This is a genomic window from Paraburkholderia sp. RL17-380-BIE-A, assembly GCF_046028085.1.
Taxonomy (GTDB): domain Bacteria; phylum Pseudomonadota; class Gammaproteobacteria; order Burkholderiales; family Burkholderiaceae; genus Paraburkholderia.
The window spans coordinates 1-57,671 of record NZ_JARESQ010000007.1; the positions used below are offsets into that span (position 1 = coordinate 1).

The 57,671-nt window shown below is 65.0% G+C and carries 42 protein-coding genes and 1 riboswitch (1 of these 43 running past the window's edge); of the genes, 13 read left to right on the forward strand and 29 right to left on the reverse strand.

Going from position 1 to position 57,671, the window contains the following annotated elements; genetic code table 11:
- Positions 1 to 108: 108 nt before the first annotated feature.
- The 3 genes from P0D68_RS13600 to recC are packed head-to-tail and all read right to left on the reverse strand — an operon-like array spanning position 109 to position 9,301.
- Entirely contained in the window at positions 109 to 2,232 is a 2,124-nt protein-coding gene (locus P0D68_RS13600) for an AAA family ATPase (protein ID WP_408297000.1), read from the reverse strand.
- Complete coding sequence (gene recB / locus P0D68_RS13605; RefSeq protein ID WP_408296998.1) at positions 2,229 to 5,921, reverse strand: exodeoxyribonuclease V subunit beta; 3,693 nt, start codon at positions 5,919 to 5,921, stop codon at positions 2,229 to 2,231. Before recB ends, P0D68_RS13600 begins: the two co-directional genes overlap by 4 nt.
- Positions 5,918 to 9,301 (reverse strand): exodeoxyribonuclease V subunit gamma, encoded by a 3,384-nt coding sequence (recC, locus tag P0D68_RS13610; RefSeq protein WP_408296996.1) that lies wholly within the window; start codon positions 9,299 to 9,301, stop codon positions 5,918 to 5,920. Before recC ends, recB begins: the two co-directional genes overlap by 4 nt.
- A gap of 203 nt (positions 9,302 to 9,504) precedes the next feature.
- Between recC and P0D68_RS13615 the strand changes: the two genes are divergently transcribed.
- Positions 9,505 to 12,063, forward strand: a complete 2,559-nt coding sequence (locus tag P0D68_RS13615) for an FUSC family protein (RefSeq protein WP_408296994.1) — start codon at positions 9,505 to 9,507, stop codon at positions 12,061 to 12,063.
- Between the two features lie 123 nt (positions 12,064 to 12,186).
- On the opposite strand, the gene P0D68_RS13620 is transcribed toward P0D68_RS13615, so the two are convergent.
- Together P0D68_RS13620 and P0D68_RS13625 are read right to left on the reverse strand one after the other, a co-directional pair.
- Complete coding sequence (locus P0D68_RS13620) at positions 12,187 to 12,396, reverse strand: hypothetical protein (RefSeq protein WP_408296992.1); 210 nt, start codon at positions 12,394 to 12,396, stop codon at positions 12,187 to 12,189.
- Between the two features lie 238 nt (positions 12,397 to 12,634).
- On the reverse strand, positions 12,635 to 13,108 hold the full coding sequence (locus tag P0D68_RS13625) for an Lrp/AsnC family transcriptional regulator (protein ID WP_408297018.1): 474 nt from the start codon (positions 13,106 to 13,108) through the stop codon (positions 12,635 to 12,637).
- A gap of 138 nt (positions 13,109 to 13,246) precedes the next feature.
- Here P0D68_RS13625 and P0D68_RS13630 point away from each other — a divergent pair, with 138 nt between their 5' ends.
- Positions 13,247 to 13,915: a cysteine dioxygenase family protein gene (locus P0D68_RS13630; protein ID WP_408296990.1), complete on the forward strand. Its 669-nt coding sequence runs from the start codon at positions 13,247 to 13,249 to the stop codon at positions 13,913 to 13,915.
- A 179-nt stretch (positions 13,916 to 14,094) separates the two neighbouring features.
- Here P0D68_RS13630 and P0D68_RS13635 read toward each other — a convergent pair whose 3' ends face one another.
- The 5 genes from P0D68_RS13635 to P0D68_RS13655 all read right to left on the reverse strand — a co-directional run bounded on the left by P0D68_RS13635 (position 14,095) and on the right by P0D68_RS13655 (position 18,923).
- The gene (locus P0D68_RS13635; protein ID WP_408296988.1) at positions 14,095 to 16,719 is read right to left on the reverse strand and encodes a mechanosensitive ion channel domain-containing protein; all 2,625 of its coding nucleotides are present in this window, start codon (positions 16,717 to 16,719) and stop codon (positions 14,095 to 14,097) included.
- Between the two features lie 165 nt (positions 16,720 to 16,884).
- The gene (locus tag P0D68_RS13640) at positions 16,885 to 17,532 is read right to left on the reverse strand and encodes an NAD(P)-dependent oxidoreductase (protein ID WP_408296986.1); all 648 of its coding nucleotides are present in this window, start codon (positions 17,530 to 17,532) and stop codon (positions 16,885 to 16,887) included.
- Positions 17,533 to 17,676: 144 nt separating this feature from the next.
- Positions 17,677 to 18,132 (reverse strand): Rrf2 family transcriptional regulator, encoded by a 456-nt coding sequence (locus P0D68_RS13645; RefSeq protein ID WP_408186824.1) that lies wholly within the window; start codon positions 18,130 to 18,132, stop codon positions 17,677 to 17,679.
- Positions 18,133 to 18,219: 87 nt separating this feature from the next.
- Entirely contained in the window at positions 18,220 to 18,693 is a 474-nt protein-coding gene (locus P0D68_RS13650; protein ID WP_408186825.1) for a BCAL1086 family glycoprotein, read from the reverse strand.
- Positions 18,690 to 18,923, reverse strand: a complete 234-nt coding sequence (locus P0D68_RS13655) for a hypothetical protein (RefSeq protein WP_286161950.1) — start codon at positions 18,921 to 18,923, stop codon at positions 18,690 to 18,692. Before P0D68_RS13655 ends, P0D68_RS13650 begins: the two co-directional genes overlap by 4 nt.
- A 108-nt stretch (positions 18,924 to 19,031) precedes the next feature.
- Between P0D68_RS13655 and P0D68_RS13660 the strand changes: the two genes are divergently transcribed.
- Together P0D68_RS13660 and P0D68_RS13665 are read left to right on the forward strand one after the other, a co-directional pair.
- Positions 19,032 to 19,613, forward strand: coding sequence for a DJ-1/PfpI family protein (locus P0D68_RS13660; protein WP_091794967.1), 582 nt, complete (start codon positions 19,032 to 19,034; stop codon positions 19,611 to 19,613).
- Between the two features lie 141 nt (positions 19,614 to 19,754).
- Positions 19,755 to 20,078 (forward strand): hypothetical protein, encoded by a 324-nt coding sequence (locus tag P0D68_RS13665; protein ID WP_091794970.1) that lies wholly within the window; start codon positions 19,755 to 19,757, stop codon positions 20,076 to 20,078.
- A gap of 3 nt (positions 20,079 to 20,081) precedes the next feature.
- Here P0D68_RS13665 and P0D68_RS13670 read toward each other — a convergent pair whose 3' ends face one another.
- Positions 20,082 to 21,851, reverse strand: coding sequence for a sensor histidine kinase (locus tag P0D68_RS13670; RefSeq protein WP_408296983.1), 1,770 nt, complete (start codon positions 21,849 to 21,851; stop codon positions 20,082 to 20,084).
- 411 nt (positions 21,852 to 22,262) lie between these two features.
- Here P0D68_RS13670 and P0D68_RS13675 point away from each other — a divergent pair, with 411 nt between their 5' ends.
- Entirely contained in the window at positions 22,263 to 23,450 is a 1,188-nt protein-coding gene (locus P0D68_RS13675; protein ID WP_091794976.1) for an ammonium transporter, read from the forward strand.
- A gap of 164 nt (positions 23,451 to 23,614) precedes the next feature.
- A riboswitch (Fluoride riboswitch) is annotated at positions 23,615 to 23,676 on the forward strand.
- A 76-nt stretch (positions 23,677 to 23,752) separates the two neighbouring features.
- Positions 23,753 to 24,133 (forward strand): fluoride efflux transporter CrcB, encoded by a 381-nt coding sequence (gene crcB / locus P0D68_RS13680; RefSeq protein ID WP_038456463.1) that lies wholly within the window; start codon positions 23,753 to 23,755, stop codon positions 24,131 to 24,133.
- Between the two features lie 51 nt (positions 24,134 to 24,184).
- Here crcB and P0D68_RS13685 read toward each other — a convergent pair whose 3' ends face one another.
- Positions 24,185 to 25,135 (reverse strand): GGDEF domain-containing protein, encoded by a 951-nt coding sequence (locus P0D68_RS13685; protein WP_091794979.1) that lies wholly within the window; start codon positions 25,133 to 25,135, stop codon positions 24,185 to 24,187.
- A gap of 616 nt (positions 25,136 to 25,751) precedes the next feature.
- Here P0D68_RS13685 and P0D68_RS13690 point away from each other — a divergent pair.
- From P0D68_RS13690 to P0D68_RS13705, 4 genes are all read left to right on the forward strand, one after another.
- Positions 25,752 to 26,588 (forward strand): IclR family transcriptional regulator, encoded by an 837-nt coding sequence (locus tag P0D68_RS13690; protein WP_408186830.1) that lies wholly within the window; start codon positions 25,752 to 25,754, stop codon positions 26,586 to 26,588.
- Between the two features lie 364 nt (positions 26,589 to 26,952).
- Positions 26,953 to 28,368: an MdtA/MuxA family multidrug efflux RND transporter periplasmic adaptor subunit gene (locus P0D68_RS13695; RefSeq protein WP_408296980.1), complete on the forward strand. Its 1,416-nt coding sequence runs from the start codon at positions 26,953 to 26,955 to the stop codon at positions 28,366 to 28,368.
- An 18-nt stretch (positions 28,369 to 28,386) separates the two neighbouring features.
- Positions 28,387 to 31,521, forward strand: coding sequence for an MdtB/MuxB family multidrug efflux RND transporter permease subunit (locus tag P0D68_RS13700; protein WP_408296978.1), 3,135 nt, complete (start codon positions 28,387 to 28,389; stop codon positions 31,519 to 31,521).
- Between the two features lie 3 nt (positions 31,522 to 31,524).
- Positions 31,525 to 34,848, forward strand: a complete 3,324-nt coding sequence (locus P0D68_RS13705; RefSeq protein WP_408296976.1) for an efflux RND transporter permease subunit — start codon at positions 31,525 to 31,527, stop codon at positions 34,846 to 34,848.
- Between the two features lie 79 nt (positions 34,849 to 34,927).
- Here the strand turns inward: P0D68_RS13705 and P0D68_RS13710 are convergent, their stop codons facing one another.
- The 3 genes from P0D68_RS13710 to P0D68_RS13720 all read right to left on the reverse strand — a co-directional run bounded on the left by P0D68_RS13710 (position 34,928) and on the right by P0D68_RS13720 (position 37,624).
- Complete coding sequence (locus tag P0D68_RS13710; protein ID WP_408296974.1) at positions 34,928 to 35,392, reverse strand: hypothetical protein; 465 nt, start codon at positions 35,390 to 35,392, stop codon at positions 34,928 to 34,930.
- Positions 35,393 to 35,492: 100 nt separating this feature from the next.
- Entirely contained in the window at positions 35,493 to 36,053 is a 561-nt protein-coding gene (locus P0D68_RS13715) for a peroxiredoxin (RefSeq protein ID WP_091794996.1), read from the reverse strand.
- Between the two features lie 233 nt (positions 36,054 to 36,286).
- The gene (locus tag P0D68_RS13720; RefSeq protein WP_408296972.1) at positions 36,287 to 37,624 is read right to left on the reverse strand and encodes an EAL and HDOD domain-containing protein; all 1,338 of its coding nucleotides are present in this window, start codon (positions 37,622 to 37,624) and stop codon (positions 36,287 to 36,289) included.
- A gap of 297 nt (positions 37,625 to 37,921) precedes the next feature.
- On the opposite strand from P0D68_RS13720, the gene P0D68_RS13725 reads away from it, so the two are divergent.
- Both P0D68_RS13725 and P0D68_RS13730 read left to right on the forward strand, forming a co-directional pair.
- Entirely contained in the window at positions 37,922 to 39,736 is a 1,815-nt protein-coding gene (locus P0D68_RS13725; RefSeq protein ID WP_408296970.1) for a putative bifunctional diguanylate cyclase/phosphodiesterase, read from the forward strand.
- Positions 39,737 to 39,899: 163 nt separating this feature from the next.
- Positions 39,900 to 41,357, forward strand: a complete 1,458-nt coding sequence (locus P0D68_RS13730; RefSeq protein ID WP_091795002.1) for an HDOD domain-containing protein — start codon at positions 39,900 to 39,902, stop codon at positions 41,355 to 41,357.
- A 136-nt stretch (positions 41,358 to 41,493) separates the two neighbouring features.
- On the opposite strand, the gene P0D68_RS13735 is transcribed toward P0D68_RS13730, so the two are convergent.
- Positions 41,494 to 42,864: an EAL and HDOD domain-containing protein gene (locus P0D68_RS13735; protein ID WP_408296967.1), complete on the reverse strand. Its 1,371-nt coding sequence runs from the start codon at positions 42,862 to 42,864 to the stop codon at positions 41,494 to 41,496.
- A 265-nt stretch (positions 42,865 to 43,129) separates the two neighbouring features.
- On the opposite strand from P0D68_RS13735, the gene P0D68_RS13740 reads away from it, so the two are divergent.
- The gene (locus tag P0D68_RS13740) at positions 43,130 to 43,888 is read left to right on the forward strand and encodes an acetoacetate decarboxylase (protein WP_408186188.1); all 759 of its coding nucleotides are present in this window, start codon (positions 43,130 to 43,132) and stop codon (positions 43,886 to 43,888) included.
- Between the two features lie 116 nt (positions 43,889 to 44,004).
- Here the strand turns inward: P0D68_RS13740 and P0D68_RS13745 are convergent, their stop codons facing one another.
- The 13 genes from P0D68_RS13745 to P0D68_RS13805 form a co-directional block, all read right to left on the reverse strand.
- A complete protein-coding gene (locus P0D68_RS13745) occupies positions 44,005 to 44,799 on the reverse strand; it encodes an ABC transporter substrate-binding protein (protein ID WP_408296965.1) in 795 nt (264 codons plus the stop codon).
- Between the two features lie 260 nt (positions 44,800 to 45,059).
- Positions 45,060 to 46,112, reverse strand: a complete 1,053-nt coding sequence (gene astE, locus P0D68_RS13750; RefSeq protein WP_408296963.1) for a succinylglutamate desuccinylase — start codon at positions 46,110 to 46,112, stop codon at positions 45,060 to 45,062.
- Positions 46,096 to 47,436 carry an N-succinylarginine dihydrolase gene (gene astB, locus P0D68_RS13755; RefSeq protein ID WP_408296961.1) on the reverse strand — a complete coding sequence of 447 codons (1,341 nt, stop codon included), beginning with the start codon at positions 47,434 to 47,436 and terminating at the stop codon, positions 46,096 to 46,098. The genes astE and astB overlap by 17 nt, the downstream gene beginning before the upstream one ends.
- 9 nt (positions 47,437 to 47,445) lie before the next feature.
- On the reverse strand, positions 47,446 to 48,909 hold the full coding sequence (astD, locus tag P0D68_RS13760) for a succinylglutamate-semialdehyde dehydrogenase (protein WP_408296959.1): 1,464 nt from the start codon (positions 48,907 to 48,909) through the stop codon (positions 47,446 to 47,448).
- 2 nt (positions 48,910 to 48,911) lie between these two features.
- Positions 48,912 to 49,952 carry an arginine N-succinyltransferase gene (astA, locus tag P0D68_RS13765; RefSeq protein WP_408186192.1) on the reverse strand — a complete coding sequence of 347 codons (1,041 nt, stop codon included), beginning with the start codon at positions 49,950 to 49,952 and terminating at the stop codon, positions 48,912 to 48,914.
- Complete coding sequence (aruF, locus tag P0D68_RS13770) at positions 49,949 to 51,007, reverse strand: arginine/ornithine succinyltransferase subunit alpha (RefSeq protein ID WP_408297016.1); 1,059 nt, start codon at positions 51,005 to 51,007, stop codon at positions 49,949 to 49,951. Before aruF ends, astA begins: the two co-directional genes overlap by 4 nt.
- A gap of 41 nt (positions 51,008 to 51,048) precedes the next feature.
- Positions 51,049 to 52,284 carry an aspartate aminotransferase family protein gene (locus P0D68_RS13775; RefSeq protein WP_408296957.1) on the reverse strand — a complete coding sequence of 412 codons (1,236 nt, stop codon included), beginning with the start codon at positions 52,282 to 52,284 and terminating at the stop codon, positions 51,049 to 51,051.
- A gap of 218 nt (positions 52,285 to 52,502) precedes the next feature.
- The gene (locus tag P0D68_RS13780) at positions 52,503 to 53,552 is read right to left on the reverse strand and encodes a GlxA family transcriptional regulator (protein ID WP_091795036.1); all 1,050 of its coding nucleotides are present in this window, start codon (positions 53,550 to 53,552) and stop codon (positions 52,503 to 52,505) included.
- A gap of 38 nt (positions 53,553 to 53,590) precedes the next feature.
- The gene (locus P0D68_RS13785; RefSeq protein WP_091800603.1) at positions 53,591 to 54,418 is read right to left on the reverse strand and encodes an ABC transporter ATP-binding protein; all 828 of its coding nucleotides are present in this window, start codon (positions 54,416 to 54,418) and stop codon (positions 53,591 to 53,593) included.
- Positions 54,419 to 54,463: 45 nt separating this feature from the next.
- Complete coding sequence (locus P0D68_RS13790) at positions 54,464 to 55,177, reverse strand: ABC transporter permease (RefSeq protein WP_091795039.1); 714 nt, start codon at positions 55,175 to 55,177, stop codon at positions 54,464 to 54,466.
- 4 nt (positions 55,178 to 55,181) lie between these two features.
- Positions 55,182 to 55,871 (reverse strand): ABC transporter permease, encoded by a 690-nt coding sequence (locus tag P0D68_RS13795; RefSeq protein ID WP_012432581.1) that lies wholly within the window; start codon positions 55,869 to 55,871, stop codon positions 55,182 to 55,184.
- 287 nt (positions 55,872 to 56,158) lie between these two features.
- Positions 56,159 to 57,112, reverse strand: coding sequence for a patatin-like phospholipase family protein (locus tag P0D68_RS13800; RefSeq protein ID WP_091795041.1), 954 nt, complete (start codon positions 57,110 to 57,112; stop codon positions 56,159 to 56,161).
- A 35-nt stretch (positions 57,113 to 57,147) separates the two neighbouring features.
- A protein-coding gene (locus tag P0D68_RS13805) for a hypothetical protein (RefSeq protein WP_408296954.1) crosses the window boundary here: on the reverse strand, positions 57,148 to 57,671 show its 3' portion. The gene runs 28 nt beyond the window's last position; only the last 524 of its 552 coding nucleotides appear in the window; the start codon falls outside the window, past its right edge; its stop codon occupies positions 57,148 to 57,150.

Below are 57,671 nucleotides of genomic sequence, written 5' to 3' on the forward strand. Positions count from 1 at the left end.
CGTTCTGCCGTTCTGCCGTTCTGCCGTTCTGCCGTTCGGCCGTTCGGCCGTTCGGCCGTTCAATGTTGGCAGCGGACCTCGAAGCAGTGCCGCTGCCCGCGCATGCTTCTATTCAGCGCCGCGCCACGCCTCCGCTATCCGCGCGGCCAACCCCGAATCGCGCTGCGTTGGCGTCGCAATTGCCTGCGCCAGCACGGCGCGAGCGCCGACCACTTCCACCCGTTCGCGCGCGCGGGTGATCGCCGTGTACACCAGTTCGCGCGACAACACCCGGCTGAACACCGACGGCAGCATCAACACCGCATGCTCGAACTCCGAGCCCTGCGACTTGTGAACCGTGAGCGCGAATGCGGTGTCGTGCGGTGGAAGCGCCGCCGGCGATACCGCTCGCAGACCGCCATCGCCGGTACGGAAATACACCCGCAACGTGCCGTTCGCGCCCGGCAGCGCAATGCCGATGTCGCCGTTGAAAAGACCGAGTGCGTAGTCGTTGCGCGTCACCATCACGGGGCGCCCGGCGAACCACTGCGCGCCCACTGCCAGCGTCACACCGGCTGCGCGCCGCACTTGCGCCGCCATTGCCGCATTCACCTGGTCGACACCGCGCGGACCGGACCGGGTCGCGCACAGAATGCGGAAACGGTTCAACGCGTCGAAAAGCGGCAGCGGGTCGGGCGTGTCGGCCGCGAGCGCCGCGGCAAGCGCGTCGGCGTAGGGTGCGAAACCCGCGGCAAGGCGCGCGACGGTGCGCTCGGCAAGCGTCGCATGTGTGTCTTCGTGAAGCGCCGCCGCGCAAGATTCCACGGGATCGATGCGCAGCACGTCGAGCGCCGCGCTTGCCGAGCCGTTACGGATCGCGAGAGACAGGCGGCCGATCGGCGATTCGAGACCGAACCGGTAGTTGCGCTCGAGCCAGACGACGCAATCGGCGAGCGGGCTTTGCGTGTGCGCTGCCGACCCAGGCCGTGACGCGGCGCTGTCGAACAGCTCACCGGCGCGCGATTCATCGAAGGTGTCCGACGAATCCGCGTATGCAAACAGATCGTCGGGCCGCGCTTCGAAGTCGTCCGGCACATCGGCTTGCGCGGGCAAACCGGCGGCCTCTCCACTGAAACTGCGCGATGCGCCCGGCAGCGCCTGCCTGAGCCGCGTTTCGTCGATGCCAAGCGCCGCGGCGATCCGCTGCAAACCCTCTTGCGTGAAGGTCGGACGAGCGCTGAGCTCGGCGAACACCGCGCCGGCCTCGACGGCGGCGAGTTGGTCCTTGTCGCCGAGCATCACGAGGCGCGTCTGCGGTGCAATGGCATCGAGCAGGTGCGCTGCCATGGCGACGTCGATCATGGAAGCCTCGTCGATCACCACGACGTCGTAAGGCAACGGATTGTCCCGATGATGCCGGAAGCGCCCTCCCGGCCCGGACCCGAGCAAACGGTGCAACGTGTACGACGTCTGCGGCAAACGCGCGGCGAGTTCGGGCGGCAGATCGCCAGCGCGCGCGAGCAAGGCTTCCTGCATGCGCTGTGCCGCTTTGCCGGTGGGCGCCGCTAGCGCGATTCGCAAATCCGCGCGCGCATCGAGCAGGCACGCAAGCACGCCGACCACGGTAGTGGTCTTACCGGTGCCGGGTCCGCCGCTGACGATGGTGAGTTGCCCCGACAACGCCATGACCGCCGCGACACGCTGCCAGTCGACCTCGTTATCCTTCGGCGCCCCGAAGTAGCGCAGCAGACGCTCGCGCAGCGTTTGGGCGCCGACGCCCGCTTCAGCTCCAGCAGTGGCATCAGCGCCCGCAGCCACCGCAGCCACTTCAGCATGCGCGACCAACGCGCGCGCAAGTCGCCGCTCGTAGTCGTAATAGCGAGCCAGATACAGCCGCCCTTGCCCATCGACCACCAGCGGCCGCAACGCCGCCGCGCTTTGCGAACCGTCGCTCGCCATGCCGCTGGCGAACAGCGCCGCACGCGCCTCGGCGCTCGATGCCGCGAAGCGCCTGGCCAGCAATGCAAGCGGCACACACACGTGGCCTTCAGCCGTCGCGCGGCTCGCCGCGAACGCGGCTCGCGCCGCCCACTTGACCGCTTCCGCCGATGCGCCGCCGCGCCGCGCCAGCGTGCCGATGCGACGCGCGAAACCTTCCGCGAGCGCGATGCTGAAATCGGCCGGCGCGGGCAAACTCACGCCGATATCGTCGAACTCCGGCGGCGCCGATGCGCTCTGTTCGAACGTGCTCATGCGACACCTCCGATCATGGCCGCATCGAGCAGCGCGACCAGTTCGAATGCGGGCCGCCGCATATGCACGCCCGCCGGTCCATCGGCGTCGTGCCAGTGCGGACGCACGCCTCGCACGAACAGATACAGATAGCCGCCAATATGCGTGTGGTACGAATAATCACGCACCCGCGTTTTCAGATAGCGATGCAGCGCGACCGTATAGAGCAGCGCCTGCAGGTGATAGGCATGACTCGCCATGGCCGCTTCGAGCGGCGCGGCGGCGTAGTCGGCGGCCGTGGCGCCCAGATGGTTCGACTTCCAGTCGACGATCCAGAAACGTCCGTCGTGCTCGACGATCATGTCGATGAATCCTTTGACGAACCCGCGCAACACGCCGGGTTCCAGTGCAACGTCGGGATAGCCGTATTCGATCAGCAACTCGCGCAACGCGGGAAAATCGAGCGACGGTGCCGCGAACAGAAACTCGAGTTCGTTCAGACGCCGGCGCGGATTCAGATTGGCCAGCCTCATGCCAGGCTGCAGTTCGGTGGTGACCACGTCCTTGAGCAGGTTGTGCATCATCGCGGGCAGGCGTGCGGCGAGTTCGGGCACAGCCGGCGCCGGACGCTCGCGCAGCGCACCGCGAATGGCGTCGCCCCACGTATGCGGGTCGGTGAAATCGGCGAGTTCGAACATACGATGCAGACAGTCGCCGGCCGCCGCGCCGCGCGGGAACGCGAGAATGTCGTCTTCCGCATGGGCCTCGGCGTGCGGCGCGGGCACCGGCGTGACGACGAATGCATCGGCAATCTCGTCATGATCCGGGCGCACCTCTTCGACCGGCGTGTGCGCTGCCTCGGCTTTACTGCCCGCGGCAATCAGCCCACTGAAACTCGCCATGCGCCATTGATCGCGCAGCGGCCTGCGATTGGCCCGCGCCTGCATGTGCGCCTCGCGGTCCTGAAGGCTTTCCAGCGGCACGCGGCGTTCGGGCCGCGGCAGTGCCTGCAGCGTGATCGGGCCGCCCGCCAGCGCTTGCCAGCGCGCCGACAACGCCGCCTCGTCGGGCGGCTCGGCGAGCCAGTCGTCGAAGCTGTGGCCGTCGCCGCCCACGAGCCAGTTCAACACGCTGCGGCGCGACTCCTTGGTGGAGCGCGACGACAGGTACGTGCCGGCGACGAGATAGCAGCGGTACACCGCGCGCGTCAACGCCACGTAGACGAGCCGCGCCCTCTCCGCGGCCTGCTCGCGCACCGCGTAACGCGACGCATGCTCGGCCTCTTCGTCGTCGCAACCGTAGTGCAGCACCGCGGCGCCTGCTTCGTCGTGGTACTCGCGCGCATCCGGCAAACCGGACGACGGTGGCTCGCGCAACGCGCCATCGTTCAGGAACGGACAGAACACCACCGCATATTCGAGCCCTTTCGATTTGTGGACCGTGACGATCTGCACGAGATTGCGATCCGATTCGAGCCGCAATTGCGCGTCTTCGCCGCCGCCCTGCGCGCGTTGCGCGGCGAGCCAGCGCAAGGTGGGCGCGATGCCCGGCTGCGTCGCGGCACGCGCCTGCACGAGTTCGGCCAGGTGGTTCACGTTCGTCAAACGACGCTCGCCGTCCTGCCCGGCAACCAGCCGTTGCGCGACGCGCAGCTCGCGCATCAGCGTGCGCCACATCACCGCGAAGCCGCGCTCATGCCACAGCGTGCGGTAGCGTGAAAAACGCTCGACCCAACCCATCGCATCGGCGGCGTGCGCGGGATCGTCGGCGGCCGACGGCGCGTCGGCGACCTGCTCGAGGCGCCACAGCGCCGCGGCGTCGAGACCCAACCAGTCGGTTGCCAGCGCGGCGCGCAAACGGCGCAGATCGCCCGGCGTATCGACTGCGGCCAGTACGCGTTCGATCTGCTCGGCGTCGAGCGTCGCGAATACCGACGCCTGCGCCAGTTCCACGCTGCCGACACCCCATGCGGCCAGCACGCGTTTGATCAAACTCCCCTGCTTATGCGTTTGCACCAGCACCGCGATGTTGCCCGGCGCGAGCGGCGCGTCGCCGATCGTCACCGCGCCTTCGCGCGCGCCGCGCAGCAGGCGCACGATCTCGGCGGCGCACGCCTCGCTCGCTTCGCGCTGAGCCTCGCGCTTGGTCAAGGCGGCGTCGCCTTGCGGCAAGGTCCAGATACGGAAGTCGCCCGCGCTCGTGCCCGGATCGGCGAACGGTGGCCGGCGCCGTTCGCCCGCACGCACCGGCTGATAGTCGAGCCCCTCCAGTACGAATGCCTGGCTGTTGGCTTCGAAGAGCCGGTTGCACGCCTGAACGATGGGCGCGGTCGAGCGCTGATTGACGGCCAGCGTGTAGCGCGCGGATGCCGCCTCGCGCGCCTTCAGATAGGTATGCAGATCCGCCGCGCGGAAACTGTAGATCGCCTGCTTGGGATCGCCGACCAGAAACAGCGGACCGGCCGGCGCGAAGATGCGGCTGAAGATCGCGAACTGCAGCGGATCGGTGTCCTGAAACTCGTCGATCAGCGCTGCGGGATAACGTGTGCGCAAAGCATCGGCAAGCCAGGGGTGCGCGGCGAGCGCGCGGTACAGGTTGGACAGCAGATCGTCGAACGACACGACCCGGCGCGTGCGCTTGCGCGCCACCAGCTCCGCGGGTGCGTAGTCGAGCCAGCTTTGCACGAGCGAAAGCCAGCGCGCGCGTTGCGCGGCTTCGGCCGCGACCACGGCCGCGGCCAGCGCTTCAGCGTGCTCGAAGAACGGATGCTCAGGCGGTTCGAACTTGACCTTGGTGGCTTTCTTCAAAGCCGAAACCGTGAGCTTCAACGCGGCTTTCGGCGGCGGCGCATGGCAGTCGCCCTGCGCGAAGTACTCGGTCCATGCGGCGATGGCGGCGCTCACATGGTCGGGCTTGTGCGACGTCTTGCTCAGACGGTCTTGCGCCTCGGCGAGCAAAGTGACGATCCTGTCGCGTTCCGCATGCCAGAGGTCGCAGGCTGCGTCGAAACCGGCTTGCGGATCGGCGCCATTGCCGGTTGCGTCGAGCTTGCCCCAGCGCAACTGCGCCAGCGGTTTTTTCAGACGCCGCGCGAGTTGCTCGTCGAGTGAAGCGGGACCGGCGCGTTTGCCCACCAGCCACGCGGCGAACGCTGGATGCGCATGCGCCACCGGCTCCACCTGCTCACGCCAGAAATCAGCAGCCATTTCGAAGCGCAAGGCCGCGTCGTCGGCTTCCATTTCGAACGCGAACGGCATGGCGGCGGCGAACGGCGCCTCCTGCAACGCGCGCTGACAGAATGCGTGAATGGTGTGGATCGCCGCCTGGTCGAAGGTGCGCAGCGCGCGCCGCACCACCTTCAAGGCGGCCTCGCGCTCGATGCCCCGCTCCTGCGCGAGCGTCGTTTCAAAGAGACGGCGGATGAACGGATCGCCGCCGTCGTCATCCATTTCGATTGCACGGTCCAATTCGGCGAGACGGCCGCGAATGCGCTCATGCAGCTCCGCGGTCGCCGCCTTCGTGAACGTGACGACGAGAATCTGATCCGCATTCAGATTTTTTTCGAGTAGCAGCCGCACGTACAAGGCGCAAATATTCCAGGTCTTACCGGTCCCTGCGGAGGCCTCGATCTGATTCACGCCGTCGAGCGAACAGGCGAAGACGTCGAGCTCTTCGGCCACCAGCGCGTAACTGTGCTTGCCCCCGCTCATGACGCGCTCCGAAGATGCTGGATGAGCGGCTTGAACACGATCGCGGCAAGACTGCCGAACGGTTCGTCGAGCGTGAGCGGCGTGCCGCGCAAGGCAATACGCAAGGCGGGGTCGTCGGACTCGCCGCGCACGCGGTCGTTGATCCAGACACCGAGCGCCGCGGAATCGCTTTCGCTGACTTTGGTCCACGCGCTCTTCGGGAAAAAGCGCAGCGGCAGCCTGCGCCCGGCCTTGAACAACGCGGCAAGCGGCGCGAGCTGGTCGAGCGGCGCGGCGACCGGCGTGAGCTCGAAGCTTTCGCCGCTGCCATGCCATACGGTGCGGCGCGGACCTTGCGGTCGCGCGGCGCAATACACCAGGTGCGCAAGCCACGCCGACAGATAGTCGCGTGCGGTGGGTTTGGCGTAACGGAAAATCACTTGTCCTGTTTCGGTGAGCAGATTCAGACTGCCGTGCAGTTGCAGCGGCGTTTCGGCCGCTTGCCGCAGCAGCGCGTCGTAGGGGCCAAAGAGCGCCCCGGCCATGTCCGCGCTATCCGGCCAGCGCGGCGCGATGTCGAGCACGAACGGCAAACGCTCGACACCCGAAGCCACTTCGCGGCGCACGCTGTCGGCGAGCTGGCGCAACGCGCCGAGCTCACGTGCGCGCCACACTGCGCCGGTCGCGCCGCCCGGCAGTTCCGGGCTCGCTGCCGCCACGCGGCGCACGCGTTCGAAAATGACGTCGTCGTCCGTATCGGCGTCGAGCAACATTGGCAAAAGACGATCCGCCAATGCATCGCGCCCTGAGTAATCCAGGTCGAACGGTTCGGTGTCAAGCAACTCGCCCTGTGCGTCCGACAACACAATGCCCAGACGGTCGCGCAACAATGCCCGCGCGGGATGGCGCCAGAAACGCACAAATTCGTCGAAGGCGATCGGTGCCGGGTCTTCCGGCGGCAACGGCTGATCGAAGAAAGGCGCGGCAGCGGAATGCGTGGGCGCGGCGAGTAATGTCGCCAGCTCCGCGCGATCCGCGTCGTAGCTGAACAGCCCGGATTGCGGCGAGAAATAGTCCGATGCGAATGCCTGCAACGGATGATCGACGACGAACGCATGCCGCGCGCGCTCCACTTCTGCCGGGCTCGCGCCCTCGCCCGCGGACACTCGCGCGAGATGGTCGAGCAATTCGTCGACCAGCGCGGCCGGCGGCAACGGCGCGTTGTCGCGAATGCTGCGGCCCGTATAAGCGATGAAGAGACGATCGCGCGCGGCGAGCAGCAGATCGAGGAACAGATTGCGTTCGTCGTCGCGGCGCTGGCGGTCGCCGGCTTTGCCGAACGCGGCCATCAGATCGAATTCGTCCGCGCGCGCGAGACTCGGCAAGACGCCGTCGTCCATGCCGAGCAGGCAGACGACGCGATACGGCAATCCGCGCAAGCTGGTCAACGAAGAAAACGTCACGCTGCCCCACGGCACGCCGCCGCGCGCGGGGTCGTCGAGCGCTTCGGTAAGCGCGCTGCGCACCACTGCGGCGGGCATCACGATCTCTTGTGCGCCGGCTTGCATCGCGTCGCCCATCTTGTCGATCGCGTCGCGCACGGCGGCGAGCGAATCGGCAAACTCGACGCCGCCGTCGAAACATTGCGCGAGCGTATCGAGCAGCAGTTGCGTCCACTCGACGGGCGTGCGCTCGATCACGCAATTCGCCGCGAAGCTGTCGATGTCGTCGACGAAGCGCGACAGGCGGCCGAGCAATTCCGCGTCCGAGCCGTCAGCGCCTTCGACCGGCAGCCAGGCGTCGACCGGCTCGCCGCCGTCCGGCATCGCATAGCCGAGGTAGAGACGCGTGAGCGCATCCGCGAAGGTATGACGGGCGATCGGCACATGTTCGCCCGTGGGCTCGACCGGTGCGAGCCCGCGACGCGCGCCGGCCGCGGCCAGCCACTCCTGCGCGGCTTCCAGCGAGCTCGCGTCGATCCCGTAGCGCACGGCGATCGCGTCGACGCGCAACCATTCGATCAGATCCGGCGCACCCACGCTGCGCTCGGGCAAGGCCAGCCAGTCGAGCAGCAAGCGCGCGACCGGATTGGCCTGCGAGGGCGGCAAGCCGGTGATCCGATACGGAATGCGGCGCGTGTCGCCTGGCGGCGTGGTGCCGAACACGGCGTCGATCAGGGGACCGGCCGCCGCGAGATCGGACACGGCGACCAGCACGTCGGACGGCTGCAGGTCGTCGAACTCGTCGAACCAGCCGAGCAGGCGATCGTGCAGCACTTCGAGCTGGCGCGACAGGCTGTGGCAGACGTGGATTTCAATGCCATGCTCGATGGGCAGTTCGTCGGTGTCGGTTTCTGTTCGCAGATCGAGGATGCCGTTCTGCACGGCGGCGAGCCAGCTCGGTTCCGGGTTCTCGGTGAAATCGCCGGTCTCGCCGGAGGCCGCGCTCTCGGTCAGCTCGTGCAGCATGTGCAACTGCGCCTGGGTCTGACGGCCCCACTCGGCGAGCAGCGGATGGCCGACTTGCTGATAGTCGAGCTGGCCGGCGGCGTCGAGCGCCTCGACACGTCCTTCGCTGACGACGTCGAACCAGAACTCGCGGCACGGGTTCATCACGTACAGACGCACGTCCACCCAGCGCGAGAGTGCCCGCAGCAATGCCACGTGCAACGGCGGCATGGTGGGCAGCGCGAATACGCTGACCGCTTCGGGCCACTGCGCGTTCGAGATGGCCTCGAGGTCGAGCGTGCCGATCTCGTCCAGAAAACGGTAGGCAGGCGGCAACGCGGCCGCGGGCGTTTGCGCGTTGCCCGACAGCTCCGTGAGCACCGCGCGCCACAATGCCGCTTGCCAGCGCTCGTCCTCGCGCGCCGCTTCGCTCGCGCCGACCAGACGCGGCCCGCTGTCGTCAGCCGCCCCGCTCGCGAAAATCGAGCCGCCCTTCTGCCATTGCAGCAGCCATTCCGGGCGATAAGTCAGATAGTGGTCGAGCACGGTCGCCACGCGGCGCGCAAGTTCGTAGCGCATCGACGCGTCCGCCGCGTCGAGATACGTGCGCAGACGCGGCGACGCATTCCACGGCGGCGCTTCGTCCCCTTCGTTCACCTGGCCCAGCAGCCGGTAGCAGCGCCACACGAGCCGGTCCGGCGCGAACGGCGAGTGCCTCGGCACCTCGATCACACCGCCAATCTGCGCCCACAGCCATTGCGCGAGATAACCAAAGTTGACATTTGCGCAGATACCCTGGCGCGTAGCGATATCGAGCTCGAGACGACGCCGCACCGCCGCGCTCGGGACGATCACGGGCTGCGCGGTCCAAGGGTCGGACGGCGCCTGCGCGAGGTCGTCGAGCAACGCGCCGACAAGGGTTTCATAGCGGTTCGAGTAGAAGAGCTGGAGCATGGATCCTGGGGTTTGCGCGCGGTGGGAGCGGAACGCCAAAGCCGCGACAGACAGTGAAGCGACAGCATAACAAACGCATCCCTCGCGCAGAACCTGGCCAAACGGACGAGGTCAGATCACCCATAAAATCAGTTAGACTCGTCGGCAGTTTGGGTCTGTCTCTTCAACCGCGTTTATCTCAGTGAACGGAATCCAGGCAGTCGATGCGCTATTCGGTAGAAATAAAAAAATTCCTCTATAGCCAGTACTTTTATGGCGGCCTGCGCATCGCGGTCGGCGTGTCGTTACCGGCCGTACTGTGCCTGATCGTGTTTCACGATCGCGAGCTCGGCTTCACGATCGCGACCGGCGCGCTCGGCGCATGTGTGGTCGACATGCCGGGCCCGCTCAAGTACAAGCACAACGAAATGCTGGCGTGCACGGTGATCGGGTTCCTCTCCGCGCTCGCCACCGGACTCGCCACGGTCAACGCGGTGGCGCTGTGGTGCACCGTCGTGCCGCTTACGTTCCTGCTGTCCTTGATTGTCGTGTATGGCAACCGCTGGCCGCAGATCAGCTTTGCCACGCTGTTCATGATGATCATGACGCTGGAGGAGCGCTTCACGCCCATGCAGGCGCTCATCAACGCGTCGTGGATTCTGGTGGGCGGTCTCTGGTACACCTACTGGTCGACCTTGGTAAGCCGCTGGATGATGCACCGCATCGAACAGCAGGCGCTGGCCGAAAGCGTGTTCGCGTGCGCCGACTATCTGCTCGCGCGCGCCGAGTTCTACGATCTGGATAACGACCTCGACGAGTGTTATCGCAACCTGGTCGACAAGCAGATCGCCGCGGTGGATCGCCAGGACGCCGCGCGCGACATCGTGCTGCGCAATCTGCCCAAGCTCAAGAGCGGCAAGCTCGAGCCGCGCCGCGCCATGCTGTTCAATCTGTTCATCAACACGGTCGATCTGCACGAACTGTTCGTGGGCGCGCACACCGATTACCCGCTGGTACGCACCACTTTCGGCGGTTCCGATCTGCTCGTGTTCTACCGCGACCTGATTCGCAAGGCGGCCGCCGACCTCGAGGAGATCGGGCTCGCGGTGCTGCAGAACCAGGCGCCGCGCACGCGCGTGAACGTCAAGGCGGAACTGCGCGCTATCGAGTTCGAAATCGAGTTGATGCGCAAGCAGAACCTGCCGGCCAAAAACCACGAGGCCTATTCGGCGATCTCGTCGACTTTCCGCCGCGTCTGGAGCGCCACGCGCCTGATCGACAAGATGCGCAAGAGTCTCTCGAGCGAACCCAGCACGACCGAGACCGAATTGCGCCTCGACCAGGCGCTCACGCGTTTCGTGTCGAGCCGCCGCGTGCCGTTCGGGCAGATTTTCTCGAACCTGACGATGGCCTCGCCGAGCTTCCGTCATGCGTTGCGCGTCACGATCGCGGTCGCTGTGGGCTTCTGGCTCGGCCGTTTGCTGCCGCTTACCAACGCCTACTGGATCGTGATGACCACCGTCATCATTCTGAAGCCCGGCTATTCGCTCACCAAACAGCGCAATGGGCAGCGGATCGTCGGTACGCTGATCGGCTGCGCGGCGAGCATCGCGCTGATCATGTTCGTCAAGGAGCCGCACTTCCTGCTGGTCGTGATGTTCGCGTCGATGGTCATGAGCTACAGTCTGCTGCTGTTCAATTACACGGCGAGCGTGGTGTTCACCTCGTCGTATGTGCTGCTGATGTTCCATCTGCTCGCACCGGGCAGCATGCGCATCATCGGCGAGCGTGCGATCGATACCGTGGTGGGCTGCGCGATCGCGATTGCGGCAAGCCACCTGTTCCCGTATTGGGAATATCGTTTGATGGGCAAGCTCGTCAACAACATGATCAACGCGACGCGTCAGTATCTCGAAGCAAGCTGGTGGTGGAGCGGCAAACCGGCCGCCGCAGTGGTCGCCACCGTGACCGAGGCCGGTGCGCGCGCCCCGGCCGCGGCCATGGCCGATCCGGCGCTCGACTTCGGCAAACCGGTGCTCGCGGCGGCTGATGGTGGCGCAAGCGCTGCAGACAGCGGCACAGGTGCTAGTCAACGCGGTGGCGTAAGTAGTGGCGTAAGTAGTGGCGTAAGTGCCGGCGCAAGCGCTCAAGCCGCCGCAGGTCCCGGCGCGTCAACAACACCACCGGTTGCCGACGCCGGCGCCGGCGCCGGCACCACAACGGTCAGCAATCCGACCGCGAGGCCGGCTTCGGGCGCCTCCGCTGCCGCCGCAGCCGCGGCGACAGCGCTCGATCGCGATTACCGCTACCGGCTCGCCCGCAAGAATGTTCACGTGGCGTTCGCGAATCTGGGCCAGGCGTTTCAGCGCATGATGCTGGAGCCGAAGTCCGCGCAAAAGTTCGTGCCGGAACTGAACGGCCTGCTGGTGCGCAGCCACGTGCTCGCCTCGCAGATCACGGCGGCCGCGCCGCTGCTGCGCACCTCGGCGCAACAGCAGGCCGACGGCGTTTCGCTACAGCCGCTGCAACGCGCGTTGAGCGTGGTGCGTGACAATCTCACCGAGGCCGAAACCGGCACCCCGCCGCCCGCCGATCAGGGCGAGCAGATCAAGCAGTTGGGCCGTGAGCTCGATGCGATGGTAGTCGAGACGGAAAAGTCGCCCGACTATTCGGCGGACGCCGTGCACGACATGAAACTGCTTGCTCATCAATGCAAGCAGATGCTGTCGGCGGCAGCGTTGATTCGCAAGGACGCGAGCGTGATTCGCCTGCCGGACGAGTGAGGCGGCGTGGGCCGACATTGCGCACGCACGTTGTTTTTAGCTGTTGGTGCGCCAGCGTTTTGCGTGGCGGCGAGCGTCGCCGGAAGATCGGGCGTGACGCTCGAACCGGGGCTGCGCCCAGTATTACTGAGCCGCGCCGCTTGCCGGCTTCACGGCGTTGGCCGCTGCCGCCGCGTCCGACGAAATCGACGGCGCCGGTGCGTTCTGGCTGTCGAAATCGTGCTTTTCCTTGATGGCGTTATAGAACAGCGTGGCGATCACCAGCAGTACCGCGACCACGATGAAGACAGCAATGCCAAAGGTCGGGTTCTTCTTGCGCGGCGGTTTGTTCATGAGGCGGGCTCGGTTCGCGAAGCAGTCGCGGATGATGGCTGGGAAGGCGGCATTCTACGCCCACTGAGCTTGCACGCGGCTTGCAATGGACGCAACGAACGAGCGAGCAGCGGGCTGGCAGTCAGCGCGGGCGCGCAAGGTTGCCGCGTAGCATCACCGGCCCCTGCGCGTTGCACGATTCGCTAAATGAACAAATGCAAACAACGGAAAAGCAACAACGCACCTGCGGCTTTTCGCCCTACCTCGCCATGGCGGGCCGCACCGGCAGCGCCGTCGAATATTTGATCTGCTCCATCGCGAAGCTCGAACTCACGTCATACAGCGGTACGGCCGCGATCAGCAGCTTGTAGACGCGGTCATAGTCGTCGATATCGGACACCACCACGCGCAACAGGTAATCGGTTTCGCCGCTCATCCGGTACACCTCCACGACCTCAGGAATATCCTGCACCGCACGCGTGAAGGTCTGCGCCCATTCCTCCGTGTGCTGATTGGTGCGTACCGCGACGAACACAGTCGTGCCCACCCCGAGCTTGCGCGCATCGCAAAGGGCAACCTGCGCGCGGATCACGCCCGCCTCCTTCAGACGCTGCAGCCGCTTCCAGCAAGGCGTTTGCGACAGATTCACGCGTTGCGCCAGTTCGGCGATCGGCATGGTCGCGTCCTCCTGCAGCAGTTCTAGCAGCTTCCGGTCGATGATATCCATTCCCACCATGACACCCCCATAGGAAATTATTCTACTTTTCAGATTCCAAGGGGAATTATATGGAAACTCTTTCTCCGGGCAAACCGGTATAAATATCGCTATCCGAAATTAACGATAAGCAGCCCGCGCCGCTGCCCAACGATCATGAGCCAAGAGTTTCAATCATCATCCCTGGAACGTGCCACCGTCCAACGTGTGCAACCTGCCGGTGCGATTCCGGCAGCGCCGCGCGAGCCTGCGGACCCGCCCTCGTGCGCCGGGCGCAACGCGCCGCTCGCGCGACTATGCGATAGCCTGGACGCGATGTTCGAAGCCTGCGCCCATTTCCCCGAACCGTCCGATTCAACCTTCTTTGCGCGCAGCATGCGGATTGCGCTCGCCCAGGCGGCGGCGAACCCCGACTTGCTCACGGCAGCGCAACGCGAAGGCTCGGTCGAGAAATACCGGCGTCATCTGTTGGCTGCGGATCCGCACGGCCGCTATGCGATCGCCGCGCTGGTGTGGCTGCCGCAGCAGGCGAGCCCCGTGCACGCGCATCACACGTGGTGCGGCTACGCGGTGGTGGATGGAGCGCTGAGCGAAACGATCTTCGAATGGAACGGCGCGCAGCACTGCGCGAGCGCCACACGGACCCAAGCGCGCAATCAGGGCGCCGTGTCGTTCGTGCGAGGTGGCCGCGGCGGGATTCATCAACTGGGCAATCGCAGCGCCGAGCCAGCGGTGTCGCTGCATATTTACGGCGTTGCGGGCGCGCAGATCGCGACGCACGTCAACGAGGTCTTGCGCGCGGCGCAGACATCGGCGCTGGCCTGAAACGACGTGTTACGGGTGCCTCGCACCCTCCGCTCGCTGAGTTGACGACCCGCCGCCCCATCTCACGCGCGAGTTCCAAACCCCGGGTCTCGCCGGCAATCCGCCCGCTCCGGAAATCGACTCGCGCCAAAGCCGATCCTGCCCGCTTCCGGTCGCGATCATGAGCGCCATCAACGCCATCAACTCTTCCCGCCCGCCTCGCCTGCCGTAGGAATCTGCGGCGGAATCGGCGCTGTCTGCCCGGTGGGCGGCGGCGCCGGCCGCGGTTCGTGCGAAACATCGCGCGCCACGGCGAGAGGCGCATGCGCGGTCCGCGCCGCCGCGGCCCCCGACAATGACGCCGCTGGCGCCTCCGCATGCCCATGCGGCGCCATCCCCGACACTTCGTCGTCCTGCAAAGGCTGACCTTCGCTATCCTTCGACGACGTATACACACGCATCTGCGGCACCGGAATCTCGATGCCCGCTTCGTCCATCTTGCGTTTGAGACGCAGATTGAAGGCTCGCGCCACGCTCCACTGCTGTAGCGGCCGCGTCTTGATCTGCCCTTTCACGACCATCCAGTTCGGATCGAAACGGTCCAGCCCCCACACTTCGATCGGCCCGAGCATCTCGCGACGGTAGCGGAAGTCGGCCATCAGATCGGCGCCGACTTCACGGATCAGTTGCGTGATTTCATCGACGTCGGTGGAGAACGACATGCGCACCTCGAACACCGCATACGCGAAATCGCGCGACAGGTTCTTGACGATCTTGATCTGCGAAAACGGAATCGCGTGAATCGCGCCTTGCCCGTCGCGCAGGCGCACCGTGCGGATCGACAGATGCTCGACCGTGCCCGCGTGGCCGCCGTCCACGTCGATCCAGTCGCCCACCGAAATCGTATCTTCGATGATGATGAACAGCCCCGTGATCAGGTCGGTCACGAGCGACTGCGCGCCGAAACCGATCGCAAGACCAATCACGCCGGCGCCCGCCAGCAGCGGCGTGACATTAATGCCGAGATTGGCCGCCGTCACGATGCCGGCGATCGTCATGATCGTGACGAGCAGCACGTTGCGCAGGAGCGGCAGCATCGTGCGGGCGCGCATGCTCGGCGCGCGCGCCTTGTTGCGCGGGCCACCCGGATTGAGCGCTTCAGTGATCGCGGTATCGACCAGAATCCACAGCAGCCAGGCGATGAACACGGTGGCGATGATCGCCGTCACCGCGTGCGCGATGCCACGCGCCGCGACGTTTTCCTCGACCACGGCGGCAAGCGAGACGCCCCATAAACGCGCCGCGAGTTCAAAGAAGAACAGCCAGACGAAGAGCGTCAGCAAGGTGCCGGAAAAACGCAGCAGGCGCGTGAGATAAGGCGAGCGGCGACGCGTGCGCGCGCTGCGCGGACGCGTCAGGCGCAACACGATGGCCGAGACGAAAAAGGCCAGCACCAGCAGCAGCGCGGTCACCACGGAAATCTGCAGCACGTTTTCGTTCGACCCCGAGCCGCCCAGCGTGGCGACCACCGACGCGGTGGCGAGCACCAGCACGGGCACGTGCCACAGCGCGGCGAGCACGTCGAAGGCGTCGGTCGCGGCTTTGTGATGGGTGCGCTGCTCGTAAGGCCGGTTGCGGATCAGGTGCGCGACCGGCCGGCGAAACGCGAGCGCGAAATAGCCGGTGAGGACCGCGGCCGTCATGTTGGCAGCGGTCGAAATCAGCGCGGCGAGGTTCGGTCCGAGCTGATGCGCGACGTCGTAATTGACGGCGGCGTCGCCGAGCGCGCCGCACACGCCGACCACGAACAGCACGCGCCGCGCGTGATCGATCAGCAGGCGCACCGCGATCCGCCGATGCCCCGAGCCGAACAGTGAAAACATGATCAGACAGATCGCGGAGAACACCGCGCCCGCCACGATCGCATACGCGACCACCATGCCGAGCGTGCGGCCGAGCGCATCGGGCATGGCGCGCACGAACAGCAGCGCGGCGAGAAAGGCGATGATCCACGGCCCGACACGGCGCAACGCGAAGATCAGCAGCTCGCGCGTGGTGGGATTCGGATTGAGCCCCATGACGATGCCGAAACGCCGGTACAGCCGGTGCTGCACATAGATCAGCGCGGCGGCGCACGCGCCCCAGCCCACCAGCATCGCGATCATCGAAAACAGAACGCGGCCGAAGCTCTCGTGCCCCTGCCCTGAAATGATCGTGTAGAGCTCGTTGCCGGCGGCGTTGAAGCGTCCGCCCCAATAGCGGACCGGCGTGCGGCCCTGATGCACGTCGGATTCGAACGATGCAATGCCCGACGCGATCGCGCCGAGCAAACCGGGGCTCGGTTGCGCCGGTGCGGCCGGCGCGACGTTTTGCGACACGTCGCGCAGCTTTTTGAGCTGGGCGACGAGCGCGCTGCGCTGCCGGTCGTTGTCGAGCGTGGAGATCACACTGTCGAGCGAGCGCGTCAGTTCCGCCTGGCTCGCCGGCGAGGGTGCGGACGCCGCCTCAGCCGCCGAGGCGCCGGAAGCGGGGGACGCGCTCACCGTCGCGCTGTTGATCAGGCTCTGCAAAGCCGGGATGACCGGCGCGCCGGTGGCGGCGCCAGCCGCGACAGCCGCCGTGGGCATCCAGCCGACGCACAGAATCAGCGCGACGCAGGCCGCGGCCAGCCAGGCGCCGAGCCAAGCCGCGAGCCGCGGGCGCACGCCGCGGCGGACATCGCGCCCGCTACGGCCAGAAGAAAAGTGAACGGCGGCGTGGGTCGCCGGCTGCCCGCCGTTGAACGGCGCAGCCTCGGACTCACGCCGCAACGGGCATGACTGCATGGCAATCCGTAGGAAAACGGGAGACGCCAGTGTAGCCGCAGTTTCGCGAGGAGCAACCTGACATGCGTAACCGAATGTTAGGACGCTTGCGCGGACTTCATGCGGCGAGCACCGCGCGCGCCCTGTTCAACCTCGCTCAGGCCTCATTTCCGGCTCATTTCACCCTCAATAGGCAACCGTCGCGATCTGACGGACGAATTGGCCCTGCTCGAGTTCATCGACGAAGGCAATCGCGTAATCTTCCGCGGAAATGCGGCTATTGCCCTCGGCGTCGGCGATCAGCGTGTTCGCACCCGTGCGGAATTTGCCTGTGCGCTCGCCCGGCGCGATCAGCGCGGCCGGCGCGAAGAAAGTCCAGTCGAGGTCGGTGACGCCACGGTAGTACTCGAACGCCTCGCGGTGCGCGAGCGCGATCGCCTTGTAGGCGTCCGGGAAGCCTTCCGTATCGACCAGTTGCTTGCCCGGCGCGACCTCCAGCGAACCCGCGCCGCCCACCACGACGAGTCGCTTCAGGCCCGCCGCGCGCACCCCTTCGACGAGCGCACGCGTCGCCTTGCCAAGCGCCGCAAGATCGTCCTGCGGCGGCGCATAGGCGCTCGCCACCACGTCGTGACCGCGCACCACGGCGCTCACGCTCGCGGCGTCGAGCAGATCGGCTTGCGCCGCTTTCAGATTCGCCACGTCGGCCGGCACGCGCGCCGGATTGCGCGCCAGCGCTGTTACCTGATGCCCGCGGCGAGCGGCTTCCGCAGCGACCCGCGAACCGATCATGCCGGTGGCGCCGAACAACGCGATCTTCAACTGTTTGCTCATTTTCACTGCTCCTGTCATTAACATATATGTAACCGCATTGATTACATATAACGAGGAAAAAAGAGGGGCATGAGCCCCCGTTTGTCTACAGACGCGCGCTTCGAATAACCGATACGCGCCCTTCCGTTCTGCTTTACTGCCAAATCACCCGTGCGAGCGCCGCTTGCGTTCGCGTAGCTTCTCGGCCCGCACTACGTCGGCGGTGGCGTCGGCCAGCGTGCGCGCGCCGAGCGAGGCCTCCATGGCCTGTTGCGCTTCGTCGATGATGCCGCGCAGCACACCCTGAATGTTGCGCCCGACCATGCACGCCGGATTCGGCTCCTCGCGATGCAGCGCGAACAACTGCGCGTCGTCCACCGCACGATACACCTCGAGCAAGGTGATCTGTTCGGGCGCCCGCGCAAGCAGCGCGCCGCCGCCCGCGCCAAGCTGTGACGTGGTCAGGCCCGCCTCCGCCAGCATGGTGAGAAGCCGCCGGATCAGCGCGGGATTCGTGTTGACGCTGCCCGCGATCATTTCCGAAGAAAGCGGCACGCCCTCCTGCAACGACAGCAGCGCGAGCACATGCACCGCAAATGCAAACCGGCTACTCGTGTTCACAGCAAATCCGCCCGGCGACGACAATGTGTAACCATGGTAATTACATTTAATCCGGCTGTCAAATGCCCTTGTCGTGCGGCCGGCATGTCACTTGTCCATCTGTTTTTGGGCATCGCCCGATTCGCCCGATGAGGTCGAAGCCGCCGCATTCGCCGACGACGCCGAGCTTTGCGCCGACCACTCCTGCAGCTTGCGCCCCGCCGATTCGAGGCTCTGGCCGGTCAGCGAAGCAGCCTTGCCGAGTTGCGCATTGGTCGCGCTCGCGGCGCTTTGCAGGTTGGCTTGCGCGGTCGACGCAAGCGCGTTGGGATCGATGTTGATGGACGGCGCGGAGGCCGATTCGAGGTTCTGCTGCGCGGCGGACCTGGTCGCGTCGACCTGCTGGCCGACATAGCTGGCCGCCTGATCGAGCTTCTGACCGGCAACCTGGGCGGCGTCGTTGAGCTTGCCGGCGACCTGGCCCGCGGACGCGTCGTTCTTCTGACAGGCGGCGAGGCCGCCGAATACGACGGCCACGAACGCCGCACGGCGCAGCAAGGATGATCGGATAGATAAAGTCATGTTTGAGTATGAGCCGCGTCGAGCGGCTTCCGCATGCGAAAACGCGCCAATGATACGCCGTTGCGCTGCACCCGCTCCTCAACGAGCATCTGGAAGCCCGCTCGTTCGAAGCTGCGGCGCGCGCCCTCGTCATAGTGAGGTGCGGCAAGCCCGGTGACCGCGGCGCGAAATAACATGGCGAGCGGCGCCGCATCCCCGGCGCGAAAGGTGTGCCATTCGAACATGTGCATTGCGTGATCCGTCGCGGTTCTGTCAAACGTAGTGGAGTAGACTGCTTGAGCTTATACGAGCGTCAAATGAGCATTCGCTGTGTTCCGTTGATCAATTGGAGGCATACGATGGCGGCAAAGAAGATTCTGTTTCTGACCGGCGACTTCGCCGAGGATTACGAAACGATGGTGCCGTTTCAGGCGCTGCAGGCAGTCGGCCACGTGGTCGACGCGGTCTGCCCGAACAAGAAGGCGGGTGACCGGATCAAGACCGCGATTCACGATTTCGAAGGCGATCAAACCTATACCGAAAAACCCGGCCATCAATTCACGCTCAACGCCACCTTCGACGACGCCGATCCGCGCCAATACGACGCGCTCGCGATCGCGGGCGGCCGCGCGCCGGAATATCTCAGGTTGAATCACAAGGTGATCGAAGTCGTGCGGCAATTTGCCGAAGCGGGCAAGCCGATCGCCGCGATCTGCCATGCCGCGCAACTGCTGGCCGCCGCCGACGTGATCCGCGGCAAGCGCATTTCGGCCTATCCGGCCTGTGCACCCGAAGTGAAAATGGCGGGCGGCGAATACGCCGACATTCCGGTCGACGCTGCGATTACGGACGCCAATTTCGTCACTGCGCCGGCATGGCCCGCGCATCCCGAGTGGCTGCGCCAATTCCTCGTGCTGCTCGGCACCCGCATCGAACTTTGATCTTTTTGCCTGATCCACCGGCGAGCGCGCCGCCGCTTCGGCAACCCGCGCTCGCTAAAACTCCCCGCATTTGAGACTCGTCCGATAGTTTGCAACGAAAGGCTTTCCTATAGTCGCCGGCTGACTTGGGAGTGTTTTTCGATGGAACTGATCGACTGGATCGTCATTCTCGCCGTCGTGTTGATGGCAATTGCCTTTTTCTGCGGACGCACGCCCGCCAACTGGTCGCGGGAAAATCGCGCGCGGCGCCTCGCAGGTATGCGCATGCTGGTTCAGGCCGCGTGTTCGGTATGGGCTGCGCTGCTGATCGTCGCGCGCGGCCTCTTTGCGCTGGACGGCCTGCCGGGCTTGCGGGCCACGCCCATGCAGGTCATGGCCAGTTCCGCCGTGCTCATCGCCTGCGGCTGCTACTGGTCGATTCGCGGCAGCCAGTTGCTCAAACCGCGCCGTCTCTTTACCGCCTGACGGCTATGGCGCACTGACGCCGGGTTCGGCATCCGCGGTATGCGCGGCAGGGCCGCCGCCGCTTGCGTTGCCCCTTCCACTTCCGCTCTTTCGTTCAAGAGCTTCCAGGCCCGTGCGGCCATGGCGAACGGCGTGAACACTGCCCGCCGCCGGCGACCCGTGCGTACCGGCAGCCAATTGGGCGATCCGCACCTCAGCCTCAGGCAACGACAGATAGAACGTCGTGCCCGCCCCTTCTTTCGATTCCGCCCACACGCGTCCGCCATGCCGCTCCACCACGCGGCGCACGAGCGCGAGGCCGATGCCCTCGCCCGCCGCCACATTGCCGTGCAGCCGCTGAAACGCATTGAATAGCCGCGGCAACGCAACCGCCGGAATGCCCAGACCGTTGTCCCTCACATAGAAGATCCGTAGCGAGTGCACGCCCGGCGGCGGCGGCGTGGTACCGATCTCGATTCTGCCCTCACGCGACGGATCCAGATAGTTCACCGCGTTGCCAATCAGGTTCGCGAACACCTGCTCAAGCGCGGTCGGGTCGCCCCATACCGCGGGCAATTCGTGCACGTCGACATGAGCGTGCCGAGCCCGGATCGAGCCTTGCATCGCGTCGATCACGCGCGGCACGATATCGCGCACCTCAACCTTCTGCTGCCGGTACTCCACCCGGCCGACGCGCGACAACCGCAACAGCGCGTCGATGATATGCGAGGCGCGCAGCACCGCCGTCTGCAGATAGTGCAATGCTTCGCCGATATCCTCATCGACCACCCGTTCGATGCGCTGTCGCGTCTCGACCGTAAGCGACGACTCGCGCACCGCGACGCGCAGTTCGTCGCACGCGCGGATCAGCTCCTTCGAAAAGCCTTGCAGGTTCACGAGCGGCGCACGCAGATCGTGCGACACGCTGTAAATGAACATTTCGTTTTCCTGGGTCTGCTGGCGCAAGGTCTCGTTGATCCGCGCAAGCTCGCTGGTGCGGCGCGCCAGGTCCGCCCGGAAGCGCGCCTGGATGCGCTCGGCTTCGAGCAGGCGACGGCTGGTCTCGTGCAAGGTCAGATCGAGGCGCGCGATTTCATCGCCGCCGGGGCCGATCGGCGCCAGCGGCTCATTGCCCGCGAGGCGCCCGGCGTTGTCGGCGAGGAGCGCGAGCCGGCCACGGACGCCGCGCGTGAACAACCAGACAGCCAGCGCGACGAATAGCAGCGAGCCGAACACGGCGGCGACCACCAACGTCTGCTGCCGCTCGCGCGCGGCGTCGGCGGCATTGGAACGCAGCGTGTCGAGACGGCGCTCTTCGGCCTGGAACGCGGCGAGCTGCTGACGAAAGCGGTCGAGCACATCGGTCGAGGCGAGGTCGCGGAATCGCGTCAGGACGTCGCGCTGCCGGCCCGAATGCAGCATGTCCTGAATGCGATCGGACCATTGCCGGTAGCCTTGCACCGACTGACGCACCTGAACCACGCGTTCGACCTGCGCAGGGTTGTCCGCGACCAGTTCGGCCAGCTGATCGATACGCCGGTCCACATCCATCCACACCGTCACGGGGGTGGCGAAGCGGGTGTCGTTGGCGAGCACCGCGCCACGCAGCGCCACGGACTCGCCCAGCACCGGATCGAGAATCGCGGTGGTCTGCCGCAGCACGTCTTCGCTATGGATGGCCCAGCGTTCCGCCTGAGCCGCATCCGACTGCGCCTTGACCAACCCGGACAGGAGCGCCAGTTCAAAGACAGCCGGAATTGCGATCAGCAACAGGCCTTTAGTGGTCAGTCTCATGCATGCGCATTGGAGGTCGGTGGCCGGCAGATCATGCTCGGGGACGGCACATTATGTCGGCGATTGCGTGGGAAAACAAAGAGGGCACGCCATTGGCCGCCCATTCGCCGGCGGGTGGCGTCGAACGGAGCAATGAGTGCCGATTAATCGTCAGCATTTTGAATTAAACGTAAATCAAATCGAATATTTCGCCCCTATTTGGGTCGACCAGCCCGTAATCGAAACGTCATGCACATTTATTGTGCTGTTACGCGCCACTCGATTGTGCAGACCCATTCTGATGATAGTGGACGAAACCCGCGCAGAATCCCATTCCGGTGCCGAATTGCACTGGTTCGATGCGGCTCGGCACAAATTTGGCCCGCTTCTTGCATCCATTGCCCGCTTTTTTGGCATAAGCAGGACATATCGATGGAAAGTCTGAAAACGGGCACCGATACCCTCTTTCTTTTGCTCGGCGCCGCCATGGTGCTGGCGATGCATGCAGGGTTCGCCTTTCTCGAACTCGGTACCGTGCGCAAGAAGAATCAGGTCAATGCGCTGGTCAAGATTCTGGTGGATTTCTCGGTCTCGACGATCGCGTACTTCTTTATCGGCTACACGATTGCATACGGCGTGCAGTTTTTCGGCAGCGCCGAATCGCTGGCGGCGCACAACGGCTATGCACTGGTGCGCTTCTTCTTCCTGCTGACCTTCGCCGCCGCGATTCCGGCGATCGTGTCGGGCGGCATCGCCGAACGCTCGAAATTCAATCCGCAACTGTTCGCGACGTTCGTGCTGGTCGGCTTCATCTATCCGTTCTTCGAAGGGATTGCCTGGAATGGCCGCTTCGGCGTCCAGAACTGGCTGGTCCAGGTGTTCGGCGCGCAGTTCCACGACTTCGCCGGTTCGGTCGTCGTGCATGCGTTCGGCGGTTGGGTCGCCCTGCCGGCTGTGCTATTGCTAGGCGCGCGCCACGGCCGCTACCACCGCGACGGCGGCATCGCCGCGCATCCGCCGTCGAATATTCCGTTCCTCGCGCTGGGTGCCTGGGTGCTGGCGGTGGGCTGGTTCGGCTTTAACGTGATGAGCGCGCAGACCATCGACAAGATCAGCGGCCTCGTCGCCGTCAATTCGCTGATGGCGATGGTCGGCGGCACGCTGACCGCGTGGCTCGCCGGCCGCAACGACCCCGGCTTCACCTATAACGGCCCGCTTGCCGGACTGGTGGCGGTCTGCGCCGGCTCCGACATCATGCATCCGCTCGGCGCCCTGGTGACGGGTGGCATCGCCGGCGTGCTGTTTGTCTACATGTTCACCTGCGTGCAGAACCGCTGGCGTATCGACGACGTGCTGGGCGTATGGCCCTTGCACGGTCTGTGCGGCGCGTGGGGCGGGCTCGCGGCGGGCATTTTCGGCCTGCGCGCGCTCGGCGGCATGGGTGGCGTGTCGTTCGGTGCGCAACTGGTCGGCACTCTGGGCGGGATCGTGGTGGCGACGCTCGGCGGCACGCTCGTATATGGCGCGATCCGTCTGACCGTGGGCCTGCGACTCGATCAGGAAGACGAGTACAACGGCGCCGATCTGTCGATCCACAAGATTTCGGCGACGTCCGAGTAAGCACGCTTCAACGGCCGTCTTGCCGCGCGCAAGCGCACTGGCGGCGCTGCATCCGGCGCTTGCGCGTTGTCAGCGGGCGCGCCGGATTCGAGCGCCGGGCGCGGGCCAGCCTGCTTCCGCGCGCCGGCACCGAACTGTCCCCACATGAACTGGCGGTGTTAGACTTCTGCGCTGGAGATGGCATTCTCCATTAACCGCCCCTGTGGCTGATGATGCCTGCTTCGCCCGGATGATTGCGGACGCGGCGTCGCGCGCCACACTCAGCCCGGTTTGTCGACACTCCGGTTTTGTCAGGCCTCCCCATGTATTGGTCCATTCTCGCTGTCGGTATCGGCGGCGCGCTCGGTTCGCTATTTCGCTGGTTTCTTGGCATCCGCCTGAACGGCCTCTTCAGTGGCTTGCCGCTCGGCACCTTCGCCGCCAACGTCATTGCAGGGTATGTCATCGGCGTCGCCGTCGCGGGGTTCGCGCGGGCGCCGCAGATCGCGCCGGAATGGCGGCTCTTTGTCATCACCGGCTTGATGGGCGGCCTGTCGACCTTCTCGACTTTTTCAGCAGAGGTCGTGCAGCGGCTGCAGGACGGCCGGCTCGGCTGGGCCGCGGGCGAGATCGTGATTCACGTGGGTGCGTCGCTCGTCATGACCATTCTCGGCATCGCGACCGTGTCGTTGCTGTCACGCTGAAAGCGCGGCGGGCGGCTGCCGCCGGCGCGCCTGCCGCTCACGCGTTGGTCATCAGGCGTGTCCCTGCCGTCGCGACACGACGCGATTCCTGCCCGCGCGTTTTGCCGTGTACAACGCACGGTCGGCGCGCTCGAGCGCGATGTTGATGTCGTCGGTCAACTCCACGCCGCATACACCGGACGAAAACGAGTAGCCGATCGAAATCTCCGCGCCGATCGCCACGCGCCGCCCGGTCAAACTGCAGCGGATTCGCTCGACCGCCGCCACAGCTTCGTCAACAGAGGTGCCCGGAAACACCATCAGGAATTCCTCCCCGCCGATCCGGCCGATCAGATCCGACTGCCGCATCGCCTTGCGGCTCAGCTCGGCGAAGTCGCGCAACACGGCGTCGCCGGCAGCGTGCCCGTAGGTGTCGTTGATACTCTTGAAATGGTCGAGGTCGACCAGCGCGAGCGTAAGCGGCACGGTGGCATGCACGAACGCCGAAATCGCCAGCTCCAGATACGATAACGCGTGCCGCCGGTTGGCGAGGCCCGTCAACGCGTCGGTGCGCGCCTCCTGAATGGCGCGGTCGCGTGACGCGATCAACGCCTGTTCGCCGTGGCGCAAGGTCGAAATTTCCGTGCCGATCACGACGAGCCAGCCGGACTCGAGCAGCGTCTCGGTCATCCAGTACCAGCGCCCGTCCACGAGATCGGTGGCGAAATTGCGCTGACCCGGCTGGCCGCGCCGCCCCGCCTGCGTTTCGGCGATGAACTCCAGCGCATCGCCGCGATCGATGCGTGCGCCGCACTGTTTGAGCACGCCGTGCAGAATGACGTCGGCGAAGGTCATATCGCGTCCGCCTTCGTCGATCTGAAACGCGGTCCTGAACGTACTGTTTGCAAAGTCGAGCCGATCGGCCGGATCGTACACGCCCACGAGGACATGCGGACCCTCGAGCGCTCCGAAGAGCGCCTGCAAACCGGCAGCGTTGCCGGGAAGGTCCAGGATCGATTTCATGTCTCGTATTTTGTGCGCAATTTAGGAAAAAATAGCACGATACATACCGCGTTCGAATGGAAGTTTCGCTGCGTCAGTCTGATGATTGCGGGTTGCGTCGTATGAATAGCCACGCATGATTCACGCATCGCGTCGCGGAACGCGGGATCGCGCGCGAGAGACCACTCGACGAAAAAGTCGAAAAAAAAGGCGTCACGTTTCCGTGACGCCTTAAAAAGTTCTAGCCATTCCGAGGGCCGTGCTAGAACCTGAGAGACGGTATTCGAAAGTTTGGCCTGCGATGCGGCGCCGTTAAGGTGCACGACATGGACTGTTGCGGAGGACTATGAGAAGACACTCGACCAGACTTTGCGCGGGCCACGGCAGGTTCAGAAAACTTCAAAATACTGAACCTGAAACCGTCTTTCGAAATAGGATTCCATTTTTTATGGTTATGCTGACTAAGTCAAGCAAAATATAAAGGACATCAGTCGTTGCGGCAAAATGTTCCGATACAATAAATCTTCTGATGGAAAGCATATCCATGCCCCACTTCGGGGCCTGCGGCGGCACTGAGAGAGACAGCCTCCAGTAAGGCTGGGGGCAGAAAACTGAAATAAAGTTCCAAAAAATTTCCATGACCCAACCCACCCCCTTGCGAACCGCAGCTGATCCGGCCAAAGAAAAAGACGGCTCCGGCGAGGAAGTGACCGCCCTCGCACGTGGCCTGACGGTGCTGCGCGCTGTGGCCGCTGCCGACGCGCCGCTTAGCAACCGCGAGCTGACCGAAATGACCGGCATTCCCAAGCCCACCGTTTCGCGAATCACCGCGACGCTGGTCGGCGCGGGTTTCCTGTTCCGCTTGCCCGATAGCGAGCGTTTCGTGCTGACCTCGTCCGTACTGGAGTTGAGCAACGGTTTTCTGCGCAACTTCGACATTCGCGCTCGCGCGCGGCCGTTCCTGATCGAACTCGCGGAACGCACTGCGTTGTCCGTGCATCTGGCCGTGCGCGACCGCCTCGACATGGTGGTGATCGACGCGATCCGGCCGCGCTCGGCGGTGCTGGTGTCGCGTCTCGAGATCGGCTCGCGCATGAATCTGAGCCGCACCGCCATCGGCCGTGCCTATCTCGCCGCGCTCGAAGCGCCGGAACGGGAAAAATTGCTGATCGGCTTGCAAGCCGCGGAAGGCGACGATTGGGGCCATGTCGGCAGCCGGCTTGAGAGCGCGTTGCAGGAAACCATCGAGCGCGGCTTCGCCATCGCCACCGGCGAATGGTACGACGGCCTGAACGCGATCGCGCTGGGCTTTACCGGCCCCTCGGGCGAACGCTACGCGGTCAACTGCGGCGGCTCGGCCGACCAGTGCCCGCGCGACTGGCTGATCACGCGCGCCGCCCCCGCGCTGCTCGAGTGCGTGGCCAACATCGTGCTCGAAATCGGCGGCACACCCGGGCGCCGCCTCGATACCTGAAGCGGTCAACGGCTCGCCGGTCGGCGGCCATGGCCATGGCAACCCATCCTGTAACCTTCGTAATCAAAAGAAAAATACGCGGGTGGACTGTTACAGAGCCCGCGACGTAGGATCATGCCTTCCCGTCGCGGGACACACGCCCGGCTTGCCGTCTTCCTTTTGAACGACGTTGCGCCCGCCTGCCAGGATGCCGCCTTGCGTTAGCATCCTTGTCCCGCGCCTCCGGTAGCATCGCGCTGAACGCGCGCGGTGCAGCCGTTGTCGAAACCGCCTGCCGCGCCACTCGCATGCCGGTCCGCCGAACTGTCGAAACGGCAGGAACGCGCGAGCGGCTCACATCCAAGCCAGTCACCTGACCGAACCGATGGACGAACAACAAAAGCATTCGGAAACCACACGCCCCATCCCTCCGGCTTCCCAACCGACCTCCCGCGGCGGCCCGGCCGGCACACCGACCAGCGCGCCCGGCATGGTGAAGCGGCACCGCGGCCGCAATCTCGCGCTGATCGTCGCGGCGCTCGTCATACTCGGGTTCGTGCTGTGGCGCTGGCATCCGTGGGGCGGCCCCGGCGGCGGCGCAAGCGGCGCGTCCGGCGCCAGCGCGGCGAGCGGCGGACGGCCCGGCCGCGGCGGTCCCGGCGGCATGGCCAATATGGCGCAACCCGTTCATGTGGCGACCGCCACGCAGGGCGAGATGCCGGTGGTGCTGACCGCCCTCGGCACGGTCACGCCGCTTGCCAACGTCACCGTGCTGCCGCAGCTGAGCGGGACGCTGCAGGACGTGTATTTCAAGGAAGGCCAGATGGTCAAGAAGGGCGACGTGCTGGCCCAGATCGACCCGCGCCCCTATCAGATCTCGCTCGATAACGCGCAAGGCACGCTCGCGCGCGACGAGGCGCTGCTGCAAACCGCCCGCCTCGACCTGAAGCGTTATCAGACGCTGCTCTCGCAAGACTCCATTGCCAGCCAGCAGGTCGATACGCAGGCGTCGCTCGTGCGGCAATACGAAGGCACGGTGAAGTCCGACAAGGCCAATATCGATACCTACAAGCTCGACCTCATCTACGCGCGCATCACCGCGCCCGTGTCGGGACGCGTCGGTCTGCGCCAGGTCGATCCGGGCAACTACGTGACGCCGAGCCTGACCAACGGCATCGTCGTGATCACGCAGTTGCAGCCGATCAGCGTGATTTTCACCACCTCCGAAGACAATCTGCAACAAATCATCCAGCAGACCCAGGCGGGCGCCAAGCTCTCGGTCACCGCGTATGACCGCAGCAACACCACCTCGCTCGAAGGCGGCATGCTCGAAACGCTGGACAACCAGATCGACACCACCACCGGCACGGTCAAGCTGCGCGCGATCTTCCAGAACAGCAAGAACCTGCTGTTCCCGAATCAGTTCGTGAATACGCGGCTGCTGGTCGACACGATCAAGGACGCCGTGATCGTGCCGACGCCGGCCGTGCTCAACGGCTCGATGGGACCGTTCGTGTACGTCGTGAAGGCGGACAACACCGTCACCGTGCGGCCGGTCAAGGTCGGCCCCGTGGATGGCGAGCGCACCAGTATCAAATCCGGACTGGCGGTGGGCGAGCGCGTCGTGATCGACGGCTCGGACCGCCTGAAGGAAGGCGCGAAAATCACGATTCCGGCGGACAAGCCTCGCGGCGCTTCAGGTGCTTCGGGCGCCTCGGGTGCGCGCGGCGCGGCCGCGGCCTCGGGCGCCTCGGGCGCGCACGGGCATCATGGCAAACACGCGGCGCAAGCCTCGCAATAAAGGCACGGCACCTACCGCATGAATCCATCCCGCGCCTTTATTCTGCGCCCCGTCGGCACCGCGCTGCTGATGGCGGCGATCATGCTGGTCGGTCTCGTCGCGCTGCGCTTTTTGCCGCTCTCCGCGCTGCCCGAAGTCGACTATCCGACCATCCAGGTGCAGACCTTCTATCCGGGCGCGAGCCCGGATGTGATGACCTCGTCAGTCACCGCGCCGCTCGAGCGCCAGTTCGGGCAGATGCCGTCGCTCAATCAGATGTCGTCGCAAAGCTCGGCCGGCTCGTCGATCATCACGCTGCAATTCAGCCTCGATCTGCCGCTCGACATCGCCGAGCAGGAAGTCCAGGCCGCCATCAACGCGGCGGGCAACCTGCTGCCTTCGGACCTGCCCGCGCCGCCGATCTACGCCAAGGTCAACCCGGCCGACGCGCCGATCATCACGCTCGCGATCACCTCGAAGACGCTGCCGCTCACGCAGGTGCAGGATCTGGCCGATACGCGTCTCGCGCAGAAAATCTCGCAGGTGGCGGGTGTGGGTCTGGTGAGCCTGTCGGGCGGCCAGCGTCCGGCCGTGCGCATTCAGGCGAATCCCCGCGCGCTCGCCGCGTATGGCCTGAATCTCGACGACCTGCGCACCACCATCTCGAACCTGAACGTCAACACGCCGAAGGGTAACTTCGACGGTCCCACGCGCAACTACACGATCAACGCGAACGACCAGTTGACCGACGCCGAGGCGTACAAGAGCGCGGTGGTCGCATACAAGAACGGCCGTCCGGTGATGCTGACCGACGTCGCCACCATCGTGCAGGGCGCGGAAAATACCAAGCTCGGCGCATGGGTGAACGGCACACCGGCGATCATTCTGAACGTGCAGCGCCAGCCGGGCGCGAACGTGATTCAGGTGGTGGACAACATCAAGAAGCTGCTGCCGCAATTGCAGCAGTCGCTGCCCGCCGCGCTCGACGTGGAGATCGTCACCGACCGCACCACCACGATCCGCGCTTCCGTGCGCGACGTGCAGTTCGAACTGGCCATGTCGGTCGTGCTGGTGGTGCTGGTGATGTACCTGTTCCTCGCCAACGTCTACGCGACCATCATTCCGAGTCTCTCGGTGCCGCTGTCGCTGATCGGCACGCTCGCCGTGATGTACCTGTGCGGCTTCTCGCTCGACAACCTGTCTTTAATGGCGCTGACCATCGCGACCGGCTTCGTGGTGGACGACGCGATCGTGATGATCGAGAACATCGCGCGTTACGTGGAAGAAGGCGAGTCGCCGCTCGAAGCCGCGCTCAAGGGTTCGAAACAGATCGGCTTCACGATCATTTCGCTGACGGTCTCGCTGATCGCCGTGCTGATTCCGCTGCTCTTCATGGGCGACGTGGTCGGCCGCCTGTTCCACGAGTTCGCCATTACGCTCGCCGTGACGATCGTGATCTCAGCGATCGTGTCGCTCACGCTCGTGCCGATGATGTGCGCGAAGCTGCTGCGCCACACGCCGCCGCACGAGAGCCACCGTTTCGAGGCCAAGGCGCACCGCGCGATCGACTGGGTGATCGCGCGCTACGCGGTCGCGCTCACGTGGGTGCTGAACCGGCAGCGCTCCACGCTGGTCGTCGCACTCCTCACGCTGGTGCTGACCGGACTGCTGTACGTGTACATTCCGAAGGGCTTCTTCCCGGTACAGGACACCGGCGTGATCCAGGCGATCACGCAGGCGCCGCAATCGGTGTCGTATGCGTCGATGGCCGAGCGTCAGCAGGAACTCGCCGCGCAGATCCTGAAGAATCCGGACGTGGAAAGCCTGACTTCGTTCATCGGCGTGGACGGCAGCAATATCACGCTGAACAGCGGCCGCATGCTGATCAACCTGAAGCCGCGCGACGACCGCAGCAGCACCGCAAGCGAAGTGATCCGCCGGTTGCAACGCGACGTCGCGCATATTCCCGGCGCGTCGCTATACATGCAGCCGGTTCAGGACCTGACAATCGATTCGACGGTGAGCCCGACGCAGTATCAGTTCATGCTGACCGATCCGAATATCGGCGAATTCACGACGTGGGTGCCGAAGCTCGTCGAGCGCCTGCGGCAGTCGCCCGAACTGGCGGACGTCGCCACCGACCTGCAGGACAACGGCCAGTCGGTCTACATCGAGATCGACCGCGCCACCGCATCGCGTTACGGCATCACGCCGGCCACCGTGGACAGCGCGCTGTACGACGCGTTCGGCCAGCGCATCATCTCGACCATCTTCACGCAGTCGAACCAGTACCGCGTGATTCTGGAAGCGCAGCCGCAGATGCAGCATTACACCGAATCGCTGAAGTCGATCTATCTGCCCTCTTCCACGTCCTCGGGCGGGCAAGTGCCGCTCTCCTCGATCGCGCGTTTCATCGAGAAGCCCGCGCCGCTGCTGGTCACACACCTGAGCCAGTTCCCCGCCACCACCGTGTCGTTCAACCTCGCACCGGGCTCGTCGCTCGGCGCGGCGGTCAAGGCGATCGACCAGGCGGAGAAGGACATCGGTTTGCCCGCGTCGTTCCAGACGCGCTATCAGGGCGCGGCGCTGGCCTTCCAGGCGTCGCTCTCGAACGAACTGTTCCTGATCCTCGCGGCGATCGTCACGATGTACATCGTGCTGGGCGTGCTGTACGAGAGCTTCATTCACCCGATCACGATTCTCTCGACGCTGCCCTCGGCCGGTGTCGGCGCGTTGCTGGCGCTGCTCATCACCGGGCATGATCTGGACATCATCGGCATCATCGGCATCGTGCTGCTGATCGGTATCGTGAAGAAGAACGCGATCATGATGATCGACTTCGCGCTCTATGCCGAGCGCGAGGAAGGCAAGCCCCCGCGCGAGGCGATCTACCAGGCGTGTCTGCTGCGCTTCCGGCCGATCCTGATGACCACGCTCGCCGCCCTGCTCGGCGCGCTGCCGCTCATGCTCGGCACCGGCGCCGGCTCGGAATTGCGCCGCCCGCTCGGTATCGCGATCGCGGGCGGCCTGATCGTCAGCCAGTTGCTGACGCTGTTCACCACGCCGGTGATCTACCTCGCGTTCGACTCGCTCGGCCGCCGCGCGCGTGAGCGCTTCAATCGGGGCGGCTCGTCCAGCGACTCGACGCCGCCCGCCACCGATGCAGGGACCTGACCGATGAACCTGTCGCGTCCGTTTATCTCCCGCCCGGTCGCCACCACGCTGCTCGCGGTCGGCATCGCGCTGGCCGGCATCTTCGCGTTCACGAAGCTGCCGGTGGCGCCGCTGCCGCAGGTCGATTTCCCGACCATTTCGGTGCAGGCCACGCTGCCGGGCGCGAGTCCCGATACCGTGGCGACCAGCGTCGCCAGCCCGCTCGAACGGCATCTCGGCTCGATCGCGGACGTCACCGAAATGACCTCGATGAGCTCGGTCGGCTCGACGCGCATCACCATGCAGTTCGGCCTGAACCGCGACATCGACGGCGCCGCGCGCGACGTGCAGGCCGCCATCAACGCGGCGCGCGCCGATCTGCCGGCGAGCTTGCGCAGCAACCCGACCTACCACAAGGTCAATCCGGCCGACGCGCCGATCCTGATTCTGGCGCTCACGTCGAAAACGCTCACTGCTGGCCAGTTGTACGACTCCGCGGCCACCGTGCTGCAACAGTCGCTGTCGCAAGTGGACGGCGTCGGCGAAGTGGATGTGAGCGGCTCGGCCAATCCGGCGGTGCGCGTCGAGCTGGAGCCCAACGCGCTGTCGCACTACGGCATCGGTCTCGAAGACGTGCGCGCGGCGCTCGCCGCGGCCAACGCGAACAGCCCGAAAGGCTCGATCGAATTCGGCCCGAACCGCGTGCAGATCTACACCAACGACCAGGCCAGCAAAGCATCGCAATACCGGGACCTGGTCATCGCCTATCGCAACGGCTCGGCGGTGAAGCTCTCCGACGTGGCCGAGGTGGTCGATTCAGTCGAAGACCTGCGCAATCTCGGCCTCTTCAACGGCAAGCATTCGGTGCTGGTCATCCTGTATCGCCAGCCGGGCGCGAACATCATCGACACCATCGACCGGGTGACGGCGATGCTGCCGCAACTGCACGCGTCGCTGCCCGCGGATGTCGACATCGCACCGGCCGCCGACCGCTCCACCACGATCCGCGCCTCGCTGAAAGACACCGAGCGCACGCTGGTGATCGCGGTCGCGCTGGTGGTGATGGTGGTGTTCCTGTTCCTGCGCAACTGGCGCGCCACACTGATTCCGAGCGTGGCCGTGCCGATCTCGATCATCGGCACGTTCGGCGCGATGTACATGCTGGGGTTCTCGATCGACAACCTCTCGCTAATGGCCTTGACCATCGCGACCGGCTTCGTGGTGGATGACGCGATCGTGGTGCTGGAGAACATCTCCCGACATATCGAGAACGGCGTGCCGCGCATGAAAGCGGCCTTTCTCGGCGCACGCGAGGTCGGCTTCACCGTGCTGTCGATCAGTATTTCGCTGGTCGCCGTGTTCCTGCCGATTCTCTTGATGGGCGGCATTGTCGGGCGCCTGTTCCGCGAATTCGCGCTGACCCTCTCTCTCGCGATCGGCGTTTCGCTGATCGTCTCCCTCACGCTCACGCCGATGATGTGCTCGCGCCTCTTGCGCGAGCCGCACGAGCAGAAGGAAGAAGGCCGCTTTGGCCGCTGGCTCGAACGCGGCTTCGCGTCGATGCAGCGCGGCTACGAGCGCACGCTCGGCTGGGCGCTGCTGCATCCGCGCCTGATCGTGACGACTCTTCTGCTGACAATCGGCCTGAACGTCTGGCTGTACATCATCGTGCCGAAAGGCTTCTTTCCGCAGCAGGACACGGGGCGGCTGATCGGCGGCATTCAGGCCGATCAGAGCACCTCGTTCCAGGCCATGAAAGGCAAGTTCGCGCAGATGATGGAGATTGTCGGCAAGAATCCGGCGGTGGACAGCGTGGCCGGCTTCACCGGCGGGCGGCAGACCAACTCCGGCTTCATGTTCGTGACGCTGAAACCGAAGTCCGAGCGCAAAGCCTCCGCCGATCAGGTGATCCAGCAACTGCGCGCGCCGCTCGGCGACGTGGCCGGCGCGCGGACCTTCCTGCAGGCGGTGCAGGACATTCGCGTCGGCGGACGGCAATCGAATGCGCAGTACCAGTTCACGCTGCTGGCCGATTCGACGCCCGACCTGTACCTGTGGGGGCCGAAGCTCACCGAAGCGCTGCAGGCGCGCCCCGAACTGGCGGACGTCAATTCCGACCAGCAGCAAGGCGGCCTGGAAGCGATGGTGACGATCGACCGGGCCACCGCCGCGCGCCTCGGCATCAAGCCGGCGCAGATCGACAACACCTTGTACGACGCGTTCGGCCAGCGCCAGGTGTCGACGATCTACAACCCGCTGAATCAGTATCACGTGGTGATGGAAGTCGCGCCGAAGTACTGGCAGAGCCCGGACATGCTGAAGCAGATCTATATCAGCACCTCGGGCGGCAGCGCGAGCGGCGCGCAGACCACCAACGCGCCCGCGGGCACGGTGACAGCGACGAGCGCCGCCACCACGACCTCGTCCACCAGCGCAACGACAGGCGGCACGGCGGGCACGACCACATCGAGCGCGGCGAGCATCGCCGCCGACTCCGCGCGCAACCAGGCGATCAACTCGATCGCGGCGAGCGGCAAGTCGAGCGCTTCGTCGGGCGCGGCGGTGTCGACCTCGAAGGAAACCATGGTGCCGCTATCGGCGATCGCGAGCTTCGGACCAGGCAATACGCCGCTCTCCGTGAATCACCAGAGCCAGTTCGTGGCCTCGACGATTTCGTTCAACCTGCCTCCGGGCGTCTCCCTGTCGACAGCGACCCAGGCGATCTACGACACGATGGCGCAGATCGGCATGCCGGGCACGATCCACGGCAGTTTCCAGGGCACGGCGCAGGCGTTCCAGCAGTCCATGTCCGATCAGCCGATCCTGATTCTGGCCGCGTTGGCCGCCGTCTATATCGTGCTGGGAATGCTGTACGAGAGCTATATCCACCCGCTCACGATTCTGTCGACGCTCCCTTCAGCGGGCGTGGGCGCTTTGCTGGCGTTGCTGCTCTTCCAGACCGAGTTCAGCATCATCGCGCTGATCGGCGTGATTCTGCTGATCGGTATCGTGAAGAAGAACGCGATCATGATGGTGGACTTCGCGATTGAAGCATCGCGGCAAGGACTGTCCTCGCGCGATGCGATCTTTCAGGCGTGTGTGCTGCGCTTCCGGCCGATCATGATGACGACTTTCGCTGCGCTGCTCGGCGCGTTGCCGCTCGCGTTCGGCCGCGGCGAAGGCGCGGAACTGCGCGCGCCGCTCGGGATCGCGATTGTCGGTGGGTTGATTGTCAGTCAGATGCTCACGCTTTATACGACACCGGTGGTGTATCTCTATATGGACCGGATCCGGGTCAGGTGGGAGTCACGCAAGGCTCGCAGAACGGGAGTGGCGCCTTCTTCCTGAGGGTTTGCCAACGCGGCGCCATGGGGGCTGTACACTGACGACCAACACCCCCAAGGCGCGCGCTAGAGCACGCGAGGCCTCACAGCTTCTGCTCTCTCGCAAGCAGAAAAATCCGCTGCCATTGCCTCGCCTGCCGCTCGCTCGACATGGGCAATACCCACACCTCACGCGCCGCGTCCTTGACCTTCAGGGCGACCCGCGCTTGCGCCTCGCGGCCTTGCGCTTCGGCGTCCAGCAGATCGGCGAAGATATAGGCACCGTGCTGCTCGCCGAGCCGAATCTCGCACAGGCGCTTGCCGGCCGCGAGCCGGACCGATCCCCAACTGCCCTGGAGTTCGTGAGTCCAGTCACCATTGCGGACATTCGGCGCCACTTCCTTGCGGCGGCGCCACCAATAAGCCAGAGCGGCCATCACCAGGAAAACGGCCAGCGCGGCAACGCCCAGCGCAACGGCCAGTCCGAACGCTGCCTGCAGGGCATAAAACGCGCGGACCGCGCCGTACACCAGCGCGACCAGCGCCATCAACGCAACGATAATCGGCATCGCAAGCTCACTAGACGAAAAACTCAGCCTGGCACGCGCGGCGCTCGCCTCTCACGGCAAGAAACCATGGCGGGAAATGCGTGAGCGCCCGCTTTCGACTTTACGGCTTGTGTGTCGCGGCCCAGTCTTTCACCGCCTTCAGCGTGTTCTCGACATGCTTCTCCGGCGACAGGCTCGTGTACTCATAGATGATCTTGCCGTCCGGCGCGATCACATACGACACGCGATTGGCCATCGACGCATGCATCGGCATGCCGGCGTCATACGCGCCGATCACCTTCGAATCGGCGTCGGCCGCGACCGGGAATTTGCTGCGGCATTCGCTCACCGAAAACTTCGTCAAGGTGTCGATGTTGTCGTGCGACACGCCGATCACTGTCGCGCCATATTTCTTGTATTCGTCGACGGCTTCCGCGAATTCGTGCGCTTCGATCGTGCAGCCCGTGGTGAAGGCGGCCGGATAGAAGTACAGCACCACCGGCCCTTTCTTCAGTTCGGCCGCGAGCGAATACGTGTAGGTCTTGCCGCCCAGCGAAGCCTGCGCAGTGAAAGCCGGCGCCACGTCGCCCGGCTTGAGGGTCGCCGAGGCCGTCAGCGAATGCAGCGCGAATCCCACCGACACGGCGGCGGCCAATGCCACCGATATGAGTTTCTTCTTCATCTGTCTGTTCCTCCAGGCGTTGATGCACGCGGTTCATCCAATGAAACCGGGGCCGCCGCGTTCATGAGAACGCCAGCCGACTCCGCTATTGGACCACGTAGTCACAAGGTACGTAAGAACCCGCCGAAAGGATGCGCGAGTCGTTGCCGTCAATCCGGCAACGACAACCTACGGCAACCCGCGCCAACCCGTTACACCGCACGGAAAGCAGTGCGAGACCGGCCGGCCGCCCGTCAGGTCACCACTTCTCCGATATGCGCGCCGAACCAGGCCGCGGCCGACAGGTTCAGCTCCGCCAACACTTCGGGCGTGAAGGCCACGAAGCCAGCCGGCGCATCGGGGCCGAGCGCGATCGACGCCGCATCGACGCCCGCGCCGGCCGCCTCGGCAAGGCGCAGCAAGGTGCCCAGCTCGCCTTGCCGCAACACGATCGCTTCGCGAATCTGCGGCGCGAGGCCGAGCTTCTCCAGCGCCGCGCCTGGCGAGCTGCCGAGCACCACGTGAATCAGAGAAAAAATACCGGTCATGAACGCGGCATCGGCAAACTCGTCATCGGACGGATGCAGCCAGCCCGCGGCCAGCTCCATGAAACGCGAGCGCGTGCCCGCCAGTTGCACCAGCGGATCGGCGCGCAACGGCAGCTCGCCGCTATCGGCATAGAGCAGCAGTTGCGCCCAGCGCGCGATCTGCCGCGTGCCGGTGGCGATGATCGCCTCGCGCAGCGACGCGATATTGCGCCCCAGGCCGAATGCGCTCGAATTGACGAGGCGCAGCAGTTGCACCACCACGCTCGGATTCAGCTTGAGTTCGGCTTCGAGTTCGGTAATGCCGGCATCTCTCGACAGCAACGCGAGCAGGCGCAGCAGGCCCGGCCGCGGCGAGCGGTTGCGCGGCGCGGCCAGCACCTGAGGGCGCGCGAAAAAATAGCCTTGAAACAGATCGAACCCGAGGTCGCGAGCGAGCGCGAAGTCTTCGCGCGTCTCCACCTTCTCGGCGATCAGCGTCTTGCCCTGCCCGCGCAACAGGCATGCGAGCTTTGGCAGCACTGCGCGGTCGGTCTGCATGAAGTCGATCTTGACCATGTCCGCGTAGGGCAGCGCGGCGAGCAACTCGTCCGACAGTTCGCTGACGTCGTCGAGCGCCACCTGGAAGCCGGCGCGGCGCAACTCGCCAAGACGGCGGCCCAATTGCGCATCGAATCGCACCGTCTCGAGAATTTCGAGCACGAAGCGCTCGGGCGGCATCACATGGACGATGTCGCTAAAGAGCAGCGCACGGTCGATATTGACGAAGCCGCGATGCCGGCCCAGCACGGTCGGCACGCCGATCCCGCCGATCGCGCGCGCCACGACCTGCGCCGTGGCCTGGGCGTCGTCGGTGACTTCGGCGTAGTTATGCGCGCCGGCTCTAAACAACAGCTCGTAAGCATTGAGCGCGCCGTCGCGATCGAGGATCGGCTGGCGGCCCAGATAGACGAACTGCACGGGAGGCGGCGGTTCGCAGCCTTCGGCAGTCGACTCGAGCACCTCGCTGTGCCGGGCAAAGGCCCCGGCTTGATGGCGGTCAGACATGAGCATCGGTGCAAGTGTTCGGAAAGCTACGCAGCAGCGGCGTCATAGCCGGCACTGCACAACGGGTTTCCCGTATTAACGGACGTCGGGCCGTGGCACTTTAACTGATTCGGTCTCCAGGCGACGCTTTGGCGCACATACATCCCTTACCGGATGTTTTTCTCAGCACGCGCTAAAGATTTTCCGGCCTGGGCCGTTATCTCGATCTGATGGGGCGGCCTGATACCCTCTCGACCGCCGACCCAGGCGGAAACAGCCGCCCCGCCTGCAGACGAATACAGGTTGCCAGCGATAAACATGGAAGCGAACAGGATCACCGCGCCCCGCCGGGGCTCCTTGCGCACGGTCATCGACCGGCTTCGTGCGCTCGGCCGGCGCGAGCATGGCAAACCGCAGGCGGGAGCAAGCCGCACTGCGCAACTGGAACAGGTGGTCGGCGCCGTCGACCTGCTGGCGCACGTCGACGACGAGTTGCGCTTCCTCTATGTGTCCGACGCCAGCCTGCGCTTCATCGGTTATCACCGCGAGTATCTCGAGACCATCACGCTGCACGATCTCGTCGCGCCGGCCGACGTGCCGCGCCTCGACGCCCTGCTCACGCGCGCGGCCGTCTCCGGCAATGTCGAAAAGGCGACGCTCGGCCTGATCAAGTCGCTCACCTACCCGATCACCGTCGAGTTGCGCGTGGTGCGCAGCACTCACGACGGCACCGAAGGCTATGCGATCGCCGGCTTCGACGTGTCGGCCTGGCGCGCCACCGAGGAACGTCTGACCCAGGCGCTGCATCTGGACCGCCTGACCAATCTGGCCAACCAGCCGGCGCTGATCCCGGCGCTGCTCGAGGCCCAGCAGCAAGCCGACGCGCACGGCACGCCGGCGGCGCTGCTGCTGCTCGACCTCGACGACTATCAGCGCGTGAACCGCGCGCTCGGCTACGACGCCGGCGACGAAATGCTGCGCGACACCTCGCGCCGCATTCTGAACATGACGAGCCCGAGCGAGACCGTGGCGCGCGTGGCGAGCGACGAGTTCGCGATTCTCATCAAGCCCGCTGCCAGCCGCACCGACGCGGCGGCCGCCGCCGAAGCGCTGGCGCGGCGACTCTTGACCGCGATCCAGCAGCCGTATGTGTTCAACGGCCAGCAGGTGCACCTGTCGGCGAGCATCGGCATTGCGCTCTATCCCGACGTGCGTCACGCCAACGACACCGCCGCGCACGACACCCACCTGCTGCGCTGGGCCGACCATGCCCTCTTGCAGGCCAAGGCGGCCGGCGGCAATACGCTCGCCTTTTACGTCCCCGACGACAACCCCGCCGACGCCGAGCGCCTGAAGCTCGAAGCCGATCTCTACGACGGCGTGCGCAACGGCGAATTCTCGCTGCACTTCCAGCCGATCACGAGCAGCCGCACGCACGGCGTGGTCGGCGTGGAGGCCTTGATCCGCTGGTCGCATCCGGTGCACGGGCTGGTGCGGCCGTCCATGTTCATCCCGCTTGCGGAGTCGATCGGCCTGATCAACTTCCTCGGCAACTGGGTGTTGAAGGTGGCCTGCATGCAGTTGATCCAGTGGGACGCCAAAGGCATCGCCCTGCAATATGTAGCAGTGAACGTGTCGCCGCAGCAGTTCCGCGACCCGCGCTTCAAGGACTCCGTGCGCGAAGCGATCGCGTTGACCGGCATCGATCCGCGCCGCCTCGTATTCGAGATCACCGAAAGCCTGCTGATGCACGACCCGGCGCACGCCAAGGGCCTGCTCGAAGACCTGACGGCGATGGGCATCCGCTTTGCAGTCGACGACTTCGGCACCGGCTATTCGAGCCTGGCATACCTGCAACGCTTCCCGCTCGCCAAGCTTAAGATCGACAGGAGTTTTGTCGAGAATCTGCTAACCTCACGAAACGATCAGGCAATCGTTAGCGCCGTCGTGGGCCTCGCGCAGACACTCGATCTCGAACTGGTGGCCGAGGGCGTCGAAACGGAAGCGCAACGAACCCTGCTCACCGAGATGGGATGCGACCACATCCAGGGATGGCTCGTCTGCAAGGCGCTGCCCTCCGACGAACTCGCGCTGCGGTTCGAAGCGCGCACGCTTCATCTGCATACCGCATAGCGATGCAGGCAAAGCGCTCATGTAACGGCTCACGCGCCCGCTCATATGCGGGCTCATGTGCGGGCTCATGTGTGTGCTCATTTGCGTGGATTAGCAGCGGAACAAGCCGGCCTCGGGCCGGCGTGGCACTCATTGGAACACGTATGGCTTTTGCGGGACTCACATGGTAAAGGCGGCGGTGCTCGACCGGCTCTGGACGCGAATGAGCGAGCGCGGCGATTTCCCCATGCTGTCGCAGTCGCTGCGCACCACCATGGCGGCGATGAATAACGACGACCTCGACTTCACCGGCCTCGTGCAGGTGGTGTTGTCCGATTTCGCCCTGACGCAAAAGGTGCTGCGGCTCGCCAACTCGGCCATGTACATTGCGTTCGGCGGCAACATCACGACCGTGTCGCGCGCGCTGATGGTGCTCGGCATGGACGCGGTCGGCCACCTCGTGGTCGGCCTGAAGATCGTCGATCACTTTCATCACAGCGCGCCGCGCCGCATCGACGCGAAACTCGAACTGAACCGCACGCTGCTGTCGGGTTGCGTCGCGCGCAAGCTGACCGAGCGCGGCGATCTGCGCGCCGGCGAGGAAGCCGTGGTCTGCACGCTGATGCGCCAGATCGGCAAGCTGCTGGTGGTGTTCTATCTCGACGCCGAATGGGACCAGATTCGCCGCCACATCGACGACGGCGCGCTCGAAGCCGATGCCTGCGTGCTGGTGCTCGGCGTCACGTTCGACGAGATCGGCGCCGAAGCCGCCGTGCGCTGGCGCCTGCCCGACATGATCCGCTCCGGCATGGGCGAGTTCGACCCGCAGGACGTCACGCAGCCGCGCCAGGTGCAGTGGCTGCGCGCCATCACGAATTACTCGACGGCGGTCGCCGACGTGCTCACCCAGCAGAACATGCCGGACTGGGAACGTGAGCAGCGCATCGCCGAGCTGGCGCGCGAATATAGCGGCGCGCTGAATACCGATCCCGAAGTGCTGCTCGGCATGAGCGTCGCGCTCGCCCGCGAGGAAGGCGGCGACGGCGTGATGCGCGAAATCGTCGAGTTGCGCGCCAACGCGGACGCGATCGCGCGCGAGGCGCTCAATCCCGAGGCGCGCATTGCGGTGGGGGTCAAGGATCTGCGCGGCCTGCCCGAGGGCAGCCCGCTCGCGCCGGCTTTGGCCATGGCCGCGGAAACGCTGCTGGCGGGTCTCGGCTTCGCGCGCACGGTGGTGTTCGTCAAGCACAGCAACGGCACGTTCAAGGCGCGTTTGGGACTCGGACCGAAGATCGACGCGGCGTTACCCAGGCTGACCTTCAATACCGCCTTCGAGCCCGACGTGTTTCATCTCGCGATCGCGAACTCGGTGGGCATCTTTATCGAGAACGCGCGCGATCCGAAGATGGTCGCGAGGCTACCCGAATGGTTCCGCCGCTCATTCGACGACGCCCGCGCCTTCGTGCTGCTACCCGTCGTCGATGAGAGCGACACGACCGTGGCGCTCTTATACGGCGACTGGTCGCATAGTCAGGAGCCACGCCGTATCTCACAGAAAGAAATGAGCGTGTTGAATGAATTGGCCAAGGAGTTAGGCCGTTTTTTCGGCCTGGGGCAGATGCGGGAAATGGAGATGATGTGAAGACCTGGCGTGATCGTTAATCACGGCGCTTCACTCTCCCCCATACTGTATTTGCCCTACGCCACATTGAAGTTGGACCAGTCTCGCCGGACGCGGCATGCACAGCATGCCGCGCCCCCGGTTCGAATCACCGGTCTCAATCCTCGATTCTTTCCAGTCCTTGCGCGCTGCGGTCCGCAACACCGGCCCACGCGCCCGCCGCCAGCCCCATATCCGCGATCTGCTCCACCGTGAGTGGCTGCAAGCGCGCGCACAGCGTGCCGATCTCGTCCCACGCGCCGCGCTCCAATGCGGCGACCGCGCTCAGCAGCATCCCCAACACGCCCTCGCGATGCAGGATCGCGGCCTGGATCGGACGCGACAACGTCAGCACGTTCAAGGTGCTTTCGAGCGAGCCGCCGAATACCGCGTCGACGAATGAGAACACGCCAGTCAGGAATGCCGCGTCGGCTTCATCGCGGCCGGCTTCGGGCAGGCGCTCGATCGCCAGTTCCATGAAGCGCGCGCGCGTCGCGGCGAGTTGCAGCAAGGGATCGTCCTCGAGGGCGACCTTGCGGCCGTCGGCGTAGAGCAGCAGCTGGGTCCAGCGCGCGATGCGGTCCGTGCCCGTCGCGTTGATCGCCTCGCGCAGCGTCGTCACCTTGTGACCAACGGCGAGGCCGCTCGAATTGGCGAGCTTCATCAGATGCATCACCAGCACCGGATTGAGCTTGAGTTCGGCTTCGAGCTGCGCGACAGTCGGCTCTCCCGCCAGCAATTGCAGCAGATTCAGCAACGCGTGGCGCGGCGCGCTGACGCGGCGTGTGGTGGAAGTCTGCGCGCGCGCGAAGAAGTAACCCTGAAAGCGATCGAAGCCGAGTCCCTGCGCCGTTTCGAAATCGGCTTGCGCGTCGATGCCCGAGGCGACCAGCAGCTTGCCCGCCGACTTGAGCACGCTCGCCAGTTTCGGCAGCAGCGCGCGCGGCGCCTGCGTGAAATCGATCTTGACGACTTCCGCGTATGGCAGCAGTTTGGCGAAGGCTTCGTTGGGCTGCGTCACCTCGTCGAGCACGAAGCGATAGCGGCGCCCGTGCAACTGGACGATGCGGGCGACCAGCGCCTCGTCGACCTCGATCGTGGGTGCGAGTTCGAGCATGAAGCGCTCGGCGGGCAGGTGCAGGATCGCGTCGTCCAACAGCATCTCGCGGCTCACGTCGACATACGCCGGATGCCCGGTCAGCGCACCGCGCACCGCGCCCTGCAGCAGACCGTCGATAATGGCGCGCGCCACGAGTTGCGCGGGATCGGGCGCGCGGCCCGGCGCGGCCTCGTTGTCTGCGTCGTTGTCCGCGGCGGTCCGTGCGGTTTCTATCATCGCCGCGGTCCATTGCGGCGCGCGCACCTTGATCTCGTAGCCGCACAGCATGCCGTCCCGATTCAGAATCGGCTGACGCGCGAAGCTGGCATTCAATTGCGCATCGTCCGCGGCGCCCGTCTGGCCCGGATTCCCGATTGCGATGGTGGTCATTGTGCTCCCCCGCTGAGCGCCTTCGCGGCGCCTACTACAGTATTCTGGTTTTCGCTCCACCGTTAGCGCATGGCCCGAGACATGAAGCCGCTGGCGCCCGCGATGTGCCCGGCGATTTTATCGCAGGCCGCCATGCGCGGACACGCCTATGAAGCAATATCTCGAAATAATTGGAGAAGTGTCCGAAAGATTTCCGGCACGAAATCGCCGATACTCTTGTGCAGTGCAGAAGCGTTCCAACCGCGTTTAACCACCGAGGAAAAACATGGACGTCAAAAGCGTGCTGTCAAATGCCTTCGCGATGCCGATCACCAGCCCGGCGTTTCCCATGGGCCCGTACCGGTTCATCAATCGCGAGTTTCTGATCATCACCTACCGCACCGATCCGGACAAATTGCGCGCCGTGGTGCCCGAGCCGCTCGAAATCGGCGAGCCGCTGGTGCATTACGAGTTCATTCGCATGCCGGATTCGACCGGCTTCGGCGACTATACGGAAAGCGGCCAGGTGATTCCGGTCTCGTATCAGGGCGTGGCGGGCGGCTACACACTGGCCATGTATCTGGACGACCACCCGCCGATCGCCGGCGGCCGCGAATTGTGGGGTTTTCCGAAGAAGCTCGCCAACCCGGTGCTCGCCGTCCACACCGACACGCTCGTCGGTACGCTCGACTACGGTCCGATCCGGATCGCCACCGGCACGATGGGCTATAAGCATCGCCAGCTCGATCTCGCGCAGCAGAAAAAACGCCTTGAAACGCCGAACTTCCTGCTCAAGGTGATTCCGCACGTGGACGGCACGCCGCGTATCTGCGAGCTGGTGCGCTACTACTTGCAGGACATCGATCTGAAAGGCGCATGGACCGGGCCGGCCGCACTCGAACTGGCGCCGCACGCGCTCGCGCCGGTCGCGGCGTTGCCGGTGCTGGAGGTGGTCGAGGCGCGTCATCTGCTTGCCGACCTGACGCTCGGTCTCGGCGAAGTGGTGTTCGATTATCTCGATCAGCCGGAAGCGAATACACGCTGATCGATCCACAGTTACCGCGCGGTATCGGTGGGCGCGCGTCGTCCCTCAAATGCAAACGGCCGCGATTTGCGGCCGTTGCATCAGAGCAAGCGAGAACGCGCGAGACGCGCGAAGCCTTACTTCAACACGACCTTCACGTCGAAGTACTTGGCTGCGAAGCGGTCGATCGTGCCGTCCGCCTTCAGTTCCTTGAGCGCCTGGTTCAGCGCGTCTTTCAATGCCTTGTCGCCCTTGCGGATGCCGAAGCCCACACCCGCGCCGAGCAGCTTCTCATCGGTGACAGCCGGACCGGCAAAGTCGAAGCCGGCGCCTTGCGGCTTCTTCAGAAAGCCCTTCGACGCGGCTTCCGCGTCCTGGAACGCGGCGTCCAGACGCCCCGAGGCGAGGTCGGCGTAAATCTGATCCTGCGTCTGATACGGCACGACGTCCACGCCCGCCGGCGCCCAGCGCGCCTTCGCGTAAGTTTCCTGAATCGTGCCCTGCAGCACGCCGACATGCTTGCCCTTGAGCGAAGCCGGCGTCGGCTGCAGACCGCTGCCCTTCTTCGCGATCATCTGATTCGGGATCGTGTAGATGGGATCGGTGAAATCGATCGCCTGGCGACGCTGTTCCGTGATCGTCATGTCCGAATTGATCGCGTTGAACTTGCGCGCCTGCAAGGCCGGGATCAGACCGTCGAACGAGTTCTCGACCCACACGCATTTGGCCTTCAGCTTCGCGCACACGGCATTGCCGACGTCGATGTCGAACCCTTGCAGTTCGCCCGACGGCGACTTCGATTCGAACGGCGCATACGAGGCCTCGACGCCGAAATGCACTTCCTTGATATCGGCAGCCGAAGCGGTGCCGGCCGTGGCCGTGGCCGTCGCGAACAGCGCGAGCGCAGCCATGTTTCGCCAATTCATCTTCATTGCGGGTGTTCCTCTACGGTATTGAACAAGACGGAGCCGAATCCAGGCAAGCATGATTGCCGCGCCAAAATTGCGATTCAAACTCGTGCGGCCGGCGTGATGCAGCGCAACAGCCGCGAGGCCGCGATTGTACAGGCTTCGTTTTCCGCCTCTGTAGGCGCGCCGCTCGGCGCGTGGTCGAGCGGGCGGCAGGAGCAAAGGTGTAAGTAGGTGTCGCGTTCAGGCAAACCCGCGCGCAGTGTCGCGGGCATCCGCGTGAACTACACGAGCTTCGAGAGCGTGTCCTGCGTCGTCTCGATCACCATCAGGCCGGCGCGCAAACCGGGCTTGACCGTCGCATTCGGGAACACGAGACGCTCCTCGTCGTGCCGCACGACATAGCGATACTCGCCGTCACGCGCGAGCACCGTGTCTTTCGCGAACGGCGTGAAATTGGCGACGTCGGCCGCGACCAGCAGTTCGAACGCGTCGCTCTGCTTGGTGATCTGGTCGATCACCGTGAACGCCCTCGGCATGTCCGCGCGCACCTCGCCCCGCATGCCGGCCACGAGGTGACGCACCGCATGATCGGCGCCCGCGAAACGCGTCAGATCGTTCTGACCGAACGGACGCACCTTGCCGAGTTCCAGCGTGCACGCCTGAGCACCACACGCTTGTGCGGTGAAATGCGAATACGTGTTGCCCTTGGTGGTGTGCAACAGCACCGCACTGATACGCGCCTCGCCGAGCCACGCGAACATCGCACGCGAAAACGGTTTGCCGGTGTGCGGCAGCAACGCGAATTGCTCGAAGGCGGACGCGCGGATTGCCGTATGCATGTCGATATGCCAACGCGCCCCGGGATCGCTCGGCGCGGCCGCGAAGAATTGCGTCGCGGCCTGCTCCAGCGCTGCCGCGCGCGGCGCCTCGTAGCTGTGCGGCACCTGCAGATAACGTCCGCTGAAAAGGCGGTTCAGATCGTCGTCGCGGTAACGGCAAGTTTCGCGCATGGCGTCGACGTTGCCGAGAATCACCAGCAGGCGGCAGGTCAGCGCGGCTGTGCCACGCGCGATGTCGCGCACGAGAAACGCCAGCAGCTCGATCGGCGCGGTTTCGTCGCCGTGCACGCCGGCGGAGACGAGCACACTGCGCGTGCCCTCTTCGCGCGCCGCGGGCTCCATTAGCAATACGCCGTCGTCCAGCCACGACCAGCGTACGCCACCGGCGCACGTGCCCTGTGCTTCCTGCTCGGCCGGCCGTGTGCCCGCCAGCGTGTAGGCGAGAAAATCGTCGAGCAGCGAAACCGGCATATCGCGCTCAGCGCTGGAAGTCATACAGCGAACCCAGGCCGAGAATCTGCGTCAGTTCGTCGAGCGCGGTACGCGACTCGGCGAGCAAGTGTGGATCGGTCAGATCGGCCGGCGCGAGGCGGTCGCGATAATGTTTCTCGATCCACGCATCCAGACGGCCGAACAACGTGTCGTTGATCCACACGCCTTGCGTTACCGCCGCGCGTTCCGCGTCGTCGAGCACCACACGCAGACGCAGGCACGCCGGCCCGCCGCCGTTCTTCATGCTTTCGCGCAGATCGAACACCAGCACGTCGTCGATCGGTCCCGTGTGCGCGGTCAGTTCGTCGAGGTAGGCGGCCACGCGCGGGTTTTCGCGGCATTCCTGCGGCACCACCAACACCTGCTTGCCATCCGGGCGCGTCAGCAGCTGGCTGTTGAACAGATACGAAGTGACGGCATCGGCCACGCTCACCTGCGCGTCCGGCACTTCGATCACATTGAACTCCGCCTTCAGGCCGGAGAGCTTCGTCCGCAATTCGTCGTACACCGCGTTCTGTTCGACGAACGCCAGTTGATGGCAGAACAGCGTATTGCGATTGCCGACCGCGATCACGTCGTTGTGGAATACGCCGGCGTCGATCACGTCGGGATTCTGCTGCGCGTAGACCGTAGCCGCGTCGGCCAGACCATGACGATGCGCCACGGCACGGCTCGCTTCAAACGTTTGACGCGCCGGGAAGCGCTTCGGCTCCGGTCCGCGACGATACTCGCTGCGGCCGTACACGAAGAATTCGACGCCACGTGTGCCGTATTCCGAGCAAAAGCGCGTGTGATTCGCCGCGCCTTCGTCGCCGAGCGCCGGCGTGCCGGGCAGCGCCTCATGCACCGCGAAACGGTCGGCGTCGCTGAAAATCGCGCGCAGCGTGCGGCGCGTCGATTCATGTTCGATCGCGCGATGCAGCTTGCTGCACAGATTGGCCGGCGTGAAATGCACACGGCCGTCGTGCGTATCCGCGGATGGGCTCACCGTTGCCGCATTCGCAGTCCACATGGCCGAAGCCGAACTCGCCGCGGCCAGCAACTCGGGCGCGTCTCTCGCCACGCGCGCGATCACAGTGGCGTCGTCGCCGGAAAAACCGAGCTCGCGCAACAGACGCATCGACGGCCGCTCCTGCGGCGGCAGCACGCCCTGATGAAAACCGAGATCGGCCAGTTGCTTCATCTTGCGCAGGCCTTGCTTGGCCGCGGCCTTCGGATTCGCAACCGACTTCTCGTTGTTCTGCGACGCGACGTTGCCGAACGACAGCCCCGCGTAGTTGTGCGTCGGGCCGACCAGGCCGTCGAAATTGGCTTCAGTGGCTTGCATCGTCGATCCTTAGAATTGAAGGCCCGGCGAGACGCTCGCGGGCATTTGCAGTTGCGCGCTTTCGACGGAAGCCATCGGGAACGCGCAGTAGTCGGCGGCGTAATATGCACTCGGCCGGTGATTGCCCGAGCGGCCCGGCCCGCCGAACGGCGCGCCCGACGAAGCACCGTTGGTCGGCCGGTTCCAGTTGACGATGCCGGCGCGGATCGTGCGCTGGAAGTGCGTCCAGAGCGCTTCGTCGTCGGCAAGCAGGCCGGCGGAGAGGCCGAACTCCGTGTCGTTGGCCTGCTCCAGCGCTTCGTCGAAACTGCCGTAGCGGATGATTTGCGCCAAAGGCCCGAAGTGTTCTTCGTCCGGCAGGTTCTTCACGGCGGTCACGTCGAGAATGGCCGGCGTCACAAAGCCGAGCTTCGGATCGCGCTGCTCCATTTTCAGCAGCGCTTTCGCGCCGTCGGCCAGCAGGCGTTCCTGCGCGGCGACGAGCCGCGAGGCCGCGCGCGCCGAAATCACCGCGCCCATGAACGGCTGCGGATCGGCGTTATATTCGCCGACGCTGATGCGCGAAGTGACCTCGGTGAAGCGTTCCATGAAGCGATCGCCCTGAGCATCGTTCGGCACGAATATGCGGCGCGCGCAGGTGCAACGCTGCCCCGCCGACAGAAACGCCGACTGGATCGTGTGATGCACGGCGGCGTCGATATCGGCCACCGGCCCGATCACGAGCGGATTGTTGCCGCCCATTTCCAGCGCCAGCACGATCTCCGGGCGGCCGCCAAACTGTTTGTGCAGCAATGTTCCGGTATCCGAACTACCTGTGAAGAACAGGCCGTCGATCTGCCGGTGATTGGCCAACGCAATGCCAGTGTCTTTTTCGCCTTGCACGAGGTTCAGCACACCTGCCGGCAAACCGGCGTCGCGCCAGATCTGCACCGTGAGCGCGGCCACGCCCGGTGCCAGTTCGGACGGCTTGAACACGACCGCATTACCCGCGATCAGCGCCGGCACGATATGGCCGTTCGGCAGATGCCCCGGAAAGTTATACGGCCCGAACACGGCCACCACGCCATGCGGACGATGGCGCAGCACGGCCGTGCCGTCCGCCATGGCCGAGCGCTTCTCGCCGGTGCGCTCGTTATAGGCCTGAATCGAAATCTCGACCTTCGCCGCCATCGAAGCAGCTTCAGTGCGCGCTTCCCACAACGGCTTGCCGGTTTCGCGGCCGATCGCTTCCGCCAGCGCTTCCTTGCGTTCGGTGACGAGCGCGGCGAAGCGGCGCACCACGGCGCAACGTTCGTCGAGGCTCAACGCCGACCACGTGGCGAAGGCACGGCGCGCGCTGCGCACCGCGCGGTCCACGTCGTCAGCCGAGGCGCTGTTGCCTTCCCACACCGCCGCGCCCGTGCCCGGGTTGCGCGACGCGAATGCGGGTCCTGTGCCGGCGGCCCATTCGCCGTCGATGAAAAGCTCGCTCATGATCATCCCTGTTTATGTTTCTGCGGCAGCACGCGCACGAGGTCGCCTGCCTTGACGTCGAGCGCCGCGGCCTCGGCCGCGCTCAGACGGAACACGCCGTCCTGCGGCACGCCCGCCACCACGCCGACGCGAAAATCGCCCAACGACGTATTCGACACCATCGATTTCGGCCCGTCCTGCGGCGCGCCCGAAGTGCTTGCCGCGCCGATTTCGACCGGCACCACCACGCTCTCGCGCACCGTGCGCAAGTCCGCGATATGGCATTCGAGAACCGGACCCGCGTCGAAGATATCGACGTGATTCTCGTAGCGCAGCCCTTCCGCTTCGAGCATGCGGCGCGCCGGAATCGTGTCGTTATGCGTGAGGCCCACGCAGTCCTGCGCCTCTTGCGGCAACAACTCGACATACACCGGATAGCGCGGCATCAACTCGGCGAGAAACGCCTTGCGGCCGTGCGAACTCAGGTAGTCCGCCGCGTTGAAGTCGATCTGGTAGAAATGCGAGCCGACCGCGCGCCAGAACGGCGAGGTGCCTTCCGCGTCGAAGTGGCCGCGCAATTCCGCGCACAGACGCTGCGGAAAGCGCTCGCGAAACTGCGCGAGAAACATGAAGCGCGATCGCGACAACAAACCGCCCACGCCGCTCGTGCGGTAACGCGGACTCAAAAACAGCGAGCACACTTCCGCGTAACCCGTCAGGTCGTGCGAAATGTTCAGCGCGCGCATGCGCGTCCAGATGCCGAGGTCCTGGCTCGCATGCACCACCGTGCTCACGCGATAGTTGTAGAACGGCTGCTGCAGGCCCACCGCGGTTTCGATTCCGCACACGCCGGCGACGTCGCCCGTATCCGTGTCTTCCATCACGAAGAAGTAGCCGGCTTCGTACGGCTCGGCCTTGTCTTCCATCGTGCGGCGCGCGCGTTCCACGCGTGCCGCGAGCGCCTCGCGGTCCGGCTTGAAGGTGGTCAGTCCCGGGCCGGTTTCCTGCGCGAGCCGCATGAGCGCGTCCACATCGCCTCGTTGCACAACGCGAACCACGATCATCGTGCATCTCCCGATTGTTCGTCATGCTGCGACTGGTGCAACGGCACGCAGCGCACCGTGTCGCCCTCCTGCACGCCGAGCGCGGCACGCGCCGCTTGCGGCAACGGCGCGCCGGCTTCCTTGCCCGCCGCCAGTTCGCCAAGCACGCAACGGAACTCGCCGTCCGCGCCGTTATGCGCGATCAGATACGTCGCACCGTCAGCCGCCACGTTGCTCTCGCGTACCTCGCGTGTTTCGTTGCGCGTGACGCAGGCGCTGCGATCCACTTGCGCGGTCAGCACTGGCCCCGCGTCGAAAATATCGACATAGCGATCCGTCTCGAAGCCTTCCTCGAGATGGATGTCGTACGCGAGCAAGGCTTTCGAATCCGGCTCGCCGAGCACGCGCTGCGCCGCTTCCGGCAGCAACGGCACATAGATGGGATACGTGGGCATCACTTCGGCGATGAAGGTGCGGCTGCGGCCACCCGATTCGATCTCGATGTCGGCGAAGTCGCGGCCGAAGAACTTGCGCCCCACCGCTTCCCAGAATGGCGACACGCCGTTCTCGTCGGTGACGCCGAGCAGCAGCGAAAACACCTCCGGCGTAAACCGCTTGCGATTGGCGGCGATATACATCATCCGGGCACGCGACATCAGATGCGCGGCGGCGTCGCCACGCAGCGACGGGTCGATGTAATAACCCGCGAGGCGGCTCTTGCCGGTCAGTTCATGCGACATGGTCAGCGCGTGAATCTTGCGGTTCACATGCAATTCGCGCGACGCATGAATCAGCGCGTCGTTGCGAAACGCGTAGAACGGGTCCGAATAACCGGCCGCGGCGACGATGCTCGCCGTGCCCATCAGCTTGCCGCTTGACGCATCTTCGAGCACGAACAGATAGAACTCCTCGCCCGGAAAATCGACTTCCGCGCGAAACGAGTCTTCCGACAACGCGACGCGCGCTTCAAGCGCGCGCCGGTCGTGCGGCAGGGAATGCAGCACCGGTTGCGCGGTGCGCGCCATATGCTCGAGCGCGTCGAGATCGGCGAGGCGGCCTGGGCGTACAAAGAGCATCATCGTTCCTGTTGAATGTGGCGCGTGATCAATGCTGCGGCTCAGTGCGACGCCGCTTCAGCTTTCGCGCCGACGATGCCTTCGATCGCCTGGGTCAGACGCGCGAAGCCCTCGTTCATGTCGTCGAGCGGCATGATCAGCGACGGCACGAAACGCAGCACGTCAGGACCGGCCATCAACATGATCACGCCATGCTGGCCAGCGGCCGTGACGAAGTCTTTCGCGCGGCCCTTGAATGCGTCGGTCAGTTCCGCACCGATCAACAGGCCCCTGCCGCGCACTTCCTTGAACAGGCCGAAGCGATCGTTGAGCTTCGCGAGGTGGCCCTTCAGCGCAACGCTACGCGAACGCACGCCTTCGAGCACCTTCGGATCGCTGACCAGTTCGACGACCTTTTCGGCGATCGCCGCGCCGAGCGGATTGCCGCCGTACGTCGTGCCGTGCACGCCGACCTTGAAATGCGCGGCCAGTTCAGTGGTGGTCAGCATCGCGCCGATCGGGAAGCCATTGCCGAGCGCCTTGGCGGTGGTCAGGATGTCCGGCGTCACGCCGGTTTCCTGGTACGCGTAGAAATAGCCGCTGCGGCCCACACCCGTTTGTACCTCGTCAAAAATCAACAGTGCGCCATGCTGATCGCAGGCTTCGCGCAGTGCCTTCAGGAACGCCGGATCCGCCGGGATCACGCCGCCTTCGCCCTGAATCGGCTCGACGATCACCGCGCAGGTTTGCGCGCCGATGGCTTTCTTCGCCGCTTCGATATCGTTGTAGGGCAAGTGGGTGATGCCGGCCGGCACCGGGCCGAAGCCTTCCGAATACTTCGGCTGCCCGCCGACGCTCACCGTGAAGAAAGTGCGGCCGTGAAACGACTGCGTAAACGAGATGATTTCGATCTTGTCGGCGCCGTGGCGATCGAACGCGACGCGGCGTGCCAGCTTCAACGCGGCTTCATTCGCTTCCGCGCCCGAGTTGGCGAAGAATGCGCGGTCGGCGAAAGTCAGCTCTTCGAGGCGTTTGGCCAGACGCAGCACCGGCTCGTTGGTGTAGCCATTGCCGATGTGCCACAGTTTGCCGCCCTGATCGTGCAGCACTTTCAGCAGTTCGGGATGCGCATGACCGAGCGCAGTGACGGCGATGCCGCCGGCGAAGTCGATATAGTCGCGGCCTTGCGTATCCCAGACGCGTGAGCCGAGACCGCGATCCGGCACGAAGGCGGCGGGAGAAAACACCGGCACCATGACTTCGTCGAAGGTCTGGCGTGTCACTGTCAGGTCGTTCATGGCAAATCCTCGTTACAGGTGAGAGGTAATACAGCTAGTGTAGGTAACTGCGCCCGATACGTCTTGCGCATACGCGACGCTTTCTATGAGCTTCCACGCGAGCGGGCGGCGTTCGGTGAATGAGCAGCGGGCTTGAATCCGCGCTTCGGGCCCTTGCCTCGGGCCGCGCTTTGGGTCTCGTTTCAGCCCTTGCCGCGGTCCGCGCCTTGGCCCGCGCTTCAGTCCACCTGATCCGGCCGCTCGATCAGCGCGCCCGGCCGCGGCTCGCTGGCCGCGGCGCCGCTCGCGCCGGTCTGCTTGTCGATCCAGTTGCGACGATCCTCTCGCGGCGTGACACCAAAGCGTTCGCGGTACGCATTCGAAAAGTGCGCCGCCGACGAAAACCCGCAAGCGAGGCTGATCTGCACCACCGATTTACTGGTGCGCTGCAATTGCGTGCGCGCTTTCGAAAGCCGCAGCCCCAGATAGTATTTGGACGGCATCGAGCCGAGATACTGACGAAAGAGGCGCTCCAGCTGCCGCCGCGACACGCCCACCAGACCCGCGATCTCGTCGGTGGTGAGCGGATCTTCGATATTCGCTTCCATCAGCAGCAAGGCGTCGTTCAGGCGCGGATGGCGCTCGCCCGGCGCGGTGACGAACGGAATGCGCTGACGCTCCTCGCCCGCGCGCAACGCGCCGACGCCGAGCGTATCCGCAATGCGATCCGCGAGTTCGGGGCCGTGCTCGCGGCCGATCATCGCCAGCATGAAGTCGACGGTCGCCTGGCCGCCCGCGCAGGTGGCGCGATCGCGGTCGATTTCAAAGATCTGCTGCGTGACGATGGAGCGTTCGAACTGCTCGGAGAACTGCTGATAGGTTTCCCAGTTGACGCTCACGCGGTAGCCGGACAACTGCCCTGCCATGGCGAGCCACCACACGCCGTGGTGAATGCCGGTGACGAGCGGCGTGCGCTGACCGACCCGCGAGAGGCTGGCGAGAAAGAGGCGATAGTCGGCGAACTGCTGAAACCGCTCGCTGACGATGATCAGCCAGTCGCACGCGATCGCGTCGCCGAAAGCGGCATCGGCCGGCCATTGCGCGCCGCCCGCGAGCGGCACCGCGCGGCCGTCCCACGAGCAGACCTGCACGCGGTAGAGCGCGCGGCCGTCGATTTCATTGGCGAGATTGAGGGCGTCGACAATCGGCCCGACGCCCGACATCGACACGGGCGGCAAGGCGACGATAGCGACTTGCGTGGTGCGAGCCGGGCTGGACGTGCGAGCCATCGCTGAAACGGGTTAAACGCTACGGCGCGAGCCGCGCGTTACTTCAGGCTGCCGGAAAGGAACTGCTTGAGCCGCTCGCTGCGCGGCGCGCTCAGGACTTCCGCGGGCAGGCCTTCTTCTTCGGTGCGGCCTTGATGCAGGAACATCACATGGTTCGACACGTTGCGCGCGAAACCCATTTCGTGCGTGACGACGATCATGGTGCGGCCTTCTTCGGCGAGCTTCTGCATGACCTTCAGCACTTCGCCGACCAGTTCGGGGTCGAGCGCCGAAGTCGGTTCGTCGAACAGCATCACGTCGGGGTTCATGGCCAGCGCGCGGGCAATCGCCACGCGCTGTTGCTGACCGCCCGACAGATGCGACGGATACTGCTTTTCGAGGCGAGGTGCAAGACCGACCTTCTCGAGATACTCACGCGCGCGGTCTTCGGCTTCCTTGCGCTTCAGACCCAGAACATGAATCGGCGCTTCGATGATGTTCTCGATCACGTTCATGTGCGCCCACAGGTTGAAGTGCTGGAACACCATGGCGAGCTTCGTGCGGATGCGCTGCAACTGCTTGTGATCCGCGACTTCGAGATTGCCGGCGCGGTCGGTTTTGGTCTTCACCGCTTCGCCGTCGACGACGATCTGCCCGGCGTTCGGCCGCTCGAGAAAATTGATGCAGCGCAGAAAGGTGCTCTTACCCGACCCGCTCGCACCGATAATGCTGATCACGTCGCCCTTGTTCGCATTGAGCGACACGCCCTTGAGCACTTCGTTGTCGCCGTAGCGCTTGTGGATGTCCTGTACGGCGAGCTTGCAAGCTTCGGTTTGAGTCGTGTGGAGCAAGATGCTCTCCCTTTGAAAATACGGATCAATCTTCATGACGGGGCGCGACTGCCGCGCCGCCCACTGCAAACACGGCGCGTTTCAATGCGTGCGCACCGCGAGATAGCCCAGCCAATGGCGCTCGGCGCGGCGGAACAGCGCCACCAGCACGAACGACACCACCAGATAGATCAGCGCCGCGAGGCCGAACGCGTCGAACGACTGGTAAGTGGCCGAGTTCGCGTCGCGCGCCACCTTCAGGATGTCCGGCACCGTGGCCGTGAAAGCGACCGTGGTGGCGTGCAGCATCAGGATCACTTCGTTACTGTACAACGGCAAGGCCCGGCGCAGCGCGGACGGTATCACAATGCGGCGGTACATCGTGAACCAGCTCATGCCATAGGCGCGCGCCGCTTCCACTTCGCCGTGCGAGGTCGAACGGATCGCGCCGGCGAAAATTTCCGTGGTGTACGCGCAGGTGTTCAATGCGAAGGCGAGAATCGCGCAGTGAAAACCGCTGCGGAAAAACGCGTCCAGCAGTTGATGCGAGCGCACGAATTCGAGGCTGTACATGCCGGTGTAGATGAGCAGCAGTTGCACGTACAGCGGCGTGCCGCGAAACACGTAAGTGTAAAGACGCACTGGCGTGGAGAGCCAGCGCTTCTTCGACACGCGCGCCACCGCCAGCGGAATCGCCGCGCAGAAGCCGATCCCGACCGACGCCACCAGCAGCCACAGCGTGACCGCGAGACCGGAGATGCGCTGGCCGTCCCAGTACAGAAACGCGCGCCAGAATTCATTGAGAATGTCGATCATGGTCTTAAAGCTCCGCGTGCCGCACACCGATCGAATAGCGCTTTTCCAACCAGATCAGCACGAGATTCGAAGCGGTGGTGATCGCCAGATAGATCAGCGCGGCGACCAGGATGAAGAAAAACATGTTGAAGGTGCTTTTGCCGGCGTCCTGCGCGGCTTTGACGACGTCGGCGAGACCGATGATCGACACCAGCGCGGTGGCCTTCACCAGCACCTGCCAGTTGTTGCCGATGCCCGGCAGCGCGAAACGCATCATCTGCGGAAACAGGATGCGCGTGAATACGCGCGCGCCGCTCATGCCGTACGCGCTGCCCGCTTCGAGCTGGCCGCGCGGCACGGCGAGAAAGGCGCCGCGGAAGGTCTCGGTGAAGTACGCGCCGTAGATGAAGCCGAGCGTCAGCACGCCGGCCACGAACGGATCGATATCGAACTGCGGGAGATTGAGCGCGTCGGTGAGATTGTTGACCGCGATCTGGATGCTGTAGAACAGCAGCAGCATCAGCACGAGGTCGGGCACCGAGCGGATCAGCGTCGTGTAGCCGGTCGCGATTGCCCGCAGCGGGCGGTTGAACGAAAGTTTCGCCGCCGCGCCCGCGAGGCCGAGCAGCACGGCGGCCGCCAGCGACAGGACGGACAGCTCGATCGTCTGGATCGTGCCGGCCAGCAACACCGGGCCAAAGCCGTATAGGAACACGCGTGTCTCCATCCAGGTTGTTTGAGGATGTCTCGGACGGTGTCGGCTCATGCCTGCCCGACTCGTCCAGCATGGCGCGGAGTCTCGCAAGCGAAAATTAAATTCTCAAAGGCGCACGGGCGTTTTGCTGCAACGCAACAGAGCGGCCTTTGGCGCGTTGCACGGCGTGCAGGGCTTGGTTTTGAGGGTTGTGGGAATTTGTAAGGCAGGCAGCGCGAGGCGAGCGCCGCCGCGATTTAGCAAGTTTCGGGTCGCTTTTTCGATAGACGGCGGACCGCCGGAACCCCCTAATCGATGCCCAGGCGCGCCCGAATCGCCGGCAGCATGTGCTCCACCGCCGCGCGCCCCTCCTCGATGGCAGGCGCCGCGCGATGAAAATCGAAGATCCCCATGCCGCCCAGCCGCGGCTGGATCAGAATGTCCGCCGGTTCGCCCGCCAGACGGCTGCGCGTAATCCGCACCTGCATGATGTCGATGCTTTGTGCGATCGAACTCAGCATGGACGGCACGCGCGCGCTCGGCGCGGGCGGCACGCGCACGTCGTCCGTGACGCGCGCATCGGCGGGCGCGAGCCAGCGTGGCCAGGGCTTGCCGTTGCGGCGCAGCGCGACCGCCTGCGGCTCGGCCGGGTCGATGGCCGGCGTATCGACCACCGCGCCGCCGAAATCGCGGCCGTTCAGGATATCGTTGTTCAGATCGACAGCGATCACGCAATCCGCGCGCATGCCCCGCGCCACCGAAACCGGCACCGGGTTGCTCAAACCACCGTCCACCAGCCAGACGCCGTTGTGCCACACCGGCGTGAAAATGCCGGGAATCGCAATCGAGGCGCGCACCGCCTCGACCACACTGCCGTCCTGCAGCCAGCTTTCGCGGCCCGAGTCGAGTTCGGTCGCGACCGCCGCGAACGGCATGTTCAACTGCGCGATCGAACGGCCGTTGAACTTGTCGGCGAACAACTGGATCACCTTGCGCCCGCCGAGCAGGCCGCCCGAAAGCCGCAGATCGAGCAGGCGCACCACCGTCTGCCAGGTGAGCCGCGAGACCCACTCTTCCAGCCAGTCGAGATCGCCGTTCGCATACACCGCGCCCACCAGCGCGCCGATCGACGTGCCGCAGACCACATCGGGCCGGATGCCCGCATCGTGCAGCGCGCGAATCGCGCCGATATGCGCCCAGCCGCGCGCGGCGCCGCCCCCCAACACCAGCCCGATCCGGCTGTATCGACGTCGACGTATCATGATCTTCCCCGCTTGCTCTCTTTTATCACTCACCGCTATCGCCCACGAATCACGTCAGAGCGCGATGTCGTGTACACCTTCTGATACTGGTCGAAATGCACGTTGAAAATCCCTTCTTCGGTCACGCCGCCTTCGCGCCACTTCCAGCTCCACACGGTTTCCGGCTTGAGCGGAAACACCGCGACCTGGCCGGGCTTGCCGAGCAGGCGGCGCACTTCGTCCTCGCTCATGCCGATGCGGATCTTTGCGAAGTTGGCCGCCGTCAGCACCTGCGTGATGGCCTGCAATTTACCGTCGCGATCGATGTCGACCATGTACGTATTCAAGCCTTGCGGGCCGCGCGGATATTCGAAGCGTTTCGAACCGTCGGTGAAGGTGCGCTCGGTTTCCGGCTTGCCTATCTGGTCGCGGATCTGCGCTTCGGTCGTGACGCCCGGCGTCATGTCCTTGAGCAGTAACGCGTCCGGTTTGACGGCGTTGAAGAATTCCTTGAGTTTTTGCACGGCGCGGTCGCTCTGTTGGTCGTCGCAACCGGTCAACGCGACGGACGCGGCCAGCA

Coding starts and splice junctions, on each gene's coding strand:
- P0D68_RS13600 (WP_408297000.1), bottom strand. CDS start 2,232: ATGAGCACGTTCGAACAGAGCGCATCGGCGCCGCCGGAGTTCGACGAT.
- recB (WP_408296998.1), bottom strand. CDS start 5,921: ATGAGCGGGGGCAAGCACAGTTACGCGCTGGTGGCCGAAGAGCTCGAC.
- recC (WP_408296996.1), bottom strand. CDS start 9,301: ATGCTCCAGCTCTTCTACTCGAACCGCTATGAAACCCTTGTCGGCGCG.
- P0D68_RS13615 (WP_408296994.1), top strand. CDS start 9,505: ATGCGCTATTCGGTAGAAATAAAAAAATTCCTCTATAGCCAGTACTTT.
- P0D68_RS13620 (WP_408296992.1), bottom strand. CDS start 12,396: ATGAACAAACCGCCGCGCAAGAAGAACCCGACCTTTGGCATTGCTGTC.
- P0D68_RS13630 (WP_408296990.1), top strand. CDS start 13,247: ATGAGCCAAGAGTTTCAATCATCATCCCTGGAACGTGCCACCGTCCAA.
- P0D68_RS13635 (WP_408296988.1), bottom strand. CDS start 16,719: ATGCAGTCATGCCCGTTGCGGCGTGAGTCCGAGGCTGCGCCGTTCAAC.
- P0D68_RS13640 (WP_408296986.1), bottom strand. CDS start 17,532: ATGAGCAAACAGTTGAAGATCGCGTTGTTCGGCGCCACCGGCATGATC.
- P0D68_RS13650 (WP_408186825.1), bottom strand. CDS start 18,693: ATGACTTTATCTATCCGATCATCCTTGCTGCGCCGTGCGGCGTTCGTG.
- P0D68_RS13655 (WP_286161950.1), bottom strand. CDS start 18,923: ATGCACATGTTCGAATGGCACACCTTTCGCGCCGGGGATGCGGCGCCG.
- P0D68_RS13660 (WP_091794967.1), top strand. CDS start 19,032: ATGGCGGCAAAGAAGATTCTGTTTCTGACCGGCGACTTCGCCGAGGAT.
- P0D68_RS13665 (WP_091794970.1), top strand. CDS start 19,755: ATGGAACTGATCGACTGGATCGTCATTCTCGCCGTCGTGTTGATGGCA.
- P0D68_RS13670 (WP_408296983.1), bottom strand. CDS start 21,851: ATGAGACTGACCACTAAAGGCCTGTTGCTGATCGCAATTCCGGCTGTC.
- P0D68_RS13675 (WP_091794976.1), top strand. CDS start 22,263: ATGGAAAGTCTGAAAACGGGCACCGATACCCTCTTTCTTTTGCTCGGC.
- crcB (WP_038456463.1), top strand. CDS start 23,753: ATGTATTGGTCCATTCTCGCTGTCGGTATCGGCGGCGCGCTCGGTTCG.
- P0D68_RS13685 (WP_091794979.1), bottom strand. CDS start 25,135: ATGAAATCGATCCTGGACCTTCCCGGCAACGCTGCCGGTTTGCAGGCG.
- P0D68_RS13690 (WP_408186830.1), top strand. CDS start 25,752: ATGACCCAACCCACCCCCTTGCGAACCGCAGCTGATCCGGCCAAAGAA.
- P0D68_RS13695 (WP_408296980.1), top strand. CDS start 26,953: ATGGACGAACAACAAAAGCATTCGGAAACCACACGCCCCATCCCTCCG.
- P0D68_RS13700 (WP_408296978.1), top strand. CDS start 28,387: ATGAATCCATCCCGCGCCTTTATTCTGCGCCCCGTCGGCACCGCGCTG.
- P0D68_RS13705 (WP_408296976.1), top strand. CDS start 31,525: ATGAACCTGTCGCGTCCGTTTATCTCCCGCCCGGTCGCCACCACGCTG.
- P0D68_RS13710 (WP_408296974.1), bottom strand. CDS start 35,392: ATGCCGATTATCGTTGCGTTGATGGCGCTGGTCGCGCTGGTGTACGGC.
- P0D68_RS13715 (WP_091794996.1), bottom strand. CDS start 36,053: ATGAAGAAGAAACTCATATCGGTGGCATTGGCCGCCGCCGTGTCGGTG.
- P0D68_RS13720 (WP_408296972.1), bottom strand. CDS start 37,624: ATGTCTGACCGCCATCAAGCCGGGGCCTTTGCCCGGCACAGCGAGGTG.
- P0D68_RS13725 (WP_408296970.1), top strand. CDS start 37,922: ATGGAAGCGAACAGGATCACCGCGCCCCGCCGGGGCTCCTTGCGCACG.
- P0D68_RS13730 (WP_091795002.1), top strand. CDS start 39,900: ATGGTAAAGGCGGCGGTGCTCGACCGGCTCTGGACGCGAATGAGCGAG.
- P0D68_RS13735 (WP_408296967.1), bottom strand. CDS start 42,864: ATGACCACCATCGCAATCGGGAATCCGGGCCAGACGGGCGCCGCGGAC.
- P0D68_RS13740 (WP_408186188.1), top strand. CDS start 43,130: ATGGACGTCAAAAGCGTGCTGTCAAATGCCTTCGCGATGCCGATCACC.
- P0D68_RS13745 (WP_408296965.1), bottom strand. CDS start 44,799: ATGAAGATGAATTGGCGAAACATGGCTGCGCTCGCGCTGTTCGCGACG.
- astE (WP_408296963.1), bottom strand. CDS start 46,112: ATGACTTCCAGCGCTGAGCGCGATATGCCGGTTTCGCTGCTCGACGAT.
- astB (WP_408296961.1), bottom strand. CDS start 47,436: ATGCAAGCCACTGAAGCCAATTTCGACGGCCTGGTCGGCCCGACGCAC.
- astD (WP_408296959.1), bottom strand. CDS start 48,909: ATGAGCGAGCTTTTCATCGACGGCGAATGGGCCGCCGGCACAGGACCC.
- astA (WP_408186192.1), bottom strand. CDS start 49,952: ATGATCGTGGTTCGCGTTGTGCAACGAGGCGATGTGGACGCGCTCATG.
- aruF (WP_408297016.1), bottom strand. CDS start 51,007: ATGCTCTTTGTACGCCCAGGCCGCCTCGCCGATCTCGACGCGCTCGAG.
- P0D68_RS13775 (WP_408296957.1), bottom strand. CDS start 52,284: ATGAACGACCTGACAGTGACACGCCAGACCTTCGACGAAGTCATGGTG.
- P0D68_RS13780 (WP_091795036.1), bottom strand. CDS start 53,552: ATGGCTCGCACGTCCAGCCCGGCTCGCACCACGCAAGTCGCTATCGTC.
- P0D68_RS13785 (WP_091800603.1), bottom strand. CDS start 54,418: ATGAAGATTGATCCGTATTTTCAAAGGGAGAGCATCTTGCTCCACACG.
- P0D68_RS13790 (WP_091795039.1), bottom strand. CDS start 55,177: ATGATCGACATTCTCAATGAATTCTGGCGCGCGTTTCTGTACTGGGAC.
- P0D68_RS13800 (WP_091795041.1), bottom strand. CDS start 57,112: ATGATACGTCGACGTCGATACAGCCGGATCGGGCTGGTGTTGGGGGGC.